This is a genomic window from Flavobacterium sp. TAB 87, assembly GCF_001529295.1.
Classification (GTDB): domain Bacteria; phylum Bacteroidota; class Bacteroidia; order Flavobacteriales; family Flavobacteriaceae; genus Flavobacterium.
Genome location: NZ_LLWK01000037.1, coordinates 576,714 through 634,384, shown reverse-complemented (window position 1 = coordinate 634,384; position 57,671 = coordinate 576,714). Strand labels below are relative to the sequence as shown.

Genomic DNA, 57,671 nt, shown 5'->3' with positions numbered 1-57,671 from the left:
AATCATATCAGAATTGCAGTTTAAAGCCGTCCGCAGCAGTGGTGCTGGTGGGCAAAATGTGAACAAAGTATCTTCAAAAGTAGTTTTGACTTTTGACTTGAATGCTTCGAGCGCATTAACTTCAGAAGAGAAATTACTTTTAGAAACAAAAGTAGCAAACCGATTGACTTCTGAAAATATTCTAATTCTTACTTGTGATGAAGATCGAAGTCAATTCAAAAATAAAGAAATTGTAATTAAGCGTTTTATTACTTTAATTACAAACGGACTAATAATTCCTAAAATTCGTAAAGAAACTAAGATTCCAAAGTCGGTTATCCGAAAACGAATAAAAAATAAAAAGATTATTTCAGAAGTAAAAAAGAATCGAAAAAAACCAGATTTAGATTAATGTTTTTAAACGAGTTATAGGAATAATATTGTAATACAAAATTAGCACCAATTAGTTAGTGTAAATTTCTGTTTACACGTTCTTCTTCAATTTATACTGTAGGCTGGATGAATTTTCGCATTCAAATAAAATGCATTGAATTTTTATTTTTGCAATTGATTCATGTAGTTTTTAAACCTACCTTTGCACCGTCTCAAAGGGGTGCTCTAAATAACGAGCTGAGATCATACCCAACGAACCTGAGCAAGTAATGTTGCTAAGGGAAATATGACAGATTTTGTAGTGAAAACTACCTATTTGTCAGCGGAACAATCATTTATTAATTTAAACAAAAAGAATAATTCCCCCTTTTATTCGTAATTATTTTACGGATGGAAAATTTTTCAAGTCGCAAAGTTGCAAAGTTGCAAAGTTGCAAAGGTTCAAAACAGACCTTCTCGGTTCTTCTCGTTTCTATTTTCTTCTCTTTTAATTCTTTTGCACAAGTTAAAGATTCTACTCAAGTCAATTCTCTCGATGAGGTATTGGTTTCTGCTGTTCGTGCAACCACCAAAACTCCCGTTTCTTTTAGTAATTTAGGTAAAAAAGAATTGAGCTATAGAAACTTGGCGCAAGACATTCCATTACTTATGAATTATTTGCCTTCTGTGGTCACAACTTCTGATGCAGGAAACGGAATAGGTTATTCTGGAATTCGTGTTCGTGGCAGCGATGCAACTCGTGTCAATGTAACCATAAATGGAATCCCGTACAATGACGGAGAAAGTCAAGGTACTTTTTGGGTTAATATGCCCGATTTTGCTTCTTCTGTCGAAAGTTTACAATTGCAACGTGGCGTAGGAACATCAACAAATGGTTCTGGTGCTTTTGGTGCCAGTTTAAACATGTTGACAGATAGTTATGCTAATAAAGCCAATGGGGAAATTTCAAATTCTTTCGGAAGTTTCAATACGCGTAAACATACGGTAAAGTTCAGTACAGGTTTATTAAACGATCATTTTGAACTGGCAGGGCGATTGTCAGCTTTACAATCCGATGGCTATATCGACCGCTCTGCTACCGATTTAAAATCGTACTTTTTGCAAGGAACGTATTTGGGTAAAACTACTTTGATTAAAGCATTAGCCTTCGGTGGAACCGAGAAAACCGACCAAGCTTGGAACGGAATTGACGGTGAAACGTTGAAAGAAAATAGAAAATACAATTCGGCTGGAAAGTACACAGATGAAAACGGGACTACTCGTTTTTACGAGAATGAAACCGACAACTACCAACAAGATCATTACCAATTGCATTGGAGTGAAAGCTGGACGAGTAAGTGGAGTTCTAATTTTGCCTTGCATTATACCAAAGGGAAAGGCTATTACGAAAATTATAAGGAAGATGCCGAAATGGCCGATTACAATTTGACTGCTGTTGACTTGGTTACAACCACCGATTTAGTACGTCAGAAATGGTTGGAAAATGACTTTTACGGAACAACTTTTTCGTTAAAATACAGAGATGAAAATTTAGATGTAATTTTAGGAGGAGGTTTAAATAAATATGAAGGCGCTCATTTTGGAAAAGTAATTTGGGCACGTTATGCCTCGCAGTCAGAATTAGGCGATCGCTATTACGAAGATTTTGCAACCAAAACCGATGGTAATATTTTTGCAAAAGCCAATTATCAATTAACCGAACAATGGAGTTTGTATGGTGATTTGCAATACCGACGCGTGGGGTATCAAGCAGACAGTTGGGATACCGGTTTGGTCGATGATACGTTTAATTTTTTCAATCCAAAAGCAGGTTTGAATTTTGAACTGAACGACAAAAACACCTTTTACTTTTCTTACGCTAGAGCCAATCGTGAACCCAACCGAACCGATTACGAAGGAAGATCTCCGAAGCCAGAAAAATTAAATGATTTTGAATTGGGATGGAGATTTAATTCAGAGAAAGTACAGGTAAGTTCGAACATTTACTATATGGCGTACAAAGACCAATTAATCTTGACCGGAAGATTAGATGATGTTGGAAACCCAATTCGTTCCAATAGCGACGACAGTTACCGTTTAGGGCTAGAAGTTGATGCTACAATTTCTATTTCAGAGCAGTTTTTAATTCGTCCTAACGTTACTTTGAGTAGTAATAAAAATATAGATTTATCGGTAGATGGTCAAAATTACGGAACCACAGATATCGCATATTCTCCCGCTGTTATTGTCGGAAACGCTCTTGTTTATAAACCAATTCCAGGATTGCATATTGCTTTGCTTCAAAAATTTGTGAGTGAGCAATTTATGAACAATATCGAATTGCCAGCAGCTAAACTAACTGATTATTTTGTTAATGATTTGAATGCTTCTTATGAGATTAAAACGAAATCAGTTTTTAAATCTATCGTGGTTACTGGTTTAGTAAATAATATTTTAGATAAAAAATACGTTTCGAACGGTGCCATGTGGGATATTTATCCTTCGTATTATCCGCAAGCGGGAATTAATTTTCTATTAGGATTGACTTTGAAGTTGTAAGATCACGCAGTAAGTTCTATATAAAAAAGGCTGAAAACGATAAATTTTCAGCCTTTTTTATATCAATTATACACTCTTAAAACATTTCCCATTTGTTCTACTCGATATTGTTTCAGCGGATATTGTTTACTTCCTAAACCAGTAAACAAACTATATGCAACTTCATCGCAAGAACAAACAGCATTGATTCCTTTAATGGTCATCGGGACACAAGCACTCGGAATTTCATTGGGACAAGCCGCATCAAATGCATTGTAACCACTTCCAGTATTAAAAATAAGTAATCCTTTTATTCCTACACCGTTATAAAATACTCCGTTACTTGGAAACAATAATGCAGAGTATGCTGGAAGATTCATGTTGATTTCTGTCGCAAAACTGTAATTGGGTAAAAACGGATTATTGTTTTTAATTTCATTTTCGCTACACGAAAATAGAAGCATGGAAAAAAGCGAAATAAGGACTATTTTTTTCATTTTTGTACGGGTTAGAAAAACAAAAATAATTTATTTGAGACGTATCGCTATATGATTAACATTTAATTATGTACTATAAAAAATAATAGTATATTTGTAATAATAGATCCCGTCTCGATGGGATTTTTTGTATTTATATAAATGATGAAATTATGAGTCAAGTATCTTATTATACCGCAGAAGGATTAAAAAAATTGAAAGAAGAGTTGGATCATTTGAAAAGTGTAATGCGTCCGAAAGCGTCTGCAGATATTGCCGAAGCGAGAGATAAAGGGGATTTGTCTGAAAATGCCGAATATGATGCGGCAAAGGAAGCGCAAGGAATGCTTGAAATGAGAATTGCAAAATTAGAAGAAGTTCATTCTAACGCAAGGTTGATTGATGAAACACACTTAGATTTATCAAAAGTTTTAATTTTATCTCATGTTAAGATTAAAAATCAAACCAACGGAATGGAGATGAAATACATATTAGTTGCTGAAAGCGAAGCCGATTTAAAAACGGGTAGAATATCAGTTACTTCTCCTATTGGAAAAGGATTATTAGGTAAAAAAGTGGGCGAAGTTGCTGAAATTACAGTACCTAGTGGTGTTTTGAAATTTGAGATCTTAGAAATCTCAAGAGAGTAATTTTTTAAGTTGAAAAAATAAGTAGTGCAACTGATTATTAGATTGGCCACATAAACGAGTAAACGATGAGTACGATATTCACTAAAATTGTAAACGGCGAAATTCCGTGTTATAAAATTGCAGAAGATGCTGATTTCTTAGCATTTTTAGATGTGAATCCAAACGCCAAAGGACACACGCTTTGCATTCCAAAACAAGAAGTAGACAAGCTTTTTGATCTTCCAGATGAGTTATATTTGGGCTTAATGGCATTTTCTAAAAAAGTAGCAGCTGCAATCGAAAAAACGATTTCTTGCAACCGAGTAGGAATGGCCGTTGTAGGGCTAGAAGTGCCACATGCGCACGTACATTTAATTCCGTTAAACGTAATGGATGATATGCGTTTTGAAAAAAAAATATCGCTGACAAAAGAAGAAATGGAGCAAGTAGCCAAAGATATTCAGGCGAACTTGTAACACAGAAAGATAATAAATAAAAAAAACCACAAAGCAATTTGTGGTTTTTTTTATGTTCGTTTTAAACGGTTTTGTAAGTCAGTTGTATCGTGGTTCCTTTTCCTATTTCAGAACGTAAAACCTTTATAGTTCCATTATGGTATTCAACCACAATTCTCTTAGTCAAAGAAAGGCCCAAACCCCAACCTCTCTTTTTGGTGGTAAAACCAGGTTCAAAAATAGTACGAAATTGCCTTTTAGGAATTCCAGCGCCAGTGTCTGAAATATTTATTTTCACTATAGAACCGTCCGTTTTAATTTTGACTTTTAAATTCCCCTTTCCTTTCATAGCATCTATCGCATTCTTAACTAGATTTTCGATAGTCCAACTGTACAACGTCGGATTGATATTTACAAAAATGGGATGAGCAGGCGTTTCGATCGAAAAAACTACTTGAGACGAAAATCTAGTTTTTAAATACGTATACGTAGCTTCAGTTTCAGCCACAATATCTTTAATTTCCAAAACGGGAGTGGAGCCAATTTTCGAAAATCGATCAGTAATGGTTTGCAAACGATCTACATCTTTTTCAATTTCAACTGTAATATTTTGGTCAATTTCTTCGGTTTTTAATATTTCAACCCAACCAATTAAGGACGAAAGTGGCGTGCCAATTTGATGGGCCGTTTCTTTTGCCATACCTGCCCAAAGTTTGTTTTGAGTAGCCATTCTGGTGCTTTTGTAAAAGTTATAAATTAAGGCAGCACACAAAAAGATAATCAATAGTAAAGCAATTGGATAATATTTTAGTTTGTTTAGTAGTTCAGAATTACCGTAATATAATTTTTGAAATTTACCTGGCGCATATTCAATTGTAATGGGTTCATTTTCACTCCTTAAATTTTTCAGATATGATTTTGACTTCTTTTCGTCCTGCAAGATTTCCTGTGGTACATTGACCGAGCTAATAACTTTATCGTACATAACTAGCAAAACGGGTACCGAAGTATTGTTGCTGAAAATCTGCAACGGCAAGTCAACATCGGTATTTTCATTGGCGTTTAGCAATGCTTTTTGCGCACTTGCCCAGAGATTCATTTTTAAACGCTCTTCATTTTTAAAAATTTGAAAAAAATTGTAGGTGTTCCAAAGAATCAGGGTAATGATCAAAAAAGAAACAGAAATGAGAATCCACCGAGTTGTATTTCGTCTTTCAGAAAAATGCATAGATAACAAATTGAGGTATAAATATAACGAAATTAATACGACTAATGTTTTAAGGTTTCGAAAGATTTAAATTTTAAAAGTCAATGATGTCTTTTGCAGCTAGAACGATTTATGTACTTTTGTCATTAAGCGATTTTACCCTAATACATTAAAACCAGCAATGCTAACAATAGATCCAAAAGAGACCACAACAGCCGTAGTGCAAGGCTATTTGCAGAGCGCAATTGGGCCTAGACCTATTGCATTTGCAAGTACAGTTGATGCCGAAGGAAAGCCGAATTTGTCGCCTTTTAGTTTTTTTAATGTTTTCAGTGCAAATCCGCCCGTATTAATTTTTTCGCCAGCGCGCCGTGTTCGAGACAATTCGGTCAAACATACTTTATTGAATTGCGAAGCGACCAAAGAAGTGGTTATCAATGTCGTAAATTATGATATGGTGCATCAAACATCGCTGTCAAGTACGGAATACGCAGAGGGAGTAAATGAGTTTTTAAAAGCAGGTTTTACGCCCGTTGCTTCAGAAAATATAAAACCTTTGCGAGTGGCCGAGTCGCCAGTGCAATTTGAGTGTAAAGTGACGCAAATTATTTCGTTAGGATCTGAAGGGGGAGCGGGTAATTTGATTCTGTGTGAAGTGGTTAAGATTCATATTCATGAAAGTATTTTAGATGAAAGTGGAGCTATTGATCAGCATAAAATAGACTTGGTTTCCCGTATGGGAGCCAACTGGTATTCACGATCCAATCAAGGACTTTTTGAAGTGCCTAAACCTTTGACTACATTAGGAATAGGAGTAGACTCCATCCCAAAGTTTGTTACAGAAAGTGGTGTTTTTGACGGGAACGATTTAGGAAAATTAGGAAACGTAGAAGCCTTGCCTACAAAAGAAGAAGTTAGTATATTTGTGAAAGAAAACTTCGCCGTAAAGGGTGTTTTAAGTGCTGATGATGTCGAAAAAAAGCATCGAGAAGCGAAGAAATATTTAGACAACGGAGACGTGGTCTCTGCTTGGAAGGTGCTTTTAGCAAAAAATTAAAAAAATAACAATTAAATATAACGAAGATGGAAGTTACAGGAAAAATTAAAGTTGTTAATCCAGAACAACAAGTTAGTGCGTCATTCAAAAAAAGAGAACTTGTTGTAACTACAGATGAGCAATACCCTCAACATATTTTAGTCGAATTTACACAAGATAAATGTGATTTATTGAGCAGCTACAACATTGGTGAGCCTGTAAAAGTTTCTATTAATATTAGAGGTAGAGAATGGGTGAGTCCACAAGGCGAAACCAAATACTTCAACAGCATTCAAGGATGGAGAATCGAAAGAGTAGCAGCTGCATCAGCACCAGGTCAAGCGCCTCCAATGCCTGCAGCAGATGCTTTTGCTCCAGCAACCAACTTAAATGAAGAAGAGCCAGACGATTTGCCGTTCTAAGCCATTAAAAACGAATAGTTTACAAAAGCCTTGATGAAATTCGAGGCTTTTTTTATTCTAAATTGACAAGCATTCCGAATCCAATTTGTGAGCCAATTTGTGGAAAAACCAAAGCAGTTGATTTTTTATTCTTTCCAAATTGTAAAGATTGAAAAGGATTAAAATGAGAAACTAAAATTCCCGATACCAATCCAATTCCTGAGCCAGTCAAAACGTCCGAAGTAAAATGACGATCGTTGGCAACTCTAAAAACTCCAGTCGCAGCGGCAAATAAAAAGCCGCTACTGGCATACCAAATATTCGATTCTTTGTATTCGTAAAAAAGCAATGTAGCATTGGTAAACGCAATAGCTGCGTGACCCGAAGGGAAACTTAATTCGTCAGATGCGTCAGGGCGTTCTTCTTTTACCGAATGTTTTAAGGCAGTAATAAGTATCAAAGTGGCGGTATTGGCAACAGCTAAATTGATGGTTTGCTGTCTAAAATTATTTTTTGGTTGAAACCCAAGATACTTTACGGCATAAATTTGGGCAATGGGTACTAACGGAAAAATATTATCCATAGGTTCATGAAAATCGTTCCCGAAAAAAGAAGTGACATCTGTTTGCAGACGACTATTTAAATCAGAATGTAAGAGTAGTGTTCCTGCACCAATTAGTGCAGTAGGTGCGATTAGCGATTTATAATTAAAATCGGATCTCACTTTCAAACTATCTGATTCTTGTCCGAAGCCAAGAATGGTATAAAAACTCAAAAAAAGGAGCAGTGTTTTTTTCATTAGGTAGAATAAACGTTCTTTATTTTGTTTAGAAAAGAATTAGATTTGTCAAATGTAAACCTATGATTGCAATTTTTTAAGAAACAAATGCACTATTTATCTCCAAACCTTTTTTTTCCTGATGTAAATGAAGCCGATGAGCAAGGAATTATCGCCGTTGGCGGCGATTTAAGTCCAGAACGCTTGAAATTGGCTTACAAAAGCGGCATTTTTCCGTGGTTTAATCCAGGAGAATCCATTTTATGGTGGTCGCCAGATCCAAGAATGGTACTGTTTTTAGATGATTTAATCGTGTCCAAAAGCATGCGCAATATCTTAAACCGAAATTTGTTCAAAGTGACGTTCAATCAAAACTTTAGAGACGTAATTTCGAATTGTAAGAACATCACTAGAGACGGGCAAAACGGCACTTGGATCTCCAATGAAATGGTCGATTCCTATTGCAAACTGCACGAAATGGGATTAGCAAAATCGGTTGAGGTTTGGCAAGATGAGGTTTTGGTGGGCGGTTTATATGGTATCGATTTGGGAACCATTTTCTGCGGCGAAAGCATGTTTTCTAAAGTTTCCAATGCATCAAAAGTGGCCTTTATAGCCTTGGTCAACCACCTCAAAAAAGAAAATTATCAGTTGCTAGATTGCCAAGTCTACAATCCGCATTTAGAAAGTTTGGGTTGTCAAGAAATCTCCCGCGAAGCATTTATAACCTTATTGAATCAAAATAAGTAGGGCCTAATCCAGCTGTTTGTGACAAGTCCTCCCTCAAAAACCTTTTTTTATAAAGCCATAAAAGGAGCTTCCTGTCAGTCGCTCTTTTCTGTCAAGAAAAAATAGGTTTTCTCAGTCCGGGCTTTCTACTTTCATCTGGGGCAAAAAGGAGCTGATCTCAATAATTTTTGTACTACATTTTAATTGGCCTGTTTTTTTGAAATTTGACTAAAAGTTCAATTTGGTAAAGCTCCAATTCAAAGTCGAAAATAAAATCAATTCATTTCTTAAAGTTGGCAATCCCAGAATGATTTTTAAGGTTTCGTGCGCCATCATCATACCAATCATCCCTGGCAAAGTACCTAAAACACCATTCAAATTGCAATTTGGCACCTCTTTCGGATTCGGAGGTTCGGGAAAAACATGACGTAAATTTTTACTTCCATTGTGATTAAAAACCGCCAATTGGCCTTCAAATCCCAAAATACTTCCGTAAATCAATGTTTTCCCTAAAAGCACGCAAGTATCATTAACTAAATATCGGGTAGCAAAATTATCCGAACCGTCTACTACAATATCATAACCATCAATAATTTTTGTAGCATTTTCTATCATTAATTTTTCCTCAATTGCAGTAATCGCAATGAGCGGATTTAGTTTTTCAAGAACAGCTTTTGCAGTTGTAACTTTAGACAAACCCACTTGATCTTCGATATATAAAATCTGTCGATGCAAGTTGTGAAGTTCGATCACATCAAAATCAATAATACCAATTGTTCCTACACCAGCCGTAGCAATATATTGCAAAATTGGGCAGCCCAAACCGCCAGCACCAATAACGAGCACTTTAGCTTTTTTTAGTTTTTCTTGACCCAAATCACCAATTTCCGGTAAGTTCATTTGTCTGCTGTATCGTAAAAAATCTTCTATAATGCTCATTTTTGGAAGTAATTAGTGAAAAGTGATTGATGAAAGGTGATTGGTGAAAAGTGATTAGTAATTAGTGAAAAGCGAGCTTATTTTAAACAGTAGAAATCACTAGAATAAAATATAGGTGTAGTTTTTAATTTCTAAACTTTTTTTAAATGATTTAAAACTTCGGACTGAAACTTCCCCAATCTTTCCAGACCGGTTCATAACCTTTTGCTGCGATCACTTCAGCAATTTCAGTAACAGAACGCTCATCACTAATTTCAAATTGTTCCAGCGATTGCTTATCCACGGCATAACCACCGGGATTGGTTTTAGATCCAGCGCTCATGCTTGTGGTGCCAATCGCAATTATATTATCTCTGAATTTTTGATTCTCCCGTGTTGAAATGGATATTTCTAAATCTTCGTTCCACAATCGATAGGCGCAAATGAGCTGCGTTAAATCTTTATCGTCCATAATAAAATTGGGTTCAATCATACCTTCTGCCGGTCGTAATCTCGGAAAAGAGACTGAATATTTGGTTTGCCAATAGGTTTTTTGCAAATAATCCAAATGCAAAGCATTAAAAAAACTGTCGGTGCGCCAATCTTCTAAACCCAATAAAACACCCAAACCAATTTTATGAATTCCTGCTTTTCCTATTCGATCAGGAGTTTCCAATCGAAAATCGAAATTTGACTTTTTACCTTTCGTATGGTATTTTTTATACACTTCTTGATGATAGGTTTCTTGATATACCAAGACCGAATACACGCCAGCTTGATGCAAACGCTCGTATTCTTGTTGCGAAAGTGGTTGCACTTCGACCGAAATTATCGAGAAATCTTTTTTTATCAGTGCTATCGCATTCAAAAAATAATTAATATTTACAGTATAATTCGCTTCTCCGGTAACTAATAAAACATGATCAAAGCCTAGTCTTTTTAAAACAGCTACTTCTTGCTTAATTTCCGAATCTAGTAAAGTTTTGCGTTTAATTTTATTGTCTAAGCTGAAACCGCAATAGGTGCAAATGTTTTGGCATTCGTTACTCAAATACAAAGGTGCATACATTTGAATGGTTTTCCCAAAGCGTTTTTTAGTCAACTCGTGGCATTCTTGCGCCATTTGCTCCAAATAAGGTTGCGCTGCAGGCGATATCAAAGCAATAAAATCATCCAGATTGCGCTTAGTTTTGGCTAAGGCGTGTTCGACTTCACTTGCAGAAGTTTGATATATTTTGTTTTGTATGTCGTTCCAGTTGTATTGAGAAAAAACAGATTTGAAGTTGTTCATAGTATTGTTTTTTACGCAGTTTGCCATTCCGACGAAGGAGGAATCACATTAGTTGCTCTCGCAATGCGATTTGGCCTTCGTCGAAATGACAAAAGTATTGGTGTCATTCGAATAAAAAAGAAGTTAAAGGGCTCGAAGCAATCGCATGGCTATACTGTTTACCGACCTTAGCTTCAAAAGCTTTTCTCCCTGCAATAACCGCTTCTTTAAATGCTTCCGCCATCAATTTCGGATTTCCAGCTACAGCAATTGCCGTATTTACCAAAACGGCATCAGCGCCAATTTCCATTGCCTTTGCGGCGTCAGACGGAGCGCCAATTCCGGCATCAATAATTACAGGAACGCGACTCTGTTCAATAATAATTTCTAAAAAATCAATCGTTTTTAATCCTTTGTTGCTACCAATTGGTGAGCCTAATGGCATTACTGCTGCGGTTCCTACATTTTCTAAATGCTTGCACAAAACGGGATCGGCGTGAATGTAGGGCAAAACGATAAAGCCTAGTTTTGCTAGTGCCTCGGTTGCTTTTAACGTTGCTATAGGATCAGGCATCAAATATTTTGGATCAGGATGTATTTCCAATTTAATCCAGTTTGTTTCTAAAGCTTCTCTCGCTAATTGTGCGGCAAAAATGGCTTCCTTGGCATCACGCGCACCAGAAGTATTGGGCAATAAATTGATTTTAGGATGTTGTAAATGTGCTAAAATGGCATCGGTTTCTGTTTCTAAATCTATTCGCTTTAATGCAACCGTTACCAATTCACTTTCCGAAGCCAAAATCGCTTCTTCCATTTCGTGGTTCGAGCCAAATTTCCCAGTACCCAAAAACAAGCGCGATTCGAAACTTTTATCTCCTATATTAAATAATGACATTGTCGTATAATTTTTCGTTAAGTTGAGTAATAAGTTCCTTTGGTTTTTGACTATCTGTAAGTAGACCTGAAACGGCAATACCGTGAATTCCGGTTTGCATTAAAACGTCCACATCATCCAATGTAATTCCGCCAATGGCGTAAATCGGAATTTTAAGAACTTGATTCTTCATATCCTGAATAATATTATGATAGCCATTCAATCCTAAAATCGGAGCTAATCTTTCCTTAGTTTTGGTAAATTTAAAAGGACCTAAACCTATATAATCACAACCATTTTGAATATGGCTTTTGATATCTTGAATAGTATTTGCAGTGCCACCAATAATTTTATATTCACCTAAAATAAAACGGGCATCTTTAATTCTCATGTCGGCTAAACCCAGATGAACACCGTCTGCATCAATTTGCTTTGCAAGTGCAACATTGTCATTAATAATTAGCTTGGCTTCGTGTTCTTCACATAAGATTTTCACGGCTTTAGCTATTTTAAAGCTGTCAGTGTCCGTTTGATTTTTAAAGCGCAGTTGAATCCATTCGCAACCACTATCTAAAGCTAGTCGAATATTTTGCAGTTGTTTTTCGCAATTTTCTCCTTGCGAAATGTATTGTAATTTGTTAAACATAATGGTAGCCAATTAAAGAGGAGGTGGAACTTAAGTAATTTTCGATGTACAGTTTAGCGTCACTGCAAGCGTCTTTCATGTTTTTTCCTAACGCGAGATTTGCCGCAATTGCAGATGAAAGTACGCAGCCAGAACCATGTTTGGGTTGGTGTTCAGCATCGTTTGGAGGTAATTCGATAATGTTGTTTTTTACAAATAAATAATCAGTACCCAACGCTGCACAATTATGTCCACCTTTTAATAAAATCGTGGTTGGAAGTTCGTTCTTTAACCATAATTTATCGCTAATAAAACTCGGGAATAATTGCAATATCTCATCGTAATTGGGTGTTATTAAATCAATTTTTTTCAAGATTGAGTTCAATTCACTCCCGTCTTCTAAAGTCAAAAAATTGTATTTAGAAGATGATTTTAAAACAGGATCCCAAACAATTTTAGTTGTCGGCGCGACTTTTTTAATAGTCGTAACTACTGCATCTAAAAAAAGTAGCGATGGAACAATTCCGATTTTAACCACTGCTATTGCATAATGTTTAAATAAGGTCGTAATCGATTCCAATACAAAATCTAGGTCGATCCATTGCATTTGAATAAATTTATTTTCAGTCTGAATGGTGTTTGCCGTGACCACTGCCAAGCCCAAAACCTGATGTTGTTCGAATGTTTTACAGTCGGCTAAAATGCCGGCACCTCCCGAAGGATCTAATCCTGCTACAGTGAGTACGAATGGACGATTTGTTGGCATAATTTGAAATTTTTTATTGGGTTTTTAGCAGTCCAGATAGTTCCTAGTAGCGCAAAATCATCAAAACCATTCGCTAGAGTCTCTTCGATGGTGTCAGAATTTATTCCACCCAAACCGACTAGATTAGTATTATAATTGGTTCTTTTTTGAATAGCTTCTAAAAGATTTATTTTTGAATAATGATTCTCTTTGGAAATACTTGGAAAAACTGGAGCAAGAAAAGCATAATCGAAATGCGATTCTAGCGTATTAAATTCTTCGATAGAATGTACCGAAGTCGAGATGCTTAACCCTTTCGATTTGTAATACGAGATTGCCGATTGCTCCAGTGTTCCTTGTATATCAAACCTTTTTTGCGAGTTGAGATGTAGGCCTTTGATATTAAAAGAATCTGCTAAAATGTAATGACTGCACAAAACCAACTTATCATGATGTTTTGGATCAATACTATTTATAAAATCCTTCATTAATTTTTTAGAAATTTCGTTTTTACGAATGTGTAAAATCGCCAAACCTTCATCAAACAATTCATGAATAATGTCAATTTCTTTGGCAACTGAAGTTGGATTGGTAAGTACTATCATTTTTTATTTATGTTCAAAGATTCAAAAGTTGATTGATCAACAAATCCTTCAATTCGTCAATTCGTGAATATTTTAATTAGACATAAATCTCTTTCCCTTGTTCTATAAATTCTTCTGATTTTTCTTGCATTCCTTTTTCTGCGGCAGCCACGTCTCGGATCTCTTGTGAAATTTTCATAGAACAGAATTTTGGACCACACATCGAGCAAAAATGGGCAACTTTGGCGCCTTCGGCCGGTAAAGTTTCATCGTGAAATTCTCTGGCAGTATCTGGATCTAGTGACAAATTGAATTGATCTTCCCAACGGAATTCAAAGCGCGCTTTACTCAACGCATTGTCGCGGTATTGCGCTCCTGGATGCCCTTTGGCCAAATCGGCAGCATGCGCAGCAATTTTGTAAGTAATCACGCCGTCTTTTACGTCTTTTTTATTGGGTAAACCCAAATGCTCTTTTGGAGTTACGTAACACAACATTGCGCAACCATACCACCCAATCATTGCGGCTCCTATTGCCGATGTAATGTGGTCGTAACCGGGAGCAATATCTGTAGTTAGTGGTCCGAGAGTATAAAATGGCGCCTCATCACAATGTTCTAATTGTTTGTCCATATTTTCTTTAATCATGTGCATCGGTACGTGGCCTGGCCCTTCAATAAATACTTGAACATCGTGTTTCCAAGCAATTTTTGTAAGTTGACCCAAAGTTTCTAGTTCCGCAAATTGTGCGGCATCATTGGCATCGGCTATAGAACCTGGGCGCAAACCATCTCCTAGTGAAAACGCTACATCGTATTGTTTCATGATTTCGCAAATCTCTTCAAAATGAGTGTATAAGAAGTTTTCTTTGTGATGAAACAAGCACCATTTTGCCATAATTGAGCCTCCACGAGAAACAATTCCAGTAACGCGATTGGCGGTTAAATGAATGTAACGCAATAAAACCCCAGCATGAATAGTGAAATACGAAACACCTTGTTCTGCTTGTTCGATCAAAGTATCGCGAAATACTTCCCAAGTTAGGTCTTCTGCTATGCCTTTTACTTTTTCCAACGCTTGGTAAATAGGAACGGTACCAATAGGTACAGGAGAATTGCGAATTATCCACTCTCTGGTTTCGTGAATATTCTTTCCTGTGGATAAATCCATAATCGTGTCTGCTCCCCAGCGGCACGCCCAAACTGCTTTTTCCACTTCTTCTTCGATGCTTGAAGTGACGGCGCTGTTGCCGATATTGGCATTTATTTTGACTAGAAAATTACGACCCACAATCATCGGTTCGCTTTCGGGATGGTTGATGTTATTTGGTATAATAGCACGACCTCTCGCTACTTCACTGCGAACAAATTCGGGAGTAATCTTTGATTTTGGCGTATTTGCTCCAAAGCTATGACCAGCATGTTGGCATTGCATCGCTTGGGTTTGATTTTCTATTTGTTCGATGCGTTGGTTTTCACGAATGGCAATGTATTCCATTTCGGGTGTAATAATTCCTTGCTTGGCATAATACAATTGAGAGACATTAGCTCCTTTTTTGGCACGCATGGGTTTATGCAAATATTCAAAACGAAGATGATTTAATTTGGCATCATCTAAGCGCGTTTTTCCGTATTCGGAAGAGATTTCGTTTAATTCCTCGACATCGTTTCGATCTAAAATCCATTGTTCGCGAATGCGAGGCAATCCTTTTCGGATGTCAATTGTGATATTCGGATCGGTGTAAGGACCGGAAGTATCGTAAACAGTTAATGGTGGGTTTTTTTCTATTCCTCCTCTAGAAAGGTTAGTGTCAGCTAAATGAATTTCGCGCATCGCCACTTTTATCGGATGAATTTCACCATCAATGTATACTTTCGTGGAGTTGGGAAAAGGAGTTCTGGAGATTTTTTCTTCGTTGTTCATAATTTTTATTCAAAGATTGAAAAATTAAATTATTGAAAGATTTCACGAAGGAAGAGGTTCAGTTTCTAGTTATTAAATCCTTCCATCTTTAAATCTTTTCAATTTATATCATCCGCCTTGCGTGGCTGAAATAATAATGACAGTATCTGTTTTATGGAGGAAATGAGAATTCCACTTGGATTTTGGAATTACAGTATTGTTAATCGCAACGGCGATGCCGTTTTGTTTTTGAGGAATTTCAATATCAAGCAAGGCTTGAATGCTTAGCGCATCTGCTTGAAATTGTTTGATTTGATTGTTTATTTTTAGTTCCATTCCGTTATAATTTAGAGTCAATTATACTTTAGGAATGGCTACAAGGACGCACAATTGTGCGACAAGAAGTCATCTTACTTTTCCCTACGCTAGTATGAACTAGATCAGGTTCAGAGGGTAAAATCTCAGCCTGCAAATTGCAGACACCCCTAAAGTGAAACGCAAATGTATCAAAAATTATGAAGTATAAGCTATAAATTTTAAGTTTTTATAATTGCTGTTGTTTGTTGAACATTAAAAAGTGTAATAGAATACTAGCTTCTGGTCCAACAATCTAGGATGTGATCGTTGATTATTCCAGTTGCTTGGAGGTACGCATAAACGACTGTTGAGCCGACAAATTTAAAACCACGTTTTTTTAAATCTTTGCTAATTGCATCTGAAAGTAGCGTAGTCGCAGGAACCTCTTTTAAGGTTTTTGGTCGGTTGTTAACTGTTTTTGCATTCGTGAATTGCCAAATGTAGTTGGAGAAACTGCCCAATTCTTCTTGAATTTTAATAAAGGCTTGTGCATTAGTCACCGCCGAATAAATTTTTAATTTGTTTCGAATAATTCCTGCATCTTGTAGTAGTTCTTCAATTTTAGAATCCTCATATAAAGCAATTTTTTGATAGTCGAAATGATCAAAAGCGACTCTGAAGTTTTCTCTTTTATTGAGTATAGTAATCCAGCTTAAACCAGCTTGAAAAGTTTCAAGAATTAGAAATTCGAATAGTGTTTCGTCATCGTAAACTGGTGTTCCCCATTCTTCGTCGTGGTACTTTTTATAAAGATCACTAGACAAACACCAGCCGCAGCGCACTTTTTCCATTTTTTATTTTAAAGATATAAAAATCTAGATTATTCTATCTTTTCGTGCTTTTAAAATTAAGCTAATGGGTGTCGTTTTCTAAATACTTTTTAATTAAATGATGTCCCAAATAAATTAAGGGAGTCAGTATAATAGCAAGCGATAATTTGAAAATGTAACCAACAGTTGCAGAAGAAATAAAGATATCAAAGTCTATTTTTCCGGGCAACCAAAATGCAATTCCAAGTACAATAAAAGAATCAAAAAGCTGCGAAATTACGGTAGATCCCGTAGTTCTGAGCCATATTTTTTTATTTCCTGTCCTGTTTTTAAAAAACCAAAATACCCATACATCGATGAGTTGTGAGATCATAAATGCAATAATACTGCCGACGATTATCCACATACTTTGACCAAACACAGCCTGAAATTGATCGTCGTTAACAGGACTAATTCCTTTGGCGGCTGGAATGATGATCGCCATGAATAGTAGTATAAAGGCGTAGATGATAAGCGCTGCGGTGATGAATGAAAGTTTTTTAACTCCCTTTTCACCAAAATACTCATTGATTAAATCGGTAGTTAAAAACACAATTGGCCAGGGTAAAATTCCGATGCTCATTACAAAAGGTCCGATTTGAATTAGTTTTCCACCAATCAATTCCGCAACTACAGCATTGGTTATAAAAATACCAGCAAGTATTACAAAAACAAGCTCCTTTTTAGTTTTAAACATTACTTCATTTTAGAATTTCAAAAATAATGATTTATTTGATTCCATTAAAAAAGTACTGCTTCAACAAAAGTTAATTGTATAAAAAAAATCTCATTTGGTTTTAAGGCCAAATGAGATTTTATATAAGTAAAATTTGAAAATTCAACCGCAATAGACTATCCTAAAGCAGCTCTTTTGAAACCTGTAACTGTTAGGTTAGCATCTACAGATTTTACGTAAGCAGCAACGCTTACTGAACCATCTTTAATATAATCTTGGTTTACTAAAGTGTTATCTTTGTAAAAACGTTGAATTTTACCTTTAGAAATGTTTTCCAACATCGCTTCTGGTTTTCCTTCAGCACGTAATTGTTCTTTTGCGATTTCAATTTCTTTTTCTACAATTGCAGCATCAACACCATCAGCATCTAAAGCGATTGGGTTCATAGCAGCAGCTTGCATTGCAACGTTTCTAGCAGCTTCTTCAGCACCATCAACTTTTGCAGATAAAGCAACTATTGTAGCAATTTTGTTTCCTGAGTGAATGTAAGATCCAACAAAAGCACCTTCTAATTTCTCAAAAGTTCTAATTTCTAATTTTTCACCAATAACACCTGTTTGCTCGATTAATTTATCAGCAACAGTGATTCCGTTGAAATCTGAAGCTAAAAATTCTTCTTTAGTATTAAAATTCAACGCTAAATTAGCCATTTCAGTAGCCATTTTCACGAAGCTTTCGTTCATACCAACGAAGTCAGTCTCACAGTTTAATGTGATCACTACACCAGCAGTTTTCTCAGCATTAACAACAGCGATAGCAGCTCCTTCAGTAGATTCTCTATCTGAACGGTTTGCAGCTACTTTTTGTCCTTTTTTACGTAAGTTTTCGATTGCTAAATCAAAATCTCCTTCTGCTTCAACCAATGCTTTTTTGCAGTCCATCATTCCTGCACCAGTGATTGTTCTTAATTTATTTACGTCTGCAGCAGTAATTGTTGCCATAATGTTTTTAGTTTAAAGATTAAAAGATCGAAAAATTTAAAAATTTAAAGTTTACTAATTTGACAATCAATATTCTTTTAATTTTTAAATCTTCCAATCTTTAAATTGTTTGATTTATTCTTTAGTTTCTGGAGCAGCCTCAACAGCTGGAGCAGCTTCTACTGCCGGAGCAGCTGGAGTTGCTGGAGCAGCGTTTTCAGTAGCTACAGTTTCAGTTTCTTTATCAGAAGTTCTGTCAGAAAGACCGTCAACGATCGCAGCTGTTACTAAAGTTAAAATTTTGTCGATTGATTTAGAAGCATCATCATTTGATGGAATTACAAACTCTACTTCACGTGGATCAGAGTTAGTATCAACCATTGCAAAAACTGGAATGTTTAATTTTTGAGCTTCTTTTATAGCGATGTGTTCTGCTTTAATATCTACTACGAACAATGCTGCAGGTAGTCTAGACATATCAGCAATTGAACCTAAGTTTTTTTCTAATTTAGCACGAAGACGATCAACTTGCAAACGCTCTTTTTTTGATAAAGTCATGAAAGTACCATCTTTCTTCATTTTATCAATAGTAGCCATTTTTTTAACTGCTTTACGAATGGTAACAAAGTTTGTTAACATTCCACCAGGCCATCTTTCAGTGATGTACGGCATGTTTGCAGCTTTTGCTTTTTCAGCAACGATGTCTTTTGCTTGTTTTTTGGTAGCAACAAATAATATTTTTCTACCTGATGCAGCGATTTTTTTCAAAGCTTCATTAGCTTCTTCAATTTTTGCTACTGTTTTGTATAGATTGATAATGTGAATACCATTACGCTCCATATAAATGTAAGGAGCCATGTTTGGATCCCATTTTCTAGTCATGTGTCCGAAGTGAACACCTGCTTCTAGTAAGTCTTTAACTTCTATTTTGTTTGCCATTTTTGTACTAGTTTACGTTCTGTTGATTAGCAATGTCCCGTTATGGAGTTCTTGAGTTAAAAAATTCAAGTATTTAAAAATTTCAGAACGAAATCTTATAACTATTCAATTTTCTAATCTTTCAATCCCAGTTTCATTTAGATGCTAAACTATTTCCTACCTCGATAGGAGAGCAACAACAACTGTGTTTTTTAAATTCAATAATAAATTGATGCTGTCTCGTACATGTTGTACAAGACAGGTAATATTAACGTTTAGAGAATTGAAATCTCTTACGAGCTTTCTTCTGACCGAATTTCTTACGTTCAACCATTCTTGGATCTCTTGTCAATAAACCTTCTGGTTTCAAGATAGCTCTGTTCTCAGCATTTACCTCACACATAACGCGTGCCAATGCCATTCTTACTGCTTCTGCTTGACCAGTTGAACCACCTCCGTAAACATTAACTTTTACATCAAAGTTGTTTACATTTTCTGTCATAGACATTGGTTGTAAAACTTTGTACTGTAAAGTTGCAGTTGGAAAGTAAGTTGCGAATTCTTTTTTGTTTACAGTGATTTGTCCTGTTCCTTCCGAAACATAAACACGTGCAACAGCGGTTTTTCTTCTACCGATTTTGTGAATAACTCCCATTACTTAAGATCGTTAAGGTTAACTGTTCTCGGTTTTTGAGCCCCTTGTTTGTGCTCTGAACCTACAACAACATTTAAATTTCTGAAAAGTTCAGCACCTAATTTGTTTTTAGGTAACATTCCTTTTACCGCTTTTTCTACTAAAGATGCAGGGTTTTTAGATTGCAATACTTTAGCAGTTAAAGTTCTTTGTCCTCCTGGGTAACCTGTATGACGCATGTAAATTTTGTCATCCATTTTTTTACCTGTAAGGTTAATTTTTTCTGAGTTGATAACAATTACGTTATCTCCACAGTCCACGTGCGGTGTGTAACTTGGCTTGTACTTACCTCTTAAGATCATTGCAACCTTTGAAGCAAGACGACCTAAGTTATGACCATCAGCATCTACAACAATCCACTCTTTTGTGATTGTGGCTTTGTTTGCTGAAACTGTCTTGTAGCTTAATGCGTCCATAATATTATTTTAATTAAACATTCCATCCCCAATAAAGGGGATGCAAAAGTACAATTAATTATTTTAAATACAAATACCTTAAGTTATATATTTTTTTTGTTGGTTATCAGTTGATTATCAATTAGGTTTTTAGTGTTTTAGGTCACTATATTCTATTTTTCAAATTCAGACAAATATACGTTTCAATATTTATACTACATTTGTAAGTGAAAATTATTGTATATTACACTTTTTTCATCTTAAAGGCATGCGACAAATAGAATAAAATTTAGACTCAGTTTTTAGTGAATTATTTCGAAAATTTTGACAATTTTTTTTGGCGTGAATTAAAACAATAAATACCATTTATGAAAGCTAAAGCAACTTTAAAGCAAATTGCAAAAGAACTAAACGTTTCTGTATCGACTGTTTCAAAAGCACTCAACGATAGTCCTGAAATTAGCGAACAAACAAAAATTAAAATAAAAGAGTACGCCAAACTCAAAAATTACAAGCCCAACGTTATTGGTTTAAATCTTAAAAACAGAAAGACCAAAACGATCGGTGTTATTTTACCTAATATTTTGAATTCTTTTTTTGCCAAGGTTTTTAGTGGTATCGAAAAAGTGGCCGAAGAAAAAGGATACAATGTTATTACTTGTATTTCCAATGAATCATTAGAAAAAGAGATTCATACCTTAGATATGCTAAGTAATGGAACGATTGATGGTTTTATTTTATCAGTTTCTGAAGAGGCACAATCTAAACAAGAATACAAGCATTTTACTGAAATAATTAATGATGGAACGCCAATTGTAATGTTCGATCGAATTGCTGAAGGAGTTGAGTGTGATAAAGTAGTAGTCGATGATTTTGACTCTGCTTACAACTCGACACAATATTTAATTAATTTAGGGTGCAAAAATATTGCATTGCTTTCTTCTGTAGATAATTTAAGTGTTGGAAAATTACGGGCCGAAGGGTATTTGAAAGCATTAGAGGAGAATAACTTTCCGATCAATAAAAAAATAATTCTTAGAACAGAATCAGAAGAGGAACTAAAAAGTAAAGTGGATTCCGTTTTTGATAACAATTTAATAGACGCCGTTTTTGCATTGGATGAAAACGACTCGGTTATTGCATTAAAGACAGGATTAAAAAGACGTTTTCGCATTCCTGAAGATTTGGCTATTATTGGTTTTGCTGACGGTATTTTAGCGTCTCGCCGTTTGACACCAAGTTTGACAACTGTGAGTCAGCACGGACCAGAAATTGGAGAAGTAGCCGCTAAACTTTTAATTGATAGGCTTGAAGAACCAGAAGGAGTCGAATCTCCTTACGAAACGATAGTTATTAAAACAGTATTGAAAGAAAGAGAATCTACTGCTAAAAAGAAAAAGTAGAAAAAAATTTAAAGCATAAAAAAATCCATTTGTTCAAAAACAAATGGATTTTTTTTTAAGAGTTGTAATGTATATTTTAATGTGCTTCCAGCCAGTTTTTACCAACACCCAATTCTACATCCAGCGGAACGACCATCATAAAAGCGTTTTCCATTTCGTGCTTGATCATTGGCTGAATTTTTTCTAGTTCATCATTATGCACGTCAAAAACAAGTTCATCATGCACTTGCAATAGCATTTTTGATTTCCAGTTTTCTTCGGTTAATTTTTTGTAGATGTTAATCATTGCAATTTTAATCACATCGGCAGCACTTCCTTGTATTGGCGCATTGACCGCATTTCTTTCGGCTGCACCTCTTACTACTGCATTAGGCGAATTAATATCTTTTAAATAGCGGCGTCTACCCAGAATAGTTTGTACGTAGCCGTTTTCTCGAGCCAATTCAATTTGTTCTTGTATGTAAGACTTCAATCTTGGATAAGTTTTGTAGTACGCCTCAATCAAAGCCGCACTTTCACTTCTAGATAAGTTGGTCTGGTTGCTCAATCCAAAAGCAGAAACGCCATATATAATTCCGAAGTTTACTGTTTTAGCATGACTACGCTGTTCGCGCGTAACTTCATTCAAAGGAACATCAAAAACTTTGGCAGCCGTAGATTTGTGAATGTCTTCTCCGTCTTTAAATGCTTTGATCATGTTTTCTTCGCCACTCAAAGCTGCAATTATGCGCAATTCGATTTGTGAATAATCGGCAGAAATCAAAGTGTAGTTTTCGTCGCGAGCTACAAAAGCCTTTCTTATTTGTCGGCCTCGTTCGGTGCGAATTGGGATATTCTGTAAATTGGGATTGTTAGAACTCAAACGTCCGGTTGCAGCAACAGCTTGCATGTATTCCGTATGTACTCTTTTGGTAACCGAATCAACTTGTAAAGGCAGCGCGTTAACATACGTACTTTGTAGTTTAACTAACTGGCGCCATTCTAAAATATCTTTTACAATTTCGTGCTCGTTTACCAGATACGATAACACTTCTTCACCAGTAGCATATTGACCAGTTTTGGTTTTCTTTTGCTTCGCTCCGCCTATCTTTAACTTGTCGAATAAAACATCACCCAATTGTTTAGGTGAAGCCAAATTGAACTGCTCTCCAGCTGTTTCATAAATTTTCTGTTCGAAGGTGTCAATTTCTTTTTGCATGTCAATCGACATGTTTTTTAAGAAGTCAACGTCTAAGTTGATGCCTTCGGTTTCCATGGCTGCCAAAACACGCAAAAGCGGAATTTCGATTTCAGTAAATAATTTGTGAGTTTCGGTGGCATCCAATTCTGCAGAAAATAATTGTGCCAATTGCATAGTAATGTCTGCGTCTTCAACGGCATATTCTTTGGCTTCTTCTAGCGGAATATCGCGCATTGATTTCTGATTCTTTCCTTTTTTACCAATTAAATCTGCAATTGGTTTCGGAGCATATTTCAGATAAGTTTCAGATAAAACGTCCATATTATGACGCATATCTGGATTGATGAGATAATGCGCAAGCATCGTGTCAAACAACCTGCCTTTGACTTGAATGCCGTAATTTGATAAAATTTTTAAATCGTATTTTAAGTTCTGGCCTACTTTTTCAATAGTTTCATTCTCGAAAAACGGAATAAATTTCTGTAATAATGCGGTTGTTTCTTCTTGGCTTTCGGGAAATGGAACGTAAAACCCTTTTCCTTTTTCATAAGAAAAAGCAATTCCGACCAACTCGGCATGCAAAGCATCTAGACCAGTGGTTTCGGTATCAAAACAAACTTGTGTTTGATTTTGTAAATTTTGCAATAATAATTTCAAACCCAAATCACCCTGAATGATCTGATAAGAGTGGGGTGTGTTTTCTAAATTCGAATAAAAAGAAGCCATTACATCTTCGGCCGTATCGCCTGTTGCGCCACTTCCAAACAAGTCAAATTGCTCTTCAATATTCGCTCCTGATTTTTTGTTTATTTTACCGTCAGTATTGGTATTGGTTGCAGGATTTCCATCAGAATTAAATAAATTATCAAACTGTTCGGCCATTCGTCTAAATTCTAATTCACTGAAAAGTGCTGCCGTTTTTTCGATATCAGGACGAGATAATTCGTAATCTTCTTCATGAAAAGTGACGTCGCAATCTAACAAAATAGTTGCTAATCTTTTAGATAGTAGTCCGAGTTCTTTGTTGGCTTCAATTTTGGTTTTTATGGCACCTTTCAGTTCGTGTGTGTTATCTAGAAGATTCTCCATCGAACCGTATTGCGCTAAGAATTTTTTGGCCGTTTTTTCGCCAACACCTGGTAATCCCGGAATATTATCAGCAGAGTCACCCATCATTCCCAAAAAGTCAATGACTTGCTCAGGTCTTTCAATTTCAAATTTTGCCAAAACTTCAGGTACTCCCCAAATCTCAATTCCATTTCCCATTCGTGCAGGTTTATACATGAAAATATTTTCGGAAACTAATTGTGCAAAGTCCTTGTCCGGAGTCACCATAAAAACTTTATAATTCTGTTTTTCGGCTTGTTTGGCGATGGTTCCAATTAAATCATCGGCTTCGCAACCCGCCAATTCAATAATCGGAATGTGCATGGCGCGCAATAAATCTTGTATGTACGGAATTGCAATTTTTATTGCTTCAGGAGTTTCGTCTCGGTGCGCTTTATATTCAGGATAAAGCTCGCTGCGCAATTCACTTCCACCTTTGTCAAAAGCTACGGCCAAATGATCGGGTTTTTCTCTTCGGATGACATCCAAAAGAGAGTTCATAAAGCCCATAATTGCCGAAGTGTCCATTCCTTTCGAGTTGATTCGAGGGTTTTTTATAAAAGCATAATAACCTCTAAAAATTAAGGCATACGCATCGAGAAGAAAAAGACGTTTTTGAGTTGACATAAAAAATTGTATTAGCTGGTAAAAATAAGCAATTGCCTCTTAAAAACGAATTGGAACACCAGAATTAATTGAAGAACGGATAAACAAGGCTGTTGTTACTTTAGTAAAATGATAACATGCTTAGGAGATCTAATTGAGTAGCGTTTCTTGATACTATCTTTATTTAAGTAATATAAATTTATAGATTGTACTGTTGTTTAGCAGTTTTAGTAAATGGCTAGTACGCCAATTTTATTGGTTTAAGGGGTGCAGAGTTATATTGGAATACTTTTACTTTTTGCGGCGTTAAATTTTATATAATAAAAAGCCAATCCACTAGCATTATTTGTTACTTTGTTGAAAATTTTTTTAAATGGGATTCCGTTTTATATTTATTGCAGTTATTTTTTTATTGATTGAAGCGTATGCGTACCAAGCTTTCAAAACACTCATCAAGCCCAGATGGCTACTTGTAAGTTATATTTTTGTTAGTATATTTTTGTTTGCCTATCTCGTTTATTCTTTCACACAATTTGATCGTTCTGAAGGACAAACCAGGCACACTATGTTTGTTATGGCGATGATGTTATTGGTATATGTGCCTAAAATTATAGTGACTATAATTCTTTTAGGAGAAGACATTTTTAGACTAGGAGCAAGTTTTGTGAACTATTTTATGTACAATGCTCCACGAAGCGAAATGATGCCGAATAGACGTAAATTTATAAGTCAGGTGGCTTTAGGATTGGCGGCGGTGCCTTTTTTATCTTTAATTTACGGAATCTTTGAGGGAAAATACAATTTTAAAGTAATTAAGCAAACCGTCTTTTTTCCTGATTTGCCTGACGCTTTTGATGGATTTAAGATTACACAGATTTCAGATGTGCACAGCGGAAGCTTTGATAATGCTGAAAAAATAAACTATGCCATTGACTTGATTAATGAGCAAGATACCGACATGATTTTGTTTACTGGTGATATTGTAAATACGCATGCTACTGAAATGCATCCTTGGTTGGAAACATTCAATCGAATAAAAGGCTACAAATACGGAAAGTTTGCTGTTTTAGGAAATCATGATTACGGGGAATATGTTACGTGGCCCACTCAAGCCCTAAAAAACGAAAATTTTGAAGGGATTAAAAGTCTCTACGGTCAAATTGGATTTGATTTACTATTGAATGAGCATCGATATGTCGAAAAAGACGGGTCGAAAATTGCATTAGTAGGTGTTGAAAATTGGGGTAACAACTTCAAGCAAGCAGGGGATTTAAATAAAGCTTCGCAACAAGTCAATCAAGATGATTTTAAGATTTTAATGAGTCATGACCCAAGTCATTGGGAGTATGAAATAAAAGAACATCCAAAAAACTTTCATTTGACTTTTTCAGGTCATACGCACGGAATGCAATTTGGTATTGAAATTCCAGGATATTTTAAATGGAGTTTAGCAGAATACATTTACAAACAATGGGCAGGCTTGTATGAAAACCAAGGAAGATACGTATATGTCAACCGTGGCTTTGGTTTTCATGCATATCCAGGACGAGTAGGTATAATGCCCGAAATAACAGTGATTGAACTAAAAAAAGGAAAGAATGTCACGTAATTCGCTAAAAATGCTACATTTGCAGTATAACTTCGCTCATTCGTAGATAAAAACAAACATAAATTGTTGCTTATATGTCAAAATTTGGAGAACTTATAAACGCACAAGTCCCAGTGTTAATAGACTTTTACACGGATTGGAACGACTCTTCGGTGTCCATGCATCCTGTAATTAAAGACGTGGCGGCGGCGCTAGGCGACAAAGCTAAAGTTATTAAAATAGATGTTGATAAAAATCAAGAACTAGCTGATGCACTTCGTATTAAAGGTCTTCCTACTTTGATGATCTACAAAGACGGGCAGATGATTTGGAGGCAATCTGGCGAGTTGGATGCTAATACCATTATTAGTATTGTTCAAGAACAACTGTAAATAATTTTAAAGTTTACTTCGGAATTGTTTCAAAAGTATATCCATTGTCTTTTAAAAAGCGGATAACTTTAGGTAAAGCATGTTGCATGTTTGTTGCCGCTTTTACACTATCGTGAAATACAATTATACTACCTGATTGTACAGTACTAATGACATTATTTAAACATTGCTCTGGTGCAATAGTCGTATCAAAATCGGCACTCAAAACATCCCACATTATTATTTTATACCCTTTACTGCGTAATATTTTAGACTGTGATCTCGTCAATTTGCCGTATGGTGGGCGAAATAATTTACTAACATTGTCTTTATTGTCTAACAAACATTCGCAGATTTCGACGTTATTTATGTATTGTTTGTTTTTTGTTTTCCATCCATTTACATGATTGAAGGTATGGTTGCCAATGGAATGCCCTTCTTTTTTAATTCTTTCGAATAGTAATGGATTCGATTGAATGTTTTTGCCGATACAAAAAAAAGTAGCCTTTATGTTTTGATCTTTTAGCAAATCTAAAACCCAGTCCGTGATCTCTGGAGTCGGTCCATCGTCAAAAGTTAGATAGATGCTCTTAATCTGATTGGGCAAATCCCAATAATAATTTGCGAATATTTTTTTAATTAGTTGATTTGTTTTTACCCAATAGAAACTCATAATCGAAGACTTTAGTAAATTACAAAATTAAAAAATGCAGCAGTATTTTTCAATAGTGCTGCATTTTTTTTGTGCTATATTTTTACTTTATTCCTTTTCTCTACCAAAACGCTCAAAAACATTTACGTACGTATTGAAAACTTTTTTGTGCTTTTCGTAAAAAGCTGCATCCTCATTAGCGTTCATTACTTGCAATAAGCTTCTGTAGCGCTCAATATCCGTGATGATAGGAATTGCCAAGCTTGATTGTTCTGATGCGTCTAAATAGCTGTAGTAATTAAGATTTTCTTGGTATTTGATCACCAAAGCATCCAACAATTGCTGAGCTTTTTGTTTTTCGCCAACTTGATAGTAGCCGTCAGCAAAAGGTTCTACTAACGAATAAAATCCAAATTTATCTAAAGGCATTTTGGTTATTGCCAAATCAATTACTTTCTTGGCTTTCTCATTTTTACCTTCAGCAATAAGCTGTTTCATTAATCTAGAAAGATTGCTTCGGTAGGAAATGCTGTTTCGTCTTGTTTCTGGATCGTGGTAAATTTTATCACTGTCGCCGTTACCCCAATCCCATTTCATAACTACATTGTACATCTTTTCAGAATCAATGTGTCCCATATCCATTGGTCCATTTTCTTTATTGAAGGCTGTTTTGATAGGAACTAGTTTGTAAACCATTCCTTCTAGTTGCAAGTAATCTTTCATCCAAAGATAATCTTCGGGATCAAAGGCACCTGGACTAAAATAAATTGGTCGTTTCCAGTTATTGTTCTTAACGATATCTAACATCATTAATCTGTTTTTGTATATCGCACTTCCTTTGATGTCAATGTCAATATACGGAACAATTGAATCGTTGTACTGTGGTGCAACAACTTTGTTCTTAATGATTGCTTCCTTATCAACCGGAATTCTAATTTTGTTCGTTGGATAAAAATGGATTGTTTGACCATTTTGCATTTCAACAATTGATTTTGGATTTTTTATAAAATCAATAAAATCTTTAATATCCCAACGGCTGTCCACTTTATTAATGTGTGCCACGTAATTTAAATTATCTCCTACGTATTGATCGTGGTCAAAAGAAATAGGAAGAGCTTCCGATTCATAGGTTTTCATTTTCATTTGGTCGATATACCAATCCGTCATAAACAAACTGGTGTTTACTATTTTCACGTCGGTTCGAATACCTTCAATTTCTTGTGCATACCATAGCGGGAAGGTATCATTATCTCCAATGGTAAATAAAATAGCGTTGGCATCACATGAATTCAAATAGTTTTTAGCTAAAGCTAAAGCGGTGTAACGATTCGATCTGTCGTGGTCATCCCAGTTTTGAGAAGCCATTAATATTGGCGCGCCTAATAAACAACATCCTATAATTACAGGTCCTGCAATTTTTGGAACTAAATATTTTTGTAGCGTTTCATACAAGGCATATACCCCAAAACCAACCCATATGGCAAACACGTAAAAGGAACCGACTAATGCGTAATCTCTTTCGCGAGGTTCAAATGGCCTTTCATTCAAGTATATTTTTAAGGCAATCCCGGTAAATAGGAATAAAACCAGTAGGACATAAAAACTCTTGCGATCTTTGGTGGCATGATACATCAAACCAATTAAGCCTAAAATGAAGGGTAGAAAGAAATACATATTTCTTCCTTTATTATTTAAAACATCACTTGGCAAATTGTCTTGCGAACCTAAATGAATCGAGTCCATAAATTTGATTCCACTAATCCAGTTTCCATCTAAGTTATCGTATTTTCCTTGTTCGTCACTTTGTCTTCCAACAAAATTCCACATCAAATACCTCCAATACATGTAGCCAAATTGGTATTCGAACATAAAACTAAAGTTGTCTACCGTCGTTGGTTTCTCAATAATAAGATAATCTCCGTAACTTTTTAAGAATTTTACGTAACCGTCATTGTCAATTTGTCGCTGCGCATAAGCGGTGCGAAATTCTTGGATTGTTTTCTCTATTTCACTCTGTAAACGAGCGATAGCTTGTGTGTATTCTTGTTCTGACAATTGGCTAGGATCGATGCCGTAGCGCTGCAAATCGTTTTCGTAATCGTAATTTGGATTGATTCGAAATTGAGGAGGATTTGTAAAATTGATATAATTACCGATGTGTTCTGTGCTCCACATTCTAGGAAGAAACGATTTTTGAGCATCGTCGGTATTTTGATCCGCATTTTTGAAATTATTGGTAACAATATATTTACCCGTTTCATAATCTCTCTCGTAATTCGGTTTCGAATCGGTATACGGATTATTTGGATCAAGTCCAGCGAAAGTCGAAGTATATTGTGGTCCGTAGAACAAAGGATTAACTCCGTATTGTTCTCTATTGTAATAGGCTAGAACTTCGGCAGCATCTGATGGTTTGTTCTCGTTAATTACCGTATTAGCATTGGCGCGTATTGGTAACATCAACCAAGTAGAAAACCCAATTAAAATAAATAATATGCAAAGAACAATGGTGTTGTAGAAAACAAATCCCTTTTGTTTGGTATATTTTAATCCAAAATAAAAGAATGCAATCAAAAGCAAGGCTACAAATATGGTTCCTGAATTAAAGGGAAGTCCCATTTCATTGACCATAAAAACTTCTGTTTTTCCAAAAGAAGCCATGGTAAGAGGTAATAATAATTTAAAAATGAATAATAAAACGGCAATTACAACCACATTGGCAATAATGAAATTTTTAGCCGTTACTGTTTCATAGTTTTTGAAAAAGTAAATAAAACCAATTGCAGGAATAGTTAGTAAGGCCATAAAGTGAACTCCAAAAGAAAGTCCAACGATTAACGAGATAATTAAAAGCCATTTATTCCCTCTTGGAGTATCCATGTCTTCTTCCCAGCGCAAGCCAAGCCACAATAGCAAAGCAATCAATAAAGTTGCCATAGCGTACACTTCTGCTTCAACCGCATTAAACCAGAAACTATCTGAGAACGTAAAAGTTAAAGCGCCAACAAACGAGCTTCCTAATATGACAATGGCATTATTTGTATTAATATCGGCAAAGCGTGCCACAAGTTTCTTTAAAATAATAGAGGAAGACCAAAATAAAAACAAAATGGTGAATGCACTCGAGAAAACAGACATCATATTAACCATTAATGCAATATGTTGATCGTCCATCGCAAAGATGGCAAAAAAAGCGCCCATCATTTGGTACAGTGGGGCTCCAGGTGGGTGTCCCACTTCTAGCTTTGCAGCTGTGGCAATGTATTCGCCACAATCCCAAAAGCTCATTGTAGGTTCAACAGTAAGAGTGTAGGTTATTAAAGCGATTGTAAATGTAAACCAACCAATAATCGTATTCCATTTAGTGAAATTGAATTGTGTCATATTTAGGTATTAAAATAGGATTCGTTTTATTAGCTGCAAAGAAAATGCTTTTTTGTGTAAAGAAGTGTGGATTAACAAAAAATTCAGTAAAAAGCCGCGAACTGCTTAATTTGCTGTCCTTGAGTGAGTTTGTGGGTCCTTTTGATGCGGAATAAAAAAAAAACGAAAAAAAAGTAAAAAATCTTTGAAAAAAGCTTGCGCAAACGGAAAATAGCTCTAAATTTGCACTCGCTTAACCGCTGATACTGGTCTATGGTGTAATGGTAACACAACTGTTTTTGGTGCAGTCTTTCAAGGTTCGAGTCCTTGTAGACCAACAAAAAAGCCTCTCATTCGAGAGGCTTTTTTTATGCAATAACTTTTAATTTATATTTTAAAAGTAATGATTGGTCTAATAGTGTGGTTTACTAAGCCTTCGCTAATGCTTCCATTAAAAAAGTACGAGAGACCTGTTCGACCGTGTGTGCACATTCCAATTACATCTGCATCTATAGACTTCGCAAAATTCACTATTCCACTTTCTACGTTAGAGTCATTGTAAGTTTGCGTTGTGTAATTAGTTAAGCTAAAATTACTCACAAAGTCGTTCATTATTTTATCCGATTCCTTAGTGGTATGAAAGCTATTTGGTGTATTAATTAGGACCAAATGCAATTTTGAATTAAAGAAAGAAGCGAAATCCAGTAGATTTTGGAAAGGTTTTTTGATTTCTTCAGAAAAATCGGAAGCGAAAACTAAGTTGTCAATTTTAAAATTTGTAATTTCTTTTTTGATAACTAAAACAGGTATGTCAGAATGACGGACCACTTTTTCAGTATTCGATCCAATTAGTAATTCTTCGAATCCTGAAGTTCCATGAGAGCCCATCACAATTAAATCGATTGCATTGTCTTTGCTAATGGCATTTATTCCTTCAGAAACGCGATCTAATTTGGTAATCGTTCCTACTTTTATGTTACTCAAATACGATCTCTGGCTCAAAGTTGCCATAACTTCTTCTGCTTTTTTCATAAAAAGCATAACTTCTGGAATGCTCGTTCCGCCCATGATGGCATCTTTCGCTTGGTTGGGAAGTTCTAAAATATGGGCAAGAATGATTTCGGAATTATTTTTTTGAGCGATTTGAACCGCTACTTTAAGTGCGTTTTCTGCATTTTCTGAAAAATCGGTGGGGACTAGTATTCTTTTCATTATTTTAGGTTTAAAAAAGTTAGAATTTGACTATTAAAATGTACTATAAAGGTAGGAAATAATATTAGGAGAATCTATTTAATACTATTTATAAAAATAATCACTATATTTGCACCGTTATTTAATAAAAAAACTAAGTAATGAGGGGACTAAGTGTCCCCTCTTTTTATAAAAATATGACGTTTAAAGAAAAAATAAATACGCTAATCGCAGAATCGCTCGTTGACAAGCCATCAATTTTTTTGATTGATTTGACTATAACCGACGCTTTCAAAGTAATTATTGCTTTGGATGGTGATGATGGTGTGATGTTGCAAGATTGTATTGATGTTAGTCGAGCAGTTGAGAATAATTTGGATAGAGAAGAACAAGATTTTTCTCTTGAAGTTGCTTCAGTAGGGGTAGGTTCACCATTAAAAATGGTTCGTCAGTACAAAAAAAATATTGGACGTACCCTCATCGTTTCCACAGTGATCGAAAAAATTGAGGCGGAGTTAGTTGATGCTAATGAAGATTTTATAATTTTGTCGTGGGAAGCGAGAGAGCCTAAAAAAATAGGCAAGGGAAAAGAAACAGTACAGAAAAAACAACAAATACCTTATACAGAAATCAAAGAGGCAATTGTTACAGTAACATTTTAATTAAAGAATTCGCATGGAAAATTTAGCATTAATCGATTCATTTTCAGAGTTTAAAGACGATAAACTTATTGATCGTGTAACGCTTATGGCAATTTTAGAAGATGTATTTAGAAATGCATTGAAGAAAAAATACGGTTCAGATGACAACTTTGACATTATCATTAACCCAGATAAGGGTGATATGGAAATATGGAGAAGGCGTGTAATCGTGGCAGACGAAGATCTTGATTTTGAAAATGAAGAAATTACTTTAACAGAAGCACGTAAAATTGAAGCCGATTTCGAAATTGGTGAAGAGGTTTCTGAAGAAGTAAAGTTGATAGATTTAGGAAGAAGAGCAATTTTGGCTTTACGTCAAAACTTAATATCTAAAATTCACGAACACGACAATACTAATCTTTACAAGCAATTTAAAGATATTATTGGTGATATTTACACGGCCGAAGTGCATCACGTTCGTCCGCGAGTGGTAATCTTGGTTGATGACGAAGGAAATGAAATTGTTTTGCCAAAAGAAAAACAAATTCCATCTGACTTTTTTAGAAAAGGAGATAATGTTCGTGGTATTATTGAAAGTGTTGAATTGAAAGGAAACAAACCTCAAATCATTATGTCTAGAACTTCAGAGAAGTTTTTAGAAAAATTGTTTGAACAAGAAATTCCTGAAGTTTTTGACGGTTTGATTAATGTTAAAAATGTAGTTCGTATTCCAGGAGAGAAAGCAAAAGTTGCTGTCGATTCGTATGATGATCGAATTGATCCAGTGGGTGCATGTGTTGGAATGAAAGGTTCTCGTATTCACGGAATTGTTCGTGAATTAGGAAACGAAAACATTGACGTAATTAATTATACAAGCAATATCCAGTTGTATATAACTAGAGCGTTAAGTCCGGCTAAAGTTTCTTCTATTAAAATTAATGAAGAAACAAAAAGAGCAGAGGTGTTCTTAAAATTAGAAGAAGTATCAAAAGCCATCGGTAGAGGTGGGCATAATATAAAGTTGGCAGGTTTATTGACCGGTTACGAATTGGATGTTATCAGAGAAGGCGATCTTGCGGGTGGCGAAGATGATGATGTTGAGTTGACAGAGTTCTCAGATGAGATCGAAGGATGGGTAATCGAAGAATTTGCAAAGATTGGTTTAGATACTGCAAGAAGTATCTTGAAGCAAGAAGTAGATGATTTAGTTCGTAGAACAGACTTAGAAGAGGAAACGATTCAAGATGTAATGCGCATACTAAAAGAAGAGTTTGATAGTTAATTATCTATCGATCTCACAACACAACAAATTAGGTATTAATAAAAAGGTTTTATGTCTGAAGAGAGAGTAATAAGAATTAACAAGGTTTTAAGGGAATTAAACATTTCGTTAGAAAGAGCTGTCGATTATCTAAAAGATAAGGGAATTGCTATTGATGCAAATCCAAACGCTAAAATTTCTAATCAGGAATTTAATATACTTCAAAGTCAATTTGCGGGCGATAAGGGGAATAAAGAGGCTTCTAAAGAAGTGGGTGAGGAGAAAAGAAAAGAGAAAGAAGCGCTTCGTTTAGAGCGTGAAAAAGAGATTGAAGATAAACGCAAGCAAGACGAAGAACGTCAAAGGCAACAAGAGATTATTAAAGCTAAAGCGGTCGTTCAAAGTCCTGTGCAAGTAGGAAAGATCGATCTTAATCCTAAAAAGCCTGTAAGTGTTCCTAGTACTCCTGTAAAAGAAGTTAAAGCTGAAGAGCCAAAAGCTGTTCAAGCTGAAGTTCCACAAGCTGAAGCAAAACCAGTAAAAAAGGAAGAGCCTATCGCGAAACCTATAGCTGCTGCAATTCATAAAAAAGAAGAAAAGGAAGTTAAGGAAGAAAAAGTAGTGAAGGCGGACCAAGCACCTGTTGCTCCCGTCGCCGTTGCCGCTCCTCCTGTAGCAAATCCAAATGATGCTCCTTCAACAACTGAGGAGTCTCCTGTAGAAGAAACAATTGCTACGCAGTACCAAAAATTATCTGGAACAAAGCTTACTGGTCAAACAATTGATTTATCTCAATTTAATAAACCAAAAAAGAAAAAGGAAGATCCAAAGATCATACCTAATAAACCAGGTGCTCCAGGTGCAGCAAATAGCGCTAACAAAAATAAACGTAAAAGAATTCCGACTAAGCCAGGTGTGCCAAGTGCAGCAAGTACAAGGCCTCCAGGAACACCAAATCCAAATAAAATTACTCCAAATGCTCCTGGCGCTAGAAGTACTCGTCCTGGATTTGTGAGAGGAAATCGTCCTGCAATTGTAGCTAAAGTTGAGCCAACAGAAGAGGAAGTTAAAAATCAAATTAGAGAAACTTTAGAAAAACTTCAAGGTAAAAAAGGAGGAAAATCTAAAGCTGCTAAATATAGAAGAGATAAAAGAGATACGCACCGTCAGAAATCTGATGAGGAGCAAAGAGCTATCGACGAAGGAAGTAAAACCATTAAGGTTACTGAATTTGTAACGGTCGGTGAAATTGCCATCATGATGGATGTGCCAATTACTAAAGTTATTGGTACGTGTATGTCACTTGGAATCATGGTTACCATGAACCAACGTTTAGATGCAGAAACATTAACTATTGTAGCTGATGAATTTGGTTATGAAGTTGAGTTTATTACTGTTGACATTGAAGAAGCAATACAAGTTGTTGAAGATAAAGAAGAAGATCTTGTTTTCAGAGCACCGATTGTAACTGTAATGGGTCACGTTGACCACGGTAAAACATCTTTACTGGATTATATTCGTAAAGAAAATGTTATTGCAGGTGAGTCTGGAGGAATTACGCAGCATATTGGTGCATACGGAGTGACTTTAGATAACGGACAAAAAATCGCATTCCTTGATACTCCTGGTCACGAAGCATTTACTGCGATGCGTGCACGTGGAGCTCAAGTAACGGATATTGCTATTATTGTAATTGCTGCAGATGATGACATCATGCCACAAACTAAAGAAGCAATTAGCCATGCGCAAGCAGCTAATGTGCCAATTATTTTTGCAATCAATAAGGTAGATAAGCCAAACTCTAATCCAGAGAAGATAAAAGAAAAATTAGCAGGTATGAATTTACTTGTGGAAGATTGGGGAGGAAAGTTCCAATCTCATGATATTTCGGCAAAAGTTGGAACAGGAGTTAAAGAATTATTAGAAAAAGTATTACTTGAGGCTGAAGTGTTAGATTTAAAATCTAATCCTAACAAAGCGGCACAAGGAACGGTAGTAGAAGCTTTCCTTGATAAAGGAAAAGGATATGTATCTACGATATTAGTACAACACGGAACGCTAAAAATTGGTGATTACATGTTGGCAGGTAAACATCATGGTAAGATTAAAGCGATGCATGATGAAAGAGGGAATTCTGTTTTAGAAGCAGGTCCATCTACTCCTGTATCAGTATTAGGTCTTGATGGTGCAGCTACTGCAGGTGATAAGTTCAATGTATTTGAAGATGAAAAAGAAGCGAAACAAATTGCTTCGAAACGTTCTCAATTAATGCGTGAACAATCGGTACGTACGCAACGTCATATTACTTTAGATGAAATTGGTCGTCGTATAGCTTTAGGTCAATTTAAAGAGTTGAATGTTATTCTTAAAGGTGACGTGGATGGTTCTGTTGAAGCATTATCCGATTCGTTCTCTAAACTTTCTACAGAAGAAATTGAGATTAATATTATTCATAAAGGTGTTGGAGCGATTACAGAAACAGACGTTATGTTGGCTTCTGCTTCCGATGCGATTATTATCGGATTTAATGTTCGTCCTGCAGGAAATGCCAGACAGTTAGCTGATAAAGAAGAAATTGATATCCGCTACTACTCTATTATCTATGCAGCAATTGATGACTTGAAAGATGCGATGGAAGGAATGTTAGCTCCTGTAATGAAAGAAGAAGTACTTGGTACTGCTGAGATCAGAGAGTTGTTTAAAATTTCTAAAGTTGGTACAATTGCCGGATGTATGGTGATGGATGGTAAAATTACTAGAAATGGTAAAATCAGAATTATTAGAGACGGGGTAGTTGTTCATGAAGGTGAATTAATTGCTTTGAAACGATTTAAAGATGATGTACGAGAAGTAGCTAAAGGTTACGACTGTGGTATTCAAGTTAAAGGTTATAATGATATTGAAGAAAGAGATGTTATTGAAGCATACCATGAGGTTGCGATTAAGAAAAAATTGAAATAGAATTTTTTGCTATAAGTAAAAAAAATCCCGATTCGTCGGGATTTTTTTATGGAGAAAATTTAAAGTAGATCTTATTTTATGAGTGTAGTGGTTTTATGTCTTCTGTGGTGTTAATAATTATTTAACCTGCCATTGTTCATTTATGAATTATAAATAAAGAGGCCGTCTTAATTTTAGTTAAGACGGCCTCTTTATGTTTACTTCATTGATTGTCGTTCTATTTTTCGGGCTTAATCAAAAAAACGTTTCCGTATCTCTTTTTAATATCAATCAAATTTCGTTCTGCTTCGATTCTACTTTCAAAATTACCAACTAATACTTTGTAATTTGGAGTGTTGAAAATTATGGTTGCATCTATGTCTTTAAACTCCGTTTTAAAATCGTTTAAAGTCTTTTTAGCCTCGTCACTTTTGCCGCTGTATATTTGTACGCGATAACTATCGTTAACAATATTTGTCGCATTAATACGTCGCTTTTCATTGAGTAATTGCTCAAATTTAGGGTCTTGTTTTAAGGTAGTATTCTGATTTTGTGCATATATAGAACAAGTCAAAATACTGAGGCTAATGGTGTAGATATGTTTCATTTTTAGAGGTAAGATTCTCATAACGTGACGGTTTTTGAACAAAAGTAATATTTAAATGAACAAAGACTACATGTGAATTTATTTAGAATTGATATAAATTAACATTTAAGACTATTTTAAGGTTTTTAGAATAGTTCTTAAATTGTATTTTTGTGCAAGTTTTAAAAGAGGGTATAGATTTTCTATGTATTGAACAATGAAAAAATCGTGCCAAATTTAGTAGATAATTATTATAGTAGTATGAAAAAGGTGGGTAACCATAATTCGGTCTTAAGGAAATTGCTTATTAGCTTATCGCTAACAGTTGTTTTTTCTTTAACTTCAAATGCTCAAGATGCTGCTCCAGCAGCTGATGCTCCTGTTGCTCAAAGTGGAGGAGATGTAGCAAAGGGTAAGGAGCTTTTTAATTCAAATTGCGCTGCGTGTCACAAGTTAGATGCAAAATCTACAGGGCCTGCGTTGCGTGGTATTATTGAAAAACATGATGCAGCTTGGTTGTACAAGTGGATTCATAATAGCTCTGATTTGATTGCTTCAGGTGATGCAGCGGCGGTGAAGATTTTTGAGGAATACAATAAAATTCCGATGACGCACTTCCCTCAGCTTTCAACTGCGGATATTGATGATATGATTGCATATACGTCAGAGCCTAAAGCTGCTGCTCCAGTTGCTGCAGTAGGTGCTCAACCTGCAGCTGGCGCTGCTCAAGATAACGGTATTTCTAATAACGTTATTTTGGGAGTTCTTGCTTTGGTGATGGCAATGTTGGTTGTTATGTTGGTTTTAGTAAATAATGTGCTTCGTAAGGTTGCCAATATTAACGAGCTTGATGTAACGCCTAAAAACGTTCGTGTTCCAATTTGGAAAGCATTTGCAAAAAATCAGTTTTTAGTATTAGTTACTTCGGTATTCTTGTTATTGGCTAGTGGTTATTTTGTATATGGTTTCTTAATGCAAGTTGGAGTAGATCAAAACTATGAGCCAATTCAGCCAATACATTTCTCTCATAAAATTCACGCAGGTGATAATGAGGTAAACTGTAAGTATTGTCACTCTGCTGCTCGTGTAAGTAAAAATGCAGGTATTCCTTCGTTGAACGTTTGTATGAACTGTCATAAGAATATTGCTGAAGTTGCTGAGGCTACTGCTACTCCTGAGTACAGCAAAGCTTTTTACGACGAAGAAATACAAAAATTATATACTGCGGTTGGTTGGGATAAATCATCGCAATCTTATACTGGAAAGACGGAGCCTGTAAAATGGGTTCGTATTCATAATTTACCTGATTTTGTTTATTTCAACCACTCACAACACGTAACTGTTGCTGGTATTGATTGTCAAAAATGTCATGGTCCTGTGGAAACATATGAAATCCAAAAACAATTTGCTCCATTAACTATGGGTTGGTGTATCGATTGTCATAGAAAAACCGATGTTAAAATGGAAGGGAATGAATACTATGCGAAAATTCATGCTGAACTTTCTAAAAAATACGGTGTAGACAAATTGACTGCAGCACAAATGGGAGGTTTAGAATGTGGTAAATGCCACTATTAATCGAATTATTAAGATTTTAATATTTATATACAATGTCATCAAACAAAAAATACTGGAAAAGTGTTGAAGAACTAGAAGATAATAGTTCTATTGTTGAGGCGCTTAGAAATAACGAATTTGTTGAAGAGATTCCTACTGATGAGTTTTTAGGAAATGGAGGAGCTTTGTCTTCTTCTTCGACATCACGTCGTGACTTTTTAAAGTACGTTGGTTTTAGTACAGCAGCAGTTACTTTGGCTGCGTGCGAAGGGCCTGTAAACAAATCAATACCTTACGTTTTACAGCCAGAACAAATCATTCCTGGAGTTGCAGATTATTATGCTACTACTGTCTTTGATGGTTTTGACTTTGCAAACATATTGGTAAAAACGCGAGAAGGGCGCCCTATTAAGATTGAGAATAATACGGTTGAAGGAGCGAAATTTGCTGCTAATGCTAGAATTCACGCCTCTATATTGTCTTTATATGACAGTACGCGTTTGAGAGAGCCTAAAATTGAAGGTAAAGCCTCAACTTGGTCCGCAGTAGATTTAAAAATCAAAGCGAGTCTTGCTGATGCGAAAGCAAAAGGAGGTCAAGTTGTTTTGTTAACTAATACTTTAGCGAGTCCGTCAACAGAAAAATTAATTGGAGAGTTTGTTTCTAATAATCCTGGAGCTAAACATGTTATTTATGACGCTGTATCTTCGTCTGAAGCTTTAGATGCTTTTGAAGAAGTGTATGGTGAAAGAGCTTTAGTTGATTATGATTTTTCAAAAGCTTCATTAATAGTAAGTGTTGGTGCTGATTTTCTTGGAGATTGGCAAGGTGGTGGGTATGATTCTGGTTATGCTCAGGGAAGAATTCCTAGAAACGGGAAGATGTCGCGTCATTTTCAGTTAGAGTCTAATATGACTTTGTCTGGTGCTGCAGCTGATAAACGTATTGCTATGAGTTCGGCAAATCAAAAACAAGCTCTAGTTCAAATTTATAATATTATTACAGGTTCTGCTGTTGGTGTAAATTTAGATTCAGCTTTTAAAGCTGAAGTTACTAAGGCTGCTCAACAATTAAAAGCTGCTGGTTCAAAAGGAGTTTTGGTTTCTGGAATTGATGATAAAAATGCTCAATTATTAGTTTTAGCTGTTAATCAAGCTTTAGCTAGTGAGTCATTTACAACTGTTGGTACAAGACAAATTAGAAAAGGTTCTAATGCTACTGTATCTCAATTGTTGGCCGATATGAAAGCAGGGAAAGTACACACTTTATTAATGAGTGGTGTGAATCCAGTTTATACTTTAGCAGATTCAGAAGGATTTGCTTCAGGTCTGAAAAAAGTAACTACATCTGTTGCTTTTTCATTAAAGGAAGATGAGACGGCTTTACTTTCTACTGTTGCTGCTGCTGTTCCTCATTATTTAGAGTCTTGGGGTGATGTTAGTATTACAAAAGGAACTTATGGATTAACGCAGCCTACAATTAGACCGATATTTGATACTAAACAGTTTCAAGATGTTTTACTTTCTCTAAATGGAATTTCAGGTACGTACTACGATTATGTTAAAGTAAATGCTTCATCTGTAATTGGTGGTACTTTTTGGAATAAAGTTTTACACGATGGTATTTTTGTTTCTGCTACAAATGCTTTAGGCGCTGGTTCTGCAAATTACAATGCGGCTGCTAGTGCACTTTCTGCTTCTAAATCAAACGGAACTGAATTGGTATTGTATACTAAGACAGGTATGGGAGATGGGCAGCAAGCAAACAATCCATGGTTGCAAGAATTTCCAGATCCATTAACAAGAGTTTCATGGGATAACTATGTTACTGTTGCCAATGCTGATGCAAAAAGATTAGGGTTAACTAATCAAATTGTTGCAAATGGTGGCTTAAATGGTAGTTATGCTAACTTAACTGTAAATGGCATTAAGTTAGAAAACGTGCCTGTAATTGTACAACCAGGTCAAGCTGTTGGAACTGTTGGAATCGCTTTAGGTTACGGTCGTAAAGCGGCTATGAAAGAAGAGATGATGGTAGGTGTTAATGCTTACGCTCTATATAAAGATTTTAAAAACGTACAAACTGTAGTAATAGAAGCTGCTTCTGGCGAGCATGAATTTGCTTGTGTTCAAGGTCAAAAGACTTTGATGGGAAGAGGTGATATTATTAAAGAGACTACATTAGAAATATTCAATACTAAAGATGCAGCACATTGGAACGAACAACCAGTGGTATCTTTAGATCACAAAGAAGTTGCAGCTACATCAGTAGATTTATGGGATTCGTTTGATCGTTCTATTGGGCATCATTTTAATCTTTCTATTGATTTAAATGCTTGTACTGGTTGTGGAGCTTGTGTTATTGCTTGTCACGCAGAGAATAACGTTCCTGTAGTTGGTAAGTCAGAAATTAGAAGAAGTCGTGATATGCACTGGTTGCGTATTGATAGATATTATTCTTCTGATACAACCTTTGCGGAGGATATTGAAAGAAAAGAGAATATCTCTGGGTTATCTAGTTCATTGTCAACTTTTAATGAAATGGAACACGCTTCAGATAATCCTCAAGTAGCTTTTCAACCTGTAATGTGTCAGCATTGTAACCATGCGCCTTGTGAAACAGTTTGTCCAGTAGCGGCAACTTCTCATGGTCGTCAAGGTCAAAATCAAATGGCGTACAACAGATGCGTAGGAACTCGTTACTGTGCAAACAACTGTCCTTATAAGGTACGTCGTTTCAACTGGTTCTTATACAGCAAAAACAGTGAATTTGATTATCATATGAATGATGATTTAGGACGCATGGTGTTGAATCCGGATGTGAATGTACGTTCTCGTGGAGTTATGGAGAAATGTTCAATGTGTATTCAAATGACGCAATTGACTATTTTAACAGCAAAACGCGAAGGTAGAGAGATTAAAGATGGTGAATTCCAAACGGCTTGTTCTAGTGCTTGTTCTTCTGGAGCTATGGTTTTTGGGGATATAAATGATAAAGAAAGCAAAGTAGCCGAATTGGTTGCTGATGATAGAATGTATCATTTGTTAGAACATGTTGGAACAAAACCTAATGTGATTTATCATGTTAAAGTTAGAAATACCTAGTACAAAAAAATATTAATTAAGAAACATATAAAGGATTATGTCGTCTCACTACGAAGCACCCATTAGAAAACCTTTGATTATAGGTGATAAATCTTATCACGATATAACTGTAGATGTTGCAGCTCCAGTCGAAGGTAAAGCGAATAAACATTGGTGGATTGTATTTTCAATCGCATTAACAGCCTTTCTCTGGGGAATAGGCTGTATAATATACACCGTCTCTACAGGAATTGGAACATGGGGATTAAACAAAACTGTTGGTTGGGCATGGGATATTACTAACTTCGTTTGGTGGGTTGGTATTGGTCACGCTGGAACCTTGATCTCGGCCGTATTACTGCTCTTCCGTCAACGATGGAGAATGGCAATTAACCGATCTGCAGAAGCAATGACTATTTTTTCAGTTATTCAAGCCGGATTATTTCCAATTATACACATGGGTCGTCCTTGGTTGGCATATTGGGTTTTACCTATACCAAATCAATTTGGATCATTATGGGTTAACTTTAACTCACCACTGCTGTGGGATGTATTTGCAATTTCAACGTACTTATCTGTTTCATTAGTTTTCTGGTGGACTGGTTTACTTCCTGACTTTGCAATGTTACGTGACCGCGCAATTACTCCTTTTAATAAAAGAGTGTATTCTATTTTAAGTTTTGGATGGAGCGGTAGAGCTAAAGATTGGCAGCGTTTTGAAGAAGTATCTTTAGTGCTTGCTGGTTTAGCAACTCCTTTAGTACTTTCAGTACACACGATTGTATCGATGGACTTTGCTACTTCTGTTATTCCAGGATGGCATACTACAATTTTCCCTCCTTACTTCGTTGCTGGAGCAGTTTTTTCGGGATTTGCAATGGTAAACACTTTACTTATTATTATGAGAAAAGTGTCTAATTTAGAATCTTACATCACATTACAACATATTGAATTAATGAATATCGTAATTATGATTACGGGTTCTATTGTTGGTGTGGCGTACATAACCGAGCTGTTTGTAGCGTGGTATTCTGGAGTAGAGTATGAGCAATACGCTTTTTTAAATAGAGCTACAGGTCCTTACTGGTGGGCTTATTGGTCGATGATGACTTGTAACGTATTCTCTCCTCAATTTATGTGGTTTAAGAAATTAAGAACAAGTATAATGTTCTCTTTTATTATCTCGATTGTTGTAAACATCGGAATGTGGTTTGAAAGGTTCGTAATTATTGTTACTTCATTACATAGAGATTATTTACCATCTTCTTGGACTATGTTTTCACCTACCTTTGTAGATATTGGTATCTTCATCGGAACAATTGGTTTCTTCTTCGTATTATTTTTATTATACGCTAGAACATTCCCTGTGATTGCTCAGGCAGAAGTGAAAACTATTTTGAAAGGAACTGGAGATAATTACATTAGAGAAAGAAAAGAAAATAAAAATTCACATCATGAGTAAAGTAATATACGCCATTTATAATGACGATGATGTTTTGATGGATGCTGTTAAATCAACAAGGGCTGCTCATCATCATATTGAGGAAGTTTTTACACCATTTCCTGTTCACGGTTTAGATAAAGCAATGGGATTGGCTCCATCAAGATTAGCAATTTGCTCGTTTCTTTATGGTTGCGTAGGGTTAGCCTTTGCAACATTTATGATGAGTTATATTATGATTCATGACTGGCCTCAGGATATTGGAGGAAAGCCTAGCTTTAGCTTTATTCAAAACATGCCGGCATTCGTTCCAATTATGTTTGAAATGACTGTTTTTTTTGCAGCTCACTTGATGGTTATTACCTTTTATATGAGAAGCAAACTTTGGCCATTTAAAGAAGCGGAAAATCCTGATGTAAGAACTACTGATGATCACTTTTTAATGGAAGTTGCTGTTAATGATAACGAAGAGGAGTTAATTTCTTTCTTTCAAAATACAGGAGCAGTAGAAGTTAAAGTAATAGAAAAGAATTAATTACAACTATGAAAAGAGTATATAAAATAACGCTACTAGTTGGTATAACTGTTTTAGTTTCTTCTTGTCACAATAAGTTGGAGCCCAACTATCAATATTTTCCTGATATGTACGAATCTGTAGGTTACGAAACGTATGCAGAATCAAGCGCATTTAAGGGAGGAAAAGAAGGACAGCTTCCAGTAGATGGAACTATAAATAGAGGTTTTGAACCTTATGAGTATCCAAATACTCCTGAAGGTTATGACATGGCAAAAGCAAATTTAAAGTCTCCTTTAGATTCTTTAGAACATGCTTCTGCGGAAGGGAAAGTGCTTTATGATATTTATTGCATTTCTTGCCACGGTGGTGCTGGTGACGGAAAAGGTAAGTTAGTGGAAAGAGAAAAGTTCTTAGGAGTTCCTAGTTACAAAGATAGAGATCTTACTCTTGGGAGTATCTTTCATGTACAAACTTATGGTTTAAACGCAATGGGTTCACATTCGAATCAATTGAGTGCCCACGAACGTTGGTTAGTTGCTGACTATGTTTTAGAACTAAAGAGCCAATTATAATTGTTGAACAAACTGATCGTATTAGATATGTATACATTTTCAAGTAAATTAAAAACATTTTCAATCATCTTAATGGCCTTAGGAGTCTTAGGTATTGGTTATGGTTTTTTAACTGCCCCCAAAGACATTCAAGAAGTAGAAGCTATTCTTGCGGCAGAATCTCATGACGGACATGGTGAAGCTCATGCAGCTACAGCGGTTGAATCGCATGATGCACACGCTGTAAGTACAGACAAGAAAGCTAATGTCGCTCAAGCTGATGAGCATACTGAACACTTAAATCACGTTTTGCATCAGTTGCAAAATAAACCATGGGCTGCGTTTTATGTAGCTTGTATTTTCTTTTTACTTTTAACTATGGGAGTTCTAGCATTTTATGCTATACAGCAAGTTGCTTCGGCAGGTTGGTCTCCAGTTTTGTTTAGGGTAATGCAAGGAATTACAGCTTATTTGCCGGTTGGTTCATTGATATTTTTTGTTCTTTTAATTTTATGCGGATTGCACTTTAACCATTTATTTACTTGGTTAGCAGAAGGAGTTACTGATCCTAATCATGCTAATTATGATGCACTTGTTGCTAACAAATCGGGTTATTTAAATTTCCCTTTTTGGATCGTAAGAGCAGCTATATTTTTAGGTGGTTGGAACTTATATAATTACTACAGTAGAAAAAATTGTTTGGCACAAGATGAAGCTAATGATGATCTGTACTATAAAAAGAACTTTAAAGCTTCGGCTGGGTTTTTAGTATTCTTTATTGTATCTGAATCAATTATGTCTTGGGATTGGATTATGTCTTTTGATCCACATTGGTTTAGTACTTTGTTTGGATGGTATGTACTTGCAAGTTTTATTGTAAGTGGTATTACTGTAATAGCATTGGTTGCAATATTCTTAAAATCTCTTGGATATTTAGATTTTGTAAACAACAGTCATATTCATGATTTAGCGAAATATATGTTCGGTTTTAGTATTTTCTGGACATACTTATGGTTCTCGCAGTTTATGTTGATTTGGTACGCAAATATCCCTGAAGAGGTAACATATTTTGTAACTAGAATTCGCGATTATAACTTACCATTTTTTGGTGCTGTTGCTTTGAATTTTATTTTCCCATTATTAATTTTAATGAGTAGTGATTTCAAAAGAATTAATTGGGTACTAGTTATGGCTGGAGTTGTTATTTTATTGGGTCATTATATTGACTTCTTTAACATGATTATGCCAGGATCTGTTGGTGACAGATGGTTTATTGGAGCTTCAGAAATTGGGTCTATATTTTTCTTTTTAGGTTTATTTATTTTTGTTGTATTCTCAGCATTGGCTAAATCTCCTTTATTGGCAAAAAGAAATCCATTTATCGAAGAAAGTAAGCATTTTCATTATTAATTTTAAAAGATAAAAACAGATGACAAGTTTGTTGATAATTATAGTTTTAGTTTTATTCGCAGTTGCATTATGGCAATTGACAAAAATATTTGACCTTACTCAAGTAGGATCAAATATTGACAATACTCAAGTTGCTTCTGATAGGGATAATAATGTACAAGGTTATATTATGTTTGCTTTTCTTGCATTCGTTTATATCTTAACAATTTATGGACTAATCGTATGGGGACCATTAGTTTTGCATACATCTGCTTCAGAGCATGGTGATACTGTAGATAACTTAATGAATATTACTTGGGTATTAATATTTATTGTTCAATTTATTACACAAGGATTATTACACTATTTTGCTTTTAAATACAGAGGTGATAAAGACAAAAAAGCTTTATTTTTTGCCGATAGTAACAAATTAGAAGCAGTTTGGAGTATTATCCCTTCTATAGTTCTAGCGTGTTTAATTCTTTACGGATTGTATGCTTGGAACAATATTATGTTTGTTGATAAAGATGAAGATGTTATTGAAATTGAGCTATATGCCCAACAGTTCAAATGGACGGCGCGATATGCTGGACCAGATAATGTTTTGGGTAAAGCAAACGTTCGTTTAATTGAAGGAATCAATACATTAGGAGTAGATATGTCTGATCCTTATGCTCAAGATGATATTGTAGTTTCAGAATTACACATACCGAAAGGTAAAAAAGTGCATTTTAAAATGCGTTCACAAGATGTATTGCACTCCGCTTACATGCCACATTTTAGAGCTCAGATGAACTGTGTTCCTGGAATGGTTACTGAGTTTGCTTTTATCCCTACTTACACGACAAGCGAGTATAGAGAATTGCCGTATATGATCGAAAAAGTTGCTAATATTAACTCTTTACGTGCTAAGAAAAGTGAAGAATTAGTTGCAAATGGAGAAGTTGCTCTAGATCCATATGCATTTGATTACCTATTGCTGTGTAATAAAATTTGTGGTTCTTCGCACTACAACATGCAAATGAAAATTGTTGTCGATACGCCAGAAGATTACAAAAAGTGGTTGAGTGAAAAAACTTCTTTAGCCATTGATATTAGAAATGCTGCACCAGCTCCAGGGCAACCAACAGCAACACCAACAGATTCTGTTATTGCTGCAGATTCAACTGAAGTTGTTAAGGTAGCTATGAAATAATATTATTAAGAAAATTTAAAGTATACATATATGTCAGCAGAAGGTCACGATCACGGACACGATCACGAACACGAACATCATCATAAAGAGACATTCGTTACTAAATATATTTTTAGTACGGATCACAAGATGATTGCAAAGCAGTACCTGATTACAGGTATTATAATGGGAATCATAGGTATTATGATGTCTATGCTTTTTAGAATGCAGTTGGCTTGGCCAGAAGAGTCATTTAAATTATTTAATGTTTTATTAGGTGATAGAATGGCACCTGATGGCGTTATGGGTAATGATACCTATTTGGCATTGGTAACTATTCACGGAACTATAATGGTGTTTTTTGTTCTTACAGCCGGTTTAAGTGGAACTTTTAGTAACTTATTGATACCACTTCAAATTGGTGCTAGAGACATGGCTTCTGGATTCATGAACATGATTTCATATTGGTTATTCTTTCTTTCCGCAGTAATTATGTTGTCGTCTTTATTCGTAGAGGCAGGACCAGCATCTGCAGGTTGGACAATCTATCCGCCATTAAGTGCCTTGCCACAAGCGATTCCAGGTTCTGGAACAGGTATGACTTTATGGTTAATCTCTATGGCGATATTTATTGCATCTTCTTTAATGGGATCTTTAAATTATATCGTTACTGTTATTAACTTAAGAACTAAAGGAATGTCTATGACTAGACTTCCATTAACGATTTGGACATTTTTTGTAACTGCTATTATTGGAGTAATTTCGTTTCCAGTTTTATTATCGGCTGCGTTATTATTAATTTTTGATAGAAGTTTTGGTACTTCTTTCTTCTTATCTGATATTTATATCGCTGGTGAAGTTTTGCATTATCAAGGAGGTTCTCCAGTTTTATTTGAGCACTTATTTTGGTTTTTAGGACACCCAGAAGTTTATATTGTAATTTTACCTGCAATGGGTATTGTTTCTGAAGTATTAGCTACAAGTTCTCGTAAACCAATTTTTGGATACAGAGCGATGATTATGTCTGTTTTAGCAATTGCGTTTCTTTCGACAATTGTTTGGGGACACCACATGTTTATTTCCGGAATGAATCCATTTTTAGGTTCTGTATTTACTTTTACAACTTTATTAATTGCAATTCCGTCAGCTGTAAAGGCATTCAACTGGATTACAACTTTATGGAAAGGTAACCTTCAGTTTAATCCAGCAATGTTGTTTTCTATCGGTATGGTTTCAACCTTTATTACTGGTGGTTTAACTGGAATTATTTTAGGAGATAGTACATTAGATATTAATGTGCACGATACCTATTTCGTAATTGCTCACTTCCACTTAGTAATGGGTATTTCTGCTCTTTATGGAATGTTTGCTGGTGTTTACCACTGGTTTCCTAAAATGTACGGTAGAATGTTGAACAAGAATTTAGGATACATACACTTTTGGGTAACTGCAGTTTGTGCTTATGGTGTTTTCTTTCCAATGCACTTTATTGGTTTAGCTGGTCTTCCAAGAAGATATTATACCAATACAAGTTTTCCACTTTTTGATGACTTACAAAACGTAAACGTATTAATTACAGTATTTGCTTTGGTAGGTGGAGTTTTTCAATTAGTATTCTTATATAACTTTTTTAGTAGTATTTTCTACGGAGAGAAAGCAATTCAGAATCCTTGGAGATCTACAACATTAGAGTGGACTACGCCTGTGGAACACATTCACGGTAACTGGCCAGGTGAAATTCCTGAAGTTCACCGCTGGCCTTATGATTATAGTAATCCGAATTATGATGTAGATTTTGTACCGCAAAATATACCGATGAAAGAAGGAGAAGAAGTTCTTCATCACTAATATAACTAAAACCGCTATTTTATAAATAGCGGTTTTTTTTTGTCTTGTTTGTTCTTTAGTTATCTTTGCTATATGAACGAGAACTTAGATCCTACAACAAACCAATATAATACCGAAGAATTTGATCTTGAAAAGAAATTAAGACCACTTTCTTTTGATGATTTTGCGGGTCAAGATCATGTTTTAGAAAACCTTAAAGTGTTTGTTGCTGCTGCTAATCAGCGAGGTGAAGCACTTGATCATACCTTGTTTCACGGGCCTCCCGGTCTGGGAAAAACTACACTTGCTAATATATTAGCGAATGAACTAGAGGTGGGTATAAAGATCACTTCTGGCCCAGTGTTAGATAAACCAGGCGATTTAGCGGGACTGCTGACTAATTTAGATGAGCGTGATGTGCTTTTTATTGACGAAATTCATCGTTTGAGTCCTATTGTAGAAGAGTACTTGTATTCTGCTATGGAAGACTTTAAAATTGATATAATGATTGAATCTGGACCAAACGCACGAACTGTTCAAATCAATTTAAATCCTTTCACACTTATTGGCGCCACTACTCGTTCGGGTTTGTTAACTGCGCCAATGCGTGCACGCTTCGGTATATCTTCTCGATTGCAATATTATACTAAAGAACTCTTATCGACGATAGTGGAGCGGAGTGCATCTATTTTAAAAATGCCGATTCATGTTGAAGCTGCGATTGAAATTGCAGGACGCAGTCGTGGAACGCCACGTATAGCGAATGCCTTATTGCGTCGCGTTCGTGATTTTGCTCAGATTAAAGGAAACGGAACAATCGACTTAGAGATTGCACAATATGCTCTAAAAGCATTAAATGTTGATGCGCACGGTTTAGACGAAATGGATAATAAAATTTTGGCAACTATTATAAATAAGTTTAAAGGCGGTCCAGTTGGACTTTCAACTCTAGCAACTGCGGTTTCAGAAAGTAGTGAAACTATTGAAGAGGTTTACGAGCCTTTTTTAATACAAGAAGGGTTTATTATGCGTACTCCTCGTGGTCGTGAGGTAACCGACAAAGCGTACAGGCATTTAGGAATTGTTAAAGCTAACATTCAAGGCGGTTTGTTTTAGTTTTTTATTGAATTTTAAAAGAATACTTAATTGCTAAAAGAAGCACTACACTTCTCAATTTTGCGGAAATTATTTTACAATTATTGATACCAAAGAAAAATATTCGTCATTTATAAAATCTGAAGCAAAGCGGCTCGGATTCCTGTCTTGTGGTATTTCGAAAGCAGGATTTTTAGAAGAGGAAGCACCACGATTAGAAAACTGGCTCTACCACCAACGAAATGGGCAGATGACTTACATGGAGAATAATTTTGACAAAAGATTAGATCCTACATTATTAGTTGAAGGCTCAAAAAGTGTAGTCTCTTTACTTTTAAATTATTACCCGCAGGAATTTCAAAATGAAGACGCATTCAAAGTTAGTAAGTATGCTTACAGTCAAGATTATCACTTTGTCATAAAGGATAAATTGAATGAACTTTTAGCTTTAATTCAAGCTGAAATTGGTGAAGTATCCGGTCGTGCCTTTGTCGACTCAGCACCAGTTTTAGATAGAGCATGGGCCGCTAAGAGCGGTTTAGGTTGGATAGGAAAGAATAGTAATTTAATTACACAGAAAACTGGTTCTTTTTATTTTATTGCCGAGTTGATAATCGATTTAGATCTTCAATACGACTTCGCAGTTACTGATCATTGCGGTTCATGTACCGCTTGTTTGGATGCTTGTCCGACTCAGGCAATTGTTGCGCCGTATGTTGTTGACGGGAGTAAATGCATCTCGTATTTTACAATTGAATTGAAGGATAATATTCCTTACGAAATGAAAGGAAAGTTTGACGATTGGATTTTTGGATGTGATGTTTGCCAAGACGTCTGTCCGTGGAATCGCTTTTCGAAATCACATAACGAACCTCTCTTTAATGCTAATCCTAACCTACTCTCTTTTACTAAAAATGATTGGGTAGAACTTACCGAAGAAACCTTTAGACAGGTTTTTAAAGACTCTCCTTTAAAACGCTCTAAGTTTAGTGGCTTAAAGCGAAATATTGATTTTTTAAAGTAATGTTATTCTTCAAGCTTTAATTTCATGTTTTTTACTTCTAGTACATTTCTCAAGTTTTACTTTGCCGCAACGTAGGTTTTAATTCCCGAATTAATAGTTTTTTGATCTTTTTTTTTCTCTAAAAAGTGTTCAGGAGTAAGTCTTTTTTTTAGGTATTGTGCTGTGTATTAAAATCATAGAAATAAAAAAATGAAGTAGATTCTTGGTTTGTGTCATATTTTTTTTAACTTTATAATCCTTAAAAAATTTCGATATGACTGTAAATCAAATATTAAGCACAAAAGGCAACGAGGTTTATTCGGTGACTTCATCAACAACCGTATACGAGGCCTTAAAAGTAATGGGAGAAAAAAATATTGGAGCTATTTTAATTATCGACCATGGTTCGCTAAAAGGAATATTATCCGAAAGAGATTATGCCCGCAAAATTGTTTTAAAAGACAAAACATCGAGAGATACTCCCGTAAGCGAAATTATGGAATCGACTGTTTTTACAATCAAAGATTCGGATACGCTAGATAATTGTATGGCGCTGATGAGTAATAAAAGAATTCGTCATCTTCCCGTAGTAGAAGAACAAACAGTCATCGGGATAATTTCGATAAGTGATGTAGTAAAGGCAATAATTGAAGTTCAAAAAGAAACGATTCAGCATTTAGACTCATACATTTCTCAATAAAAAAGATCCACTTACGTAAAACGATCTTATTTAAGGTTAGTTTCACAAACAATAAAAGGAATAAGATAATAGTGCAACGAGTGGAAAAAATTTATTTTCTACTCGTTTTTTTAGTTACATAAACGACTAACTAGTTAAATCGTTCTTTTTGCTTATTATGCAAAAGAACTAATTTAATAAATAAGTTGCTTTTTCAAACTGATCACCTTATTTCTAGTCGTTTTCTTGAGTTTTTCTTAAAAAAGGGAAGTCCTACTAAAAGATTCGCAGAAAAATGTTCTGTTTACAGGAACTCCACTATCTTTGCAGCCTAGATTAAAAGCTAAAAACAATGAATAAAGACAGTAAAAGAAGAGAAGCATTATTATATCATGCTAAACCAACTCCAGGAAAAATTCAAGTAGTTCCAACAAAAAAATATGCTACGCAAAGAGATTTATCTTTAGCGTATTCACCCGGTGTTGCTGAACCTTGTTTAGAAATTGCTAAAGATGTTACCAACGTTTACAAATACACTGCAAAAGGAAATTTAGTTGCTGTAATTACAAACGGAACGGCAGTTTTAGGTTTAGGAGATATCGGACCAGAAGCTTCAAAACCGGTAATGGAAGGAAAAGGTCTGCTTTTTAAAATATTTTCAGATATCGATGTTTTTGATATCGAAATAGGAACCAAAGACATTGAAGAATTCATTCAAACTGTAAAAAATATTTCTCCAACTTTTGGAGGTATAAATTTAGAAGATATTAAAGCCCCAGAATCTTTTGAAATTGAAAGACGTTTGGTAGAAGAATTAAATATTCCGGTGATGCACGATGATCAGCATGGAACTGCAATTATTTCTTCGGCAGCATTAATAAACGCTTTAGAATTAGCTGATAAAAAAGCAGAAGATGTAAAAATGGTAGTTTCTGGAGCAGGTTCGGCTGCTTTGGCTTGTGCTGATTTGTACATTTTATTAGGAGTTAAACTCGAAAATATTTTGATGTTTAACAGTAAAGGACTTTTGACTAAAGACAATCCGTCCTTATCAAAATTACAACAAAAGTATGCTGTAGATAGAGAGTCAATCACGTTGGCTGAAGCTATGAAAGGTGCTGATATCTTTTTAGGATTATCTACTGGAGATATTCTTTCGCCAGAAATGCTACTTACCATGGCAGACAATCCTATTGTTTTTGCGATGGCAAATCCAAATCCAGAAATTGATTATAATGTTGCTGTAGAAACTCGCAAAGATGTTATTATAGCCACAGGACGTTCTGATTATCCAAATCAGGTAAATAACGTTTTAGGATTTCCTTATATTTTTAGAGGAGCTTTAGACGTTCGGGCGACTAAAATTAACGAAGCTATGAAAATGGCTGCGGTTAAAGCTTTAGCATCACTAGCAAAACAATCGGTGCCGGAGCAAGTAAATGTAGCCTACGGAGCAACAAAATTAGTTTTTGGGACTGAGTATATCATTCCAAAACCATTTGATCCACGTTTAATTACCATCGTTGCGCCTGCAGTTGCGAGAGCAGCAATGGAATCGGGTGTAGCTCAAAATCCAATTACAGATTGGGATAAATACGAAGAAGAGCTCTTAGAAAGATTAGGAAACGATAACAAAATGGTTCGTTTGATTACAAACCGAGCCAAGATGGAACCAAAACGCATTGTGTTTGCAGAAGCAGATCATTTTGATGTTTTAAAAGCAGCTCAAATTGTATATGAAGAAGGTATCGGATTTCCTATCTTATTAGGTAATAAAGAAATCATTACTGAGTTTAAAAAAGAGCTAGGATTTGATGCAGATATTGAAATTATCGATCCAAAAACTAAGAAAGAACAAGCAAGACGTGATCGTTTTGCTCATACGTATTGGAGCACAAGACAACGCAGAGGAATTTCTTTATTGGATGCACAAAAATTAATGCGAGAGCGTAATTATTTTGCTGCGATGATGGTAAATGAAGGAGAAGCAGATGCTTTGGTAACAGGGTATTCAAGAAGTTACCCAACAGTTGTAAAGCCAATGCTTCAATTGATTGATAAAGCACCAGGTGCTTCACTAGTAGCTACTGCTAATATGATGATGACCAAACGTGGTCCAATGTTTTTGTCCGATACGGCAATTAACATCAATCCATCTGCGGAAGATCTGGCTAAAATTGCGATAATGACAGCAAAAACGGCTCGTATGTTCGGAATTGAACCTGTTATCGCAATGGTTTCTTACTCTAATTTCGGATCGTCACCTCATCCTGCAGTTGCAAAAATTAGAGAAGCAGTTGCTTATCTGCATAAAAATCATCCTGATATGATTGTGGACGGGGAATTGCAAGCTGATTTTGCTTTAAATGCAGAGTTGCTTAAAGATAAGTTCCCTTTTTCTAAGATAGCGGGAAAGAAGGTAAATACGCTAATTTTCCCAAACCTTGAATCAGCAAATATTACCTACAAATTATTAAAAGAAATTGATAAAGTAGATTCTATCGGGCCAATTATGATGGGTATGGGTAAACCAGTACACATTTTTCAATTGGGAGCAAGTGTAGAAGAAATGGTAAATATGGCTACAATCGCTGTTCTTGATGCACAAGAAAAAGAAAACAAAAAGTTGAAATTAACAAAATAATTGTACGATATTAAGTATAAAGTAAAATGAGCCTTTTTTAGGCTCATTTTTCATATATTTGATTAATTAGTGAAACTATGATTGCACATTTACAAGGGAAATTGGTCGAAAAATCACCTACTGAGGTGATTATTGATTGTGGAGGAGTTGGTTATCAAGTAAATATATCTTTACATACGTACTCGTTAATTCCAAATTCAGATTTCATTAAATTATTTACGCATCTTCAAATTAAAGAAGATTCTCATACTTTGTTTGGTTTTGTAGAAAAATCAGAACGTGAAATATTCAGAATGTTACTATCCGTTTCAGGTATAGGCGCCAATATTGCACGAACAATGTTGTCTTCATTAGAACCCAAACAAATTATCAATGCAATCGCTTCGGGAGATGTAGTTGTTATTCAATCTATTAAAGGAATTGGTAATAAAACTGCGCAACGAGTGATCCTTGATTTAAAAGAAAAAGTAGTTAAATTATTTGATTTAGACGAAGTTTCTATAGTTCTAAACAATACAAACCGAGATGAGGCGTTATCTGCTTTAGAAGTTTTAGGATTTATTCGTAAAACGGCCGAAAAAGTTGTCGAAAAAATAGTAAAAGAAGAACCTGAGGCTTCAGTTGAAACCATCATTAAAAAAGCGTTGAAAAATTTATAAAAAGAGTTTAAAAACGAATTGTATGCCTAAAATTTGTGTCTTTTTAATGGTTTTGTTCTGTGGCTTTAATGCTGTAGGACAAGTAAATCAACAGCAACAAGATACAGTAGCAAAAGGGTATGCCGTCGGTAAAGTTAGCATTGACAATCCATCCAGTATTCTTTCGGCATACACGTACGATCCTCTTACAAATCGCTACGTATATACAAAGTCAGTAGATGATTTTTCTATCGATTACCCCATAATATTGACACCAGAAGAATACGAAAAATTAGTACTTCAGGAATCCCGTCGTAATTATTTCAAGAAAAAAATCGATGCGATAGAAGGTCGAAAAGATGGTAGTGAAGATGCTAAAAAAGATTTGTTACCTCGCTATTATATCAATTCAGGATTATTCGAGTCCGTTTTTGGAAGCAATACTATTGATGTAAAACCAACGGGTTCTGTCGAAATGGATTTAGGTATGCGTTACACCAAGCAAGACAATCCTTCTTTTTCTCCTAGAAATAGATCCAATTTATCTTTTGATTTTGACCAGCGTATTAGCATGAGCCTGCAAGGTAAAGTGGGTACACGACTGAATGTTAACGCCAATTATGATACACAGTCGACGTTTGCTTTTCAAAATTTAATAAAATTAGAGTATACGCCAGACGAAGATGACATCATTCAAAAAGTAGAAGTTGGAAATGTGAGTATGCCGTTAAACAGCAGTTTAATTCGTGGTGCTCAAAGTTTATTTGGAGTAAAAACAGAATTACAATTTGGAAAAACAACTGTAACGGGTGTTTTTTCGGAACAAAAATCTCAAATTAAAAGTTTAGTTGCAGAAGGTGGAGGAACGATTGAAAAATTTGATCTTTATGCTTTAGATTACGACAACGACCGACATTTTTTTCTTTCGCAATATTTTAGAAACAAATACGATTCTGCGTTAAAGAATTATCCGTTTATTGATAGTCGTGTTCAAATTACTCGAATAGAAGTTTGGGTGACCAACAAGCAAAATAGAATAAGTACTACCAATAATAACTTGAGAAACATTATTGCACTTCAAGATTTAGGTGAAGGGCAAATTTCAGGTATTCCAGATAATGAAATTGTGGTTTTAAATCCTACTACAGGGATGTTTAACAATCCTATAAATTCTCCTGCAGACAACTCTAACAATGGCTATAATCCTGGGCAAATTAAATCAGGAACTGGACTTTTAAATTCTAATATTCGCGAAATTGTAACGGCAAGTTCTGGTTTTAATACTACTAATATTAGTGAAGGTCAAGATTATTCTAAATTAGAAAATGCACGAAAATTAACCGCCAACGAATTTACGTATAATGCACAACTGGGCTATATTTCGCTGCAACAAAGACTTGGTAACGACGAAGTTTTGGCTGTTGCGTACGAATATACTGTTGGAGACAAAGTGTACAGAGTGGGTGAGTTTGGTAATGATGGTGTAGATGCGACGGTGGTAACGGGAACTCAAAATTCGAATCAAGCAGTAATTACGCAAAGTTTGATTTTAAAAATGTTGAAAAGCAATTTGACAAATGTTAAAAATCCAGTTTGGAATTTAATGATGAAAAACATTTATCAAATACAAGGTGCGTATCAAATACAACAAGAAGATTTTAGGCTAAATATTTTATATACCGATCCTTCTCCAATCAATTACATTAAACCAGTCGCAGGAAGCACTTTTCCCGCAAATCCTGCTCCAGAAGATAGATTAGAAGAAACACCTTTATTGAAAGTTTTTAATTTAGATAAACTAAATTATACTAATGACCCACAGATAGGCGGTGACGGATTTTTTGACTTTATGCAAGGTGTTACCGTAGATGCACAAAACGGCCGAATTATCTTTACTACTAAAGAACCTTTTGGGGAATTGTTATTTAGAAAATTAGCGGATAATAGTGGGCAACAATACAACAATCCGACTAGTTATAATGCCAATCAACAAAAATATGTTTTTCGAACAATGTATCGTTCGACGCAGTCTGCAGCATTACAGGACAGCGATAAAAATAAATTTTTATTGAGAGGAAAATACAAGTCCACTGGTGGAGATGGAATTCCTATTGGAGCATTTAACGTGCCTCAAGGTTCGGTTGTGGTTACTGCTGGAGGAAGAGTTCTTGTAGAGGGTGTCGATTACAGCGTTAATTATCAGTTAGGTCGAGTTCAAATTCTAGATCCTTCTCTGCAAGCGTCGAACACGCCCATTGAAATTTCGCTAGAAAATAATTCTATTTTCGGTCAACAAACCACTCGCTTTATGGGGTTGAATGTGGAACATAAAATATCTGACAAATTTGTAGTAGGAGGAACGTATTTGCAAATGACACAGAAGCCATTTACGCAAAAAACAAATTATGGTCAAGAGTCCGTAAACAATGCGATTTTTGGTTTTAATGCTAATTTTTCGACAGAAGTTCCTTTCTTTACTCGATTGGTAAACAAACTACCCAACATAGACACCGATGTGCCTTCTAATCTTTCTATTAGAGGAGAAGTTGCATTTTTAAAACCAGGTTCGCCAAAAGCAGATGATTTTAATGGTGAATCTACAGTTTACGTAGATGATTTTGAAGGTTCGCAAACCACTATCGATATGCGTTCTGCTTATGCTTGGAGTCTATCTTCAACTCCTGCAAAAAACGCGAATAGTACTTACGATTTTAATGCAGAAGCAAACGATTTGAGTTATGGTTTTAAAAGAGCACAATTAAATTGGTACAGTATCGATCCTATTTTTTATGCGCAAAAACCATCGGGAATTTCTAATAACGATTTATCTTTAAATACT

At 35.4% G+C, this 57,671-nt stretch carries 49 protein-coding genes, 1 tRNA gene and 1 riboswitch (2 of these 51 cut by a window edge); of the genes, 28 read left to right on the top strand and 22 right to left on the bottom strand.

Translation table 11 applies throughout. The features are described 5' to 3' along the window. Both arfB and AP058_RS12020 read left to right on the top strand, forming a co-directional pair. On the top strand, positions 1-391 hold the 3' portion of the coding sequence (gene arfB / locus AP058_RS12025) for an alternative ribosome rescue aminoacyl-tRNA hydrolase ArfB (RefSeq protein ID WP_066311016.1). It extends 14 nt beyond the left edge of the window; the window shows 391 of its 405 coding nt (coding positions 15-405); its start codon lies beyond the left edge, outside the window; its stop codon occupies positions 389-391. Positions 392-762: 371 nt separating this feature from the next. Continuing rightward, positions 763-2,910, top strand: a complete 2,148-nt coding sequence (locus AP058_RS12020) for a TonB-dependent receptor (protein WP_066311013.1) — start codon at positions 763-765, stop codon at positions 2,908-2,910. Positions 2,911-2,972: 62 nt separating this feature from the next. On the opposite strand, the gene AP058_RS12015 is transcribed toward AP058_RS12020, so the two are convergent. After that, complete coding sequence (locus tag AP058_RS12015; protein ID WP_066311011.1) at positions 2,973-3,386, bottom strand: hypothetical protein; 414 nt, start codon at positions 3,384-3,386, stop codon at positions 2,973-2,975. A 152-nt stretch (positions 3,387-3,538) separates the two neighbouring features. Between AP058_RS12015 and greA the strand changes: the two genes are divergently transcribed. Next, positions 3,539-4,015 (top strand): transcription elongation factor GreA, encoded by a 477-nt coding sequence (gene greA, locus AP058_RS12010; RefSeq protein ID WP_066311009.1) that lies wholly within the window; start codon positions 3,539-3,541, stop codon positions 4,013-4,015. A gap of 65 nt (positions 4,016-4,080) precedes the next feature. Continuing rightward, positions 4,081-4,470, top strand: a complete 390-nt coding sequence (locus AP058_RS12005; protein WP_066311007.1) for an HIT family protein — start codon at positions 4,081-4,083, stop codon at positions 4,468-4,470. A 61-nt stretch (positions 4,471-4,531) separates the two neighbouring features. On the opposite strand, the gene AP058_RS12000 is transcribed toward AP058_RS12005, so the two are convergent. Beyond that, complete coding sequence (locus tag AP058_RS12000) at positions 4,532-5,677, bottom strand: HAMP domain-containing sensor histidine kinase (RefSeq protein ID WP_066311001.1); 1,146 nt, start codon at positions 5,675-5,677, stop codon at positions 4,532-4,534. Positions 5,678-5,837: 160 nt separating this feature from the next. On the opposite strand from AP058_RS12000, the gene AP058_RS11995 reads away from it, so the two are divergent. Both AP058_RS11995 and AP058_RS11990 read left to right on the top strand, forming a co-directional pair. Beyond that, entirely contained in the window at positions 5,838-6,713 is an 876-nt protein-coding gene (locus AP058_RS11995; RefSeq protein WP_066310997.1) for a flavin reductase family protein, read from the top strand. A gap of 26 nt (positions 6,714-6,739) precedes the next feature. Next, positions 6,740-7,114, top strand: a complete 375-nt coding sequence (locus AP058_RS11990) for a DUF3127 domain-containing protein (protein ID WP_066310995.1) — start codon at positions 6,740-6,742, stop codon at positions 7,112-7,114. A gap of 52 nt (positions 7,115-7,166) precedes the next feature. Here the strand turns inward: AP058_RS11990 and AP058_RS11985 are convergent, their stop codons facing one another. Continuing rightward, positions 7,167-7,892 (bottom strand): phosphatase PAP2 family protein, encoded by a 726-nt coding sequence (locus AP058_RS11985; protein ID WP_066310993.1) that lies wholly within the window; start codon positions 7,890-7,892, stop codon positions 7,167-7,169. Between the two features lie 87 nt (positions 7,893-7,979). On the opposite strand from AP058_RS11985, the gene aat reads away from it, so the two are divergent. Then, complete coding sequence (gene aat / locus AP058_RS11980) at positions 7,980-8,621, top strand: leucyl/phenylalanyl-tRNA--protein transferase (protein ID WP_066310991.1); 642 nt, start codon at positions 7,980-7,982, stop codon at positions 8,619-8,621. 207 nt (positions 8,622-8,828) lie between these two features. Here aat and AP058_RS11975 read toward each other — a convergent pair whose 3' ends face one another. The 14 genes from AP058_RS11975 to rplM form a co-directional block, all read right to left on the bottom strand. Continuing rightward, positions 8,829-9,539, bottom strand: coding sequence for a HesA/MoeB/ThiF family protein (locus AP058_RS11975; RefSeq protein ID WP_066310990.1), 711 nt, complete (start codon positions 9,537-9,539; stop codon positions 8,829-8,831). Positions 9,540-9,690: 151 nt separating this feature from the next. Continuing rightward, positions 9,691-10,809 (bottom strand): 2-iminoacetate synthase ThiH, encoded by a 1,119-nt coding sequence (gene thiH / locus AP058_RS11970; RefSeq protein ID WP_066311169.1) that lies wholly within the window; start codon positions 10,807-10,809, stop codon positions 9,691-9,693. 103 nt (positions 10,810-10,912) lie between these two features. Beyond that, positions 10,913-11,683, bottom strand: a complete 771-nt coding sequence (locus tag AP058_RS11965) for a thiazole synthase (protein ID WP_066310987.1) — start codon at positions 11,681-11,683, stop codon at positions 10,913-10,915. Then, complete coding sequence (locus AP058_RS11960; protein WP_066310984.1) at positions 11,670-12,308, bottom strand: thiamine phosphate synthase; 639 nt, start codon at positions 12,306-12,308, stop codon at positions 11,670-11,672. Before AP058_RS11960 ends, AP058_RS11965 begins: the two co-directional genes overlap by 14 nt. Then, positions 12,301-13,053 (bottom strand): hydroxymethylpyrimidine/phosphomethylpyrimidine kinase, encoded by a 753-nt coding sequence (locus tag AP058_RS11955; protein WP_066310982.1) that lies wholly within the window; start codon positions 13,051-13,053, stop codon positions 12,301-12,303. Before AP058_RS11955 ends, AP058_RS11960 begins: the two co-directional genes overlap by 8 nt. Continuing rightward, complete coding sequence (locus AP058_RS11950; RefSeq protein WP_066310980.1) at positions 13,020-13,637, bottom strand: thiamine phosphate synthase; 618 nt, start codon at positions 13,635-13,637, stop codon at positions 13,020-13,022. The genes AP058_RS11955 and AP058_RS11950 overlap by 34 nt, the downstream gene beginning before the upstream one ends. Positions 13,638-13,713: 76 nt before the next feature. Then, the gene (gene thiC / locus AP058_RS11945) at positions 13,714-15,537 is read right to left on the bottom strand and encodes a phosphomethylpyrimidine synthase ThiC (protein WP_066310977.1); all 1,824 of its coding nucleotides are present in this window, start codon (positions 15,535-15,537) and stop codon (positions 13,714-13,716) included. Between the two features lie 108 nt (positions 15,538-15,645). Continuing rightward, entirely contained in the window at positions 15,646-15,852 is a 207-nt protein-coding gene (thiS, locus tag AP058_RS11940) for a sulfur carrier protein ThiS (protein ID WP_066310974.1), read from the bottom strand. A 64-nt stretch (positions 15,853-15,916) separates the two neighbouring features. Then, positions 15,917-16,013: riboswitch (TPP riboswitch) on the bottom strand. A gap of 93 nt (positions 16,014-16,106) precedes the next feature. After that, positions 16,107-16,664: a DNA-3-methyladenine glycosylase I gene (locus tag AP058_RS11935; RefSeq protein ID WP_066310971.1), complete on the bottom strand. Its 558-nt coding sequence runs from the start codon at positions 16,662-16,664 to the stop codon at positions 16,107-16,109. A gap of 61 nt (positions 16,665-16,725) precedes the next feature. Further along, a complete protein-coding gene (locus tag AP058_RS11930; protein ID WP_066310969.1) occupies positions 16,726-17,379 on the bottom strand; it encodes a queuosine precursor transporter in 654 nt (217 codons plus the stop codon). A 155-nt stretch (positions 17,380-17,534) separates the two neighbouring features. Continuing rightward, complete coding sequence (gene tsf, locus AP058_RS11925; protein WP_066310967.1) at positions 17,535-18,359, bottom strand: translation elongation factor Ts; 825 nt, start codon at positions 18,357-18,359, stop codon at positions 17,535-17,537. A 114-nt stretch (positions 18,360-18,473) separates the two neighbouring features. Beyond that, complete coding sequence (gene rpsB / locus AP058_RS11920; RefSeq protein ID WP_066310963.1) at positions 18,474-19,277, bottom strand: 30S ribosomal protein S2; 804 nt, start codon at positions 19,275-19,277, stop codon at positions 18,474-18,476. A gap of 247 nt (positions 19,278-19,524) precedes the next feature. Next, the gene (rpsI, locus tag AP058_RS11915) at positions 19,525-19,911 is read right to left on the bottom strand and encodes a 30S ribosomal protein S9 (RefSeq protein WP_066310960.1); all 387 of its coding nucleotides are present in this window, start codon (positions 19,909-19,911) and stop codon (positions 19,525-19,527) included. Further along, a complete protein-coding gene (gene rplM / locus AP058_RS11910; RefSeq protein ID WP_066310957.1) occupies positions 19,911-20,366 on the bottom strand; it encodes a 50S ribosomal protein L13 in 456 nt (151 codons plus the stop codon). Before rplM ends, rpsI begins: the two co-directional genes overlap by 1 nt. 347 nt (positions 20,367-20,713) lie before the next feature. On the opposite strand from rplM, the gene AP058_RS11905 reads away from it, so the two are divergent. Then, the gene (locus AP058_RS11905; RefSeq protein ID WP_066310954.1) at positions 20,714-21,748 is read left to right on the top strand and encodes a LacI family DNA-binding transcriptional regulator; all 1,035 of its coding nucleotides are present in this window, start codon (positions 20,714-20,716) and stop codon (positions 21,746-21,748) included. Positions 21,749-21,824: 76 nt separating this feature from the next. On the opposite strand, the gene polA is transcribed toward AP058_RS11905, so the two are convergent. Continuing rightward, positions 21,825-24,662 (bottom strand): DNA polymerase I, encoded by a 2,838-nt coding sequence (polA, locus tag AP058_RS11900; RefSeq protein WP_066310952.1) that lies wholly within the window; start codon positions 24,660-24,662, stop codon positions 21,825-21,827. 352 nt (positions 24,663-25,014) lie between these two features. Here polA and AP058_RS11895 point away from each other — a divergent pair, with 352 nt between their 5' ends. Together AP058_RS11895 and AP058_RS11890 are read left to right on the top strand one after the other, a co-directional pair. Beyond that, a complete protein-coding gene (locus AP058_RS11895) occupies positions 25,015-26,250 on the top strand; it encodes a metallophosphoesterase (protein ID WP_066310950.1) in 1,236 nt (411 codons plus the stop codon). Positions 26,251-26,324: 74 nt separating this feature from the next. Then, a complete protein-coding gene (locus tag AP058_RS11890) occupies positions 26,325-26,621 on the top strand; it encodes a co-chaperone YbbN (RefSeq protein ID WP_066310944.1) in 297 nt (98 codons plus the stop codon). A 13-nt stretch (positions 26,622-26,634) separates the two neighbouring features. Here the strand turns inward: AP058_RS11890 and AP058_RS11885 are convergent, their stop codons facing one another. Both AP058_RS11885 and AP058_RS11880 read right to left on the bottom strand, forming a co-directional pair. Next, positions 26,635-27,273, bottom strand: coding sequence for a polysaccharide deacetylase family protein (locus AP058_RS11885; RefSeq protein WP_066310942.1), 639 nt, complete (start codon positions 27,271-27,273; stop codon positions 26,635-26,637). A gap of 87 nt (positions 27,274-27,360) precedes the next feature. Continuing rightward, positions 27,361-30,636 carry a DUF2723 domain-containing protein gene (locus AP058_RS11880; protein ID WP_066310935.1) on the bottom strand — a complete coding sequence of 1,092 codons (3,276 nt, stop codon included), beginning with the start codon at positions 30,634-30,636 and terminating at the stop codon, positions 27,361-27,363. A 246-nt stretch (positions 30,637-30,882) separates the two neighbouring features. On the opposite strand from AP058_RS11880, the gene AP058_RS11875 reads away from it, so the two are divergent. Further along, a tRNA-Gln gene (locus AP058_RS11875) sits at positions 30,883-30,953 on the top strand. 49 nt (positions 30,954-31,002) lie between these two features. Here the strand turns inward: AP058_RS11875 and AP058_RS11870 are convergent. Further along, entirely contained in the window at positions 31,003-31,827 is an 825-nt protein-coding gene (locus tag AP058_RS11870) for a universal stress protein (protein ID WP_066310933.1), read from the bottom strand. A 176-nt stretch (positions 31,828-32,003) separates the two neighbouring features. Here AP058_RS11870 and rimP point away from each other — a divergent pair, with 176 nt between their 5' ends. The 3 genes from rimP to infB are packed head-to-tail and all read left to right on the top strand — an operon-like array spanning position 32,004 to position 36,669. Beyond that, positions 32,004-32,468 (top strand): ribosome assembly cofactor RimP, encoded by a 465-nt coding sequence (gene rimP / locus AP058_RS11865; protein WP_066311166.1) that lies wholly within the window; start codon positions 32,004-32,006, stop codon positions 32,466-32,468. A 13-nt stretch (positions 32,469-32,481) separates the two neighbouring features. After that, positions 32,482-33,729 (top strand): transcription termination factor NusA, encoded by a 1,248-nt coding sequence (gene nusA / locus AP058_RS11860; RefSeq protein ID WP_066310931.1) that lies wholly within the window; start codon positions 32,482-32,484, stop codon positions 33,727-33,729. A gap of 51 nt (positions 33,730-33,780) precedes the next feature. Next, entirely contained in the window at positions 33,781-36,669 is a 2,889-nt protein-coding gene (infB, locus tag AP058_RS11855; protein ID WP_066310929.1) for a translation initiation factor IF-2, read from the top strand. A gap of 217 nt (positions 36,670-36,886) precedes the next feature. Here infB and AP058_RS11850 read toward each other — a convergent pair whose 3' ends face one another. Continuing rightward, positions 36,887-37,255: an SPOR domain-containing protein gene (locus AP058_RS11850; RefSeq protein WP_231739649.1), complete on the bottom strand. Its 369-nt coding sequence runs from the start codon at positions 37,253-37,255 to the stop codon at positions 36,887-36,889. A 240-nt stretch (positions 37,256-37,495) separates the two neighbouring features. Here AP058_RS11850 and AP058_RS11845 point away from each other — a divergent pair, with 240 nt between their 5' ends. The 14 genes from AP058_RS11845 to sprA form a co-directional block, all read left to right on the top strand. After that, positions 37,496-38,812, top strand: a complete 1,317-nt coding sequence (locus AP058_RS11845; RefSeq protein ID WP_066311164.1) for a c-type cytochrome — start codon at positions 37,496-37,498, stop codon at positions 38,810-38,812. A 32-nt stretch (positions 38,813-38,844) separates the two neighbouring features. Continuing rightward, a complete protein-coding gene (locus AP058_RS11840; protein ID WP_066310922.1) occupies positions 38,845-41,895 on the top strand; it encodes a TAT-variant-translocated molybdopterin oxidoreductase in 3,051 nt (1,016 codons plus the stop codon). 37 nt (positions 41,896-41,932) lie between these two features. Next, on the top strand, positions 41,933-43,336 hold the full coding sequence (gene nrfD, locus AP058_RS11835; RefSeq protein ID WP_066310921.1) for an NrfD/PsrC family molybdoenzyme membrane anchor subunit: 1,404 nt from the start codon (positions 41,933-41,935) through the stop codon (positions 43,334-43,336). Continuing rightward, a complete protein-coding gene (locus tag AP058_RS11830; protein WP_066310915.1) occupies positions 43,326-43,850 on the top strand; it encodes a DUF3341 domain-containing protein in 525 nt (174 codons plus the stop codon). The genes nrfD and AP058_RS11830 overlap by 11 nt, the downstream gene beginning before the upstream one ends. Before the next feature lie 8 nt (positions 43,851-43,858). After that, a complete protein-coding gene (locus AP058_RS11825; protein WP_066310913.1) occupies positions 43,859-44,404 on the top strand; it encodes a cytochrome c in 546 nt (181 codons plus the stop codon). Positions 44,405-44,431: 27 nt separating this feature from the next. Then, positions 44,432-45,793, top strand: coding sequence for a quinol:cytochrome C oxidoreductase (locus tag AP058_RS11820; RefSeq protein ID WP_066311160.1), 1,362 nt, complete (start codon positions 44,432-44,434; stop codon positions 45,791-45,793). 19 nt (positions 45,794-45,812) lie between these two features. Then, positions 45,813-46,967, top strand: coding sequence for a cytochrome c oxidase subunit II (locus tag AP058_RS11815; RefSeq protein WP_066310911.1), 1,155 nt, complete (start codon positions 45,813-45,815; stop codon positions 46,965-46,967). Between the two features lie 30 nt (positions 46,968-46,997). Further along, positions 46,998-48,794: a cbb3-type cytochrome c oxidase subunit I gene (locus AP058_RS11810; RefSeq protein ID WP_066310909.1), complete on the top strand. Its 1,797-nt coding sequence runs from the start codon at positions 46,998-47,000 to the stop codon at positions 48,792-48,794. A 72-nt stretch (positions 48,795-48,866) separates the two neighbouring features. Further along, positions 48,867-49,889, top strand: a complete 1,023-nt coding sequence (ruvB, locus tag AP058_RS11805) for a Holliday junction branch migration DNA helicase RuvB (protein ID WP_066310907.1) — start codon at positions 48,867-48,869, stop codon at positions 49,887-49,889. Between the two features lie 79 nt (positions 49,890-49,968). After that, the gene (gene queG / locus AP058_RS11800; protein WP_066310904.1) at positions 49,969-50,892 is read left to right on the top strand and encodes a tRNA epoxyqueuosine(34) reductase QueG; all 924 of its coding nucleotides are present in this window, start codon (positions 49,969-49,971) and stop codon (positions 50,890-50,892) included. Between the two features lie 253 nt (positions 50,893-51,145). Further along, positions 51,146-51,571, top strand: a complete 426-nt coding sequence (locus AP058_RS11795) for a CBS domain-containing protein (RefSeq protein WP_066310902.1) — start codon at positions 51,146-51,148, stop codon at positions 51,569-51,571. Between the two features lie 331 nt (positions 51,572-51,902). Continuing rightward, positions 51,903-54,194, top strand: a complete 2,292-nt coding sequence (locus tag AP058_RS11790) for an NADP-dependent malic enzyme (protein WP_066310900.1) — start codon at positions 51,903-51,905, stop codon at positions 54,192-54,194. Positions 54,195-54,271: 77 nt separating this feature from the next. Next, on the top strand, positions 54,272-54,853 hold the full coding sequence (gene ruvA, locus AP058_RS11785; protein WP_066310898.1) for a Holliday junction branch migration protein RuvA: 582 nt from the start codon (positions 54,272-54,274) through the stop codon (positions 54,851-54,853). 22 nt (positions 54,854-54,875) lie between these two features. After that, on the top strand, positions 54,876-57,671 hold the 5' end (the start) of the coding sequence (gene sprA, locus AP058_RS11780) for a cell surface protein SprA (RefSeq protein WP_066310895.1). The gene runs 4,353 nt beyond the window's last position; 2,796 of the gene's 7,149 nt are visible here — the first part of the coding sequence; it begins with the start codon at positions 54,876-54,878; its stop codon lies beyond the right edge, outside the window.

Bases quoted from the DNA above. Each gene is read 5' to 3' on its own strand.
- nrfD (WP_066310921.1), top strand. From the start codon at position 41,933: ATGTCGTCTCACTACGAAGCACCCATTAGAAAACCTTTGATTATAGGT.
- thiC (WP_066310977.1), bottom strand. From the start codon at position 15,537: ATGAACAACGAAGAAAAAATCTCCAGAACTCCTTTTCCCAACTCCACG.
- AP058_RS12015 (WP_066311011.1), bottom strand. From the start codon at position 3,386: ATGAAAAAAATAGTCCTTATTTCGCTTTTTTCCATGCTTCTATTTTCG.
- AP058_RS11840 (WP_066310922.1), top strand. From the start codon at position 38,845: ATGTCATCAAACAAAAAATACTGGAAAAGTGTTGAAGAACTAGAAGAT.
- rpsB (WP_066310963.1), bottom strand. From the start codon at position 19,277: ATGGCAAACAAAATAGAAGTTAAAGACTTACTAGAAGCAGGTGTTCAC.
- AP058_RS11815 (WP_066310911.1), top strand. From the start codon at position 45,813: ATGACAAGTTTGTTGATAATTATAGTTTTAGTTTTATTCGCAGTTGCA.
- AP058_RS11975 (WP_066310990.1), bottom strand. From the start codon at position 9,539: ATGAGCATTATAGAAGATTTTTTACGATACAGCAGACAAATGAACTTA.
- AP058_RS11880 (WP_066310935.1), bottom strand. From the start codon at position 30,636: ATGACACAATTCAATTTCACTAAATGGAATACGATTATTGGTTGGTTT.
- AP058_RS12000 (WP_066311001.1), bottom strand. From the start codon at position 5,677: ATGCATTTTTCTGAAAGACGAAATACAACTCGGTGGATTCTCATTTCT.
- ruvA (WP_066310898.1), top strand. From the start codon at position 54,272: ATGATTGCACATTTACAAGGGAAATTGGTCGAAAAATCACCTACTGAG.
- AP058_RS11790 (WP_066310900.1), top strand. From the start codon at position 51,903: ATGAATAAAGACAGTAAAAGAAGAGAAGCATTATTATATCATGCTAAA.
- AP058_RS11965 (WP_066310987.1), bottom strand. From the start codon at position 11,683: ATGTCATTATTTAATATAGGAGATAAAAGTTTCGAATCGCGCTTGTTT.
- AP058_RS11990 (WP_066310995.1), top strand. From the start codon at position 6,740: ATGGAAGTTACAGGAAAAATTAAAGTTGTTAATCCAGAACAACAAGTT.
- AP058_RS11795 (WP_066310902.1), top strand. From the start codon at position 51,146: ATGACTGTAAATCAAATATTAAGCACAAAAGGCAACGAGGTTTATTCG.
- nusA (WP_066310931.1), top strand. From the start codon at position 32,482: ATGGAAAATTTAGCATTAATCGATTCATTTTCAGAGTTTAAAGACGAT.
- AP058_RS11845 (WP_066311164.1), top strand. From the start codon at position 37,496: ATGAAAAAGGTGGGTAACCATAATTCGGTCTTAAGGAAATTGCTTATT.
- rpsI (WP_066310960.1), bottom strand. From the start codon at position 19,911: ATGGGAGTTATTCACAAAATCGGTAGAAGAAAAACCGCTGTTGCACGT.
- AP058_RS11810 (WP_066310909.1), top strand. From the start codon at position 46,998: ATGTCAGCAGAAGGTCACGATCACGGACACGATCACGAACACGAACAT.
- AP058_RS11895 (WP_066310950.1), top strand. From the start codon at position 25,015: ATGGGATTCCGTTTTATATTTATTGCAGTTATTTTTTTATTGATTGAA.
- rimP (WP_066311166.1), top strand. From the start codon at position 32,004: ATGACGTTTAAAGAAAAAATAAATACGCTAATCGCAGAATCGCTCGTT.
- AP058_RS11905 (WP_066310954.1), top strand. From the start codon at position 20,714: ATGAAAGCTAAAGCAACTTTAAAGCAAATTGCAAAAGAACTAAACGTT.
- tsf (WP_066310967.1), bottom strand. From the start codon at position 18,359: ATGGCAACAATTACTGCTGCAGACGTAAATAAATTAAGAACAATCACT.
- rplM (WP_066310957.1), bottom strand. From the start codon at position 20,366: ATGGACGCATTAAGCTACAAGACAGTTTCAGCAAACAAAGCCACAATC.
- AP058_RS11825 (WP_066310913.1), top strand. From the start codon at position 43,859: ATGAAAAGAGTATATAAAATAACGCTACTAGTTGGTATAACTGTTTTA.
- aat (WP_066310991.1), top strand. From the start codon at position 7,980: ATGCACTATTTATCTCCAAACCTTTTTTTTCCTGATGTAAATGAAGCC.
- AP058_RS11930 (WP_066310969.1), bottom strand. From the start codon at position 17,379: ATGTTTAAAACTAAAAAGGAGCTTGTTTTTGTAATACTTGCTGGTATT.
- AP058_RS11890 (WP_066310944.1), top strand. From the start codon at position 26,325: ATGTCAAAATTTGGAGAACTTATAAACGCACAAGTCCCAGTGTTAATA.
- AP058_RS12020 (WP_066311013.1), top strand. From the start codon at position 763: ATGGAAAATTTTTCAAGTCGCAAAGTTGCAAAGTTGCAAAGTTGCAAA.
- greA (WP_066311009.1), top strand. From the start codon at position 3,539: ATGAGTCAAGTATCTTATTATACCGCAGAAGGATTAAAAAAATTGAAA.
- AP058_RS11850 (WP_231739649.1), bottom strand. From the start codon at position 37,255: ATGAAACATATCTACACCATTAGCCTCAGTATTTTGACTTGTTCTATA.
- infB (WP_066310929.1), top strand. From the start codon at position 33,781: ATGTCTGAAGAGAGAGTAATAAGAATTAACAAGGTTTTAAGGGAATTA.
- AP058_RS11950 (WP_066310980.1), bottom strand. From the start codon at position 13,637: ATGATAGTACTTACCAATCCAACTTCAGTTGCCAAAGAAATTGACATT.
- AP058_RS11985 (WP_066310993.1), bottom strand. From the start codon at position 7,892: ATGAAAAAAACACTGCTCCTTTTTTTGAGTTTTTATACCATTCTTGGC.
- AP058_RS12005 (WP_066311007.1), top strand. From the start codon at position 4,081: ATGAGTACGATATTCACTAAAATTGTAAACGGCGAAATTCCGTGTTAT.
- thiS (WP_066310974.1), bottom strand. From the start codon at position 15,852: ATGGAACTAAAAATAAACAATCAAATCAAACAATTTCAAGCAGATGCG.
- ruvB (WP_066310907.1), top strand. From the start codon at position 48,867: ATGAACGAGAACTTAGATCCTACAACAAACCAATATAATACCGAAGAA.
- AP058_RS11995 (WP_066310997.1), top strand. From the start codon at position 5,838: ATGCTAACAATAGATCCAAAAGAGACCACAACAGCCGTAGTGCAAGGC.
- AP058_RS11885 (WP_066310942.1), bottom strand. From the start codon at position 27,273: ATGAGTTTCTATTGGGTAAAAACAAATCAACTAATTAAAAAAATATTC.
- AP058_RS11935 (WP_066310971.1), bottom strand. From the start codon at position 16,664: ATGGAAAAAGTGCGCTGCGGCTGGTGTTTGTCTAGTGATCTTTATAAA.
- AP058_RS11960 (WP_066310984.1), bottom strand. From the start codon at position 12,308: ATGTTTAACAAATTACAATACATTTCGCAAGGAGAAAATTGCGAAAAA.
- thiH (WP_066311169.1), bottom strand. From the start codon at position 10,809: ATGAACAACTTCAAATCTGTTTTTTCTCAATACAACTGGAACGACATA.
- AP058_RS11955 (WP_066310982.1), bottom strand. From the start codon at position 13,053: ATGCCAACAAATCGTCCATTCGTACTCACTGTAGCAGGATTAGATCCT.
- AP058_RS11820 (WP_066311160.1), top strand. From the start codon at position 44,432: ATGTATACATTTTCAAGTAAATTAAAAACATTTTCAATCATCTTAATG.
- AP058_RS11870 (WP_066310933.1), bottom strand. From the start codon at position 31,827: ATGAAAAGAATACTAGTCCCCACCGATTTTTCAGAAAATGCAGAAAAC.
- polA (WP_066310952.1), bottom strand. From the start codon at position 24,662: ATGTCAACTCAAAAACGTCTTTTTCTTCTCGATGCGTATGCCTTAATT.